Source organism: Actinoplanes sp. NPDC048988, from assembly GCF_043197815.1.
Lineage (GTDB): Bacteria > Actinomycetota > Actinomycetes > Mycobacteriales > Micromonosporaceae > Actinoplanes.
The window spans coordinates 458,519-515,702 of record NZ_JBICTW010000001.1 but is presented as its reverse complement, the minus strand read 5'-3'; the positions used below and the strand labels follow the sequence as shown (position 1 = coordinate 515,702).

51 protein-coding genes (2 of these 51 cut by a window edge) are annotated in these 57,184 nt (G+C 72.6%); 36 read left to right on the top strand and 15 right to left on the bottom strand.

Annotation, left to right across the window (positions count from 1 at the left end; all coding sequences use genetic code 11):
* Positions 1–830: the 3' portion of a D-alanine--D-alanine ligase family protein gene (locus ACGFJ7_RS02475; RefSeq protein WP_360242147.1), read on the top strand. The gene continues 253 nt to the left of window position 1, outside the view; only the last 830 of its 1,083 coding nucleotides appear in the window; its start codon lies off the left edge, out of view; its stop codon occupies positions 828–830.
* Here the strand turns inward: ACGFJ7_RS02475 and ACGFJ7_RS02470 are convergent.
* Positions 824–1,465 carry a DUF3515 family protein gene (locus ACGFJ7_RS02470; protein ID WP_360242144.1) on the bottom strand — a complete coding sequence of 214 codons (642 nt, stop codon included), beginning with the start codon at positions 1,463–1,465 and terminating at the stop codon, positions 824–826. The genes ACGFJ7_RS02475 and ACGFJ7_RS02470 overlap by 7 nt on opposite strands.
* Before the next feature lies 1 nt (position 1,466).
* Entirely contained in the window at positions 1,467–1,700 is a 234-nt protein-coding gene (locus tag ACGFJ7_RS02465) for an Lrp/AsnC ligand binding domain-containing protein (RefSeq protein ID WP_097318348.1), read from the bottom strand.
* Positions 1,701–1,776: 76 nt separating this feature from the next.
* Between ACGFJ7_RS02465 and ACGFJ7_RS02460 the strand changes: the two genes are divergently transcribed.
* Positions 1,777–2,715: a thiamine-phosphate kinase gene (locus ACGFJ7_RS02460; protein ID WP_360243577.1), complete on the top strand. Its 939-nt coding sequence runs from the start codon at positions 1,777–1,779 to the stop codon at positions 2,713–2,715.
* A 58-nt stretch (positions 2,716–2,773) separates the two neighbouring features.
* Positions 2,774–3,232: a GNAT family N-acetyltransferase gene (locus ACGFJ7_RS02455; RefSeq protein WP_392640385.1), complete on the top strand. Its 459-nt coding sequence runs from the start codon at positions 2,774–2,776 to the stop codon at positions 3,230–3,232.
* Between the two features lie 121 nt (positions 3,233–3,353).
* On the opposite strand, the gene rpmB is transcribed toward ACGFJ7_RS02455, so the two are convergent.
* Positions 3,354–3,545 carry a 50S ribosomal protein L28 gene (gene rpmB / locus ACGFJ7_RS02450; protein ID WP_097318353.1) on the bottom strand — a complete coding sequence of 64 codons (192 nt, stop codon included), beginning with the start codon at positions 3,543–3,545 and terminating at the stop codon, positions 3,354–3,356.
* Between the two features lie 157 nt (positions 3,546–3,702).
* Between rpmB and ACGFJ7_RS02445 the strand changes: the two genes are divergently transcribed.
* The 3 genes from ACGFJ7_RS02445 to ACGFJ7_RS02435 are packed head-to-tail and all read left to right on the top strand — an operon-like array spanning position 3,703 to position 8,344.
* Positions 3,703–5,829 carry a DAK2 domain-containing protein gene (locus ACGFJ7_RS02445; RefSeq protein WP_392640382.1) on the top strand — a complete coding sequence of 709 codons (2,127 nt, stop codon included), beginning with the start codon at positions 3,703–3,705 and terminating at the stop codon, positions 5,827–5,829.
* Entirely contained in the window at positions 5,826–8,006 is a 2,181-nt protein-coding gene (gene recG / locus ACGFJ7_RS02440) for an ATP-dependent DNA helicase RecG (RefSeq protein WP_392640380.1), read from the top strand. The genes ACGFJ7_RS02445 and recG overlap by 4 nt, the downstream gene beginning before the upstream one ends.
* Positions 8,003–8,344 carry a DUF952 domain-containing protein gene (locus ACGFJ7_RS02435; protein WP_392640377.1) on the top strand — a complete coding sequence of 114 codons (342 nt, stop codon included), beginning with the start codon at positions 8,003–8,005 and terminating at the stop codon, positions 8,342–8,344. The genes recG and ACGFJ7_RS02435 overlap by 4 nt, the downstream gene beginning before the upstream one ends.
* A 47-nt stretch (positions 8,345–8,391) precedes the next feature.
* Here ACGFJ7_RS02435 and ACGFJ7_RS02430 read toward each other — a convergent pair whose 3' ends face one another.
* On the bottom strand, positions 8,392–9,561 hold the full coding sequence (locus tag ACGFJ7_RS02430) for an LPXTG cell wall anchor domain-containing protein (RefSeq protein WP_360242130.1): 1,170 nt from the start codon (positions 9,559–9,561) through the stop codon (positions 8,392–8,394).
* A gap of 355 nt (positions 9,562–9,916) precedes the next feature.
* Between ACGFJ7_RS02430 and rsmD the strand changes: the two genes are divergently transcribed.
* From rsmD to mutM, 9 genes are all read left to right on the top strand, one after another.
* On the top strand, positions 9,917–10,480 hold the full coding sequence (rsmD, locus tag ACGFJ7_RS02425; RefSeq protein ID WP_360242127.1) for a 16S rRNA (guanine(966)-N(2))-methyltransferase RsmD: 564 nt from the start codon (positions 9,917–9,919) through the stop codon (positions 10,478–10,480).
* Positions 10,477–10,956: a pantetheine-phosphate adenylyltransferase gene (coaD, locus tag ACGFJ7_RS02420; RefSeq protein WP_097318367.1), complete on the top strand. Its 480-nt coding sequence runs from the start codon at positions 10,477–10,479 to the stop codon at positions 10,954–10,956. Before rsmD ends, coaD begins: the two co-directional genes overlap by 4 nt.
* Before the next feature lie 82 nt (positions 10,957–11,038).
* Positions 11,039–11,536, top strand: coding sequence for a hypothetical protein (locus ACGFJ7_RS02415; RefSeq protein WP_097318369.1), 498 nt, complete (start codon positions 11,039–11,041; stop codon positions 11,534–11,536).
* A gap of 88 nt (positions 11,537–11,624) precedes the next feature.
* Complete coding sequence (locus ACGFJ7_RS02410; RefSeq protein WP_360242123.1) at positions 11,625–12,188, top strand: DUF177 domain-containing protein; 564 nt, start codon at positions 11,625–11,627, stop codon at positions 12,186–12,188.
* 3 nt (positions 12,189–12,191) lie between these two features.
* A complete protein-coding gene (gene rpmF, locus ACGFJ7_RS02405; protein ID WP_097318372.1) occupies positions 12,192–12,365 on the top strand; it encodes a 50S ribosomal protein L32 in 174 nt (57 codons plus the stop codon).
* A 35-nt stretch (positions 12,366–12,400) separates the two neighbouring features.
* On the top strand, positions 12,401–13,390 hold the full coding sequence (locus ACGFJ7_RS02400) for a phosphate acyltransferase PlsX (RefSeq protein WP_392641273.1): 990 nt from the start codon (positions 12,401–12,403) through the stop codon (positions 13,388–13,390).
* Between the two features lie 2 nt (positions 13,391–13,392).
* The gene (rnc, locus tag ACGFJ7_RS02395) at positions 13,393–14,154 is read left to right on the top strand and encodes a ribonuclease III (protein ID WP_360242119.1); all 762 of its coding nucleotides are present in this window, start codon (positions 13,393–13,395) and stop codon (positions 14,152–14,154) included.
* On the top strand, positions 14,151–15,308 hold the full coding sequence (locus ACGFJ7_RS02390) for a hypothetical protein (protein WP_360242116.1): 1,158 nt from the start codon (positions 14,151–14,153) through the stop codon (positions 15,306–15,308). The genes rnc and ACGFJ7_RS02390 overlap by 4 nt, the downstream gene beginning before the upstream one ends.
* Positions 15,309–15,319: 11 nt before the next feature.
* The gene (gene mutM / locus ACGFJ7_RS02385; RefSeq protein ID WP_360242113.1) at positions 15,320–16,174 is read left to right on the top strand and encodes a bifunctional DNA-formamidopyrimidine glycosylase/DNA-(apurinic or apyrimidinic site) lyase; all 855 of its coding nucleotides are present in this window, start codon (positions 15,320–15,322) and stop codon (positions 16,172–16,174) included.
* On the opposite strand, the gene ACGFJ7_RS02380 is transcribed toward mutM, so the two are convergent.
* The 3 genes from ACGFJ7_RS02380 to ACGFJ7_RS02370 form a co-directional block, all read right to left on the bottom strand.
* A complete protein-coding gene (locus ACGFJ7_RS02380; RefSeq protein WP_360242110.1) occupies positions 16,128–16,697 on the bottom strand; it encodes a spherulation-specific family 4 protein in 570 nt (189 codons plus the stop codon). The genes mutM and ACGFJ7_RS02380 overlap by 47 nt on opposite strands.
* Before the next feature lie 105 nt (positions 16,698–16,802).
* Positions 16,803–17,984, bottom strand: a complete 1,182-nt coding sequence (locus tag ACGFJ7_RS02375; protein ID WP_360242107.1) for a hypothetical protein — start codon at positions 17,982–17,984, stop codon at positions 16,803–16,805.
* A 557-nt stretch (positions 17,985–18,541) separates the two neighbouring features.
* Complete coding sequence (locus tag ACGFJ7_RS02370; RefSeq protein ID WP_392640370.1) at positions 18,542–20,185, bottom strand: DUF3492 domain-containing protein; 1,644 nt, start codon at positions 20,183–20,185, stop codon at positions 18,542–18,544.
* Between the two features lie 473 nt (positions 20,186–20,658).
* On the opposite strand from ACGFJ7_RS02370, the gene ACGFJ7_RS02365 reads away from it, so the two are divergent.
* The 3 genes from ACGFJ7_RS02365 to ACGFJ7_RS02355 all read left to right on the top strand — a co-directional run bounded on the left by ACGFJ7_RS02365 (position 20,659) and on the right by ACGFJ7_RS02355 (position 25,241).
* On the top strand, positions 20,659–20,853 hold the full coding sequence (locus tag ACGFJ7_RS02365) for a hypothetical protein (protein WP_097318386.1): 195 nt from the start codon (positions 20,659–20,661) through the stop codon (positions 20,851–20,853).
* Between the two features lie 198 nt (positions 20,854–21,051).
* Entirely contained in the window at positions 21,052–24,633 is a 3,582-nt protein-coding gene (smc, locus tag ACGFJ7_RS02360; protein WP_360242101.1) for a chromosome segregation protein SMC, read from the top strand.
* A 2-nt stretch (positions 24,634–24,635) separates the two neighbouring features.
* Positions 24,636–25,241: an HAD-IA family hydrolase gene (locus ACGFJ7_RS02355; RefSeq protein ID WP_360242098.1), complete on the top strand. Its 606-nt coding sequence runs from the start codon at positions 24,636–24,638 to the stop codon at positions 25,239–25,241.
* A gap of 4 nt (positions 25,242–25,245) precedes the next feature.
* On the opposite strand, the gene ACGFJ7_RS02350 is transcribed toward ACGFJ7_RS02355, so the two are convergent.
* A complete protein-coding gene (locus ACGFJ7_RS02350) occupies positions 25,246–25,761 on the bottom strand; it encodes a DinB family protein (protein ID WP_392640365.1) in 516 nt (171 codons plus the stop codon).
* The gene (locus tag ACGFJ7_RS02345; protein ID WP_392640362.1) at positions 25,758–27,428 is read right to left on the bottom strand and encodes an alkaline phosphatase D family protein; all 1,671 of its coding nucleotides are present in this window, start codon (positions 27,426–27,428) and stop codon (positions 25,758–25,760) included. The genes ACGFJ7_RS02350 and ACGFJ7_RS02345 overlap by 4 nt, the downstream gene beginning before the upstream one ends.
* Positions 27,429–27,547: 119 nt before the next feature.
* Here ACGFJ7_RS02345 and ftsY point away from each other — a divergent pair, with 119 nt between their 5' ends.
* From ftsY to ACGFJ7_RS02310, 7 genes are all read left to right on the top strand, one after another.
* Positions 27,548–28,735, top strand: a complete 1,188-nt coding sequence (gene ftsY, locus ACGFJ7_RS02340) for a signal recognition particle-docking protein FtsY (RefSeq protein ID WP_360242089.1) — start codon at positions 27,548–27,550, stop codon at positions 28,733–28,735.
* Between the two features lie 37 nt (positions 28,736–28,772).
* The gene (locus tag ACGFJ7_RS02335; RefSeq protein WP_360242086.1) at positions 28,773–29,570 is read left to right on the top strand and encodes an aminoglycoside phosphotransferase family protein; all 798 of its coding nucleotides are present in this window, start codon (positions 28,773–28,775) and stop codon (positions 29,568–29,570) included.
* 190 nt (positions 29,571–29,760) lie between these two features.
* On the top strand, positions 29,761–31,131 hold the full coding sequence (locus tag ACGFJ7_RS02330; RefSeq protein ID WP_360242083.1) for an ammonium transporter: 1,371 nt from the start codon (positions 29,761–29,763) through the stop codon (positions 31,129–31,131).
* Between the two features lie 35 nt (positions 31,132–31,166).
* Positions 31,167–31,505: a P-II family nitrogen regulator gene (locus ACGFJ7_RS02325; RefSeq protein ID WP_097318397.1), complete on the top strand. Its 339-nt coding sequence runs from the start codon at positions 31,167–31,169 to the stop codon at positions 31,503–31,505.
* Between the two features lie 14 nt (positions 31,506–31,519).
* Positions 31,520–33,784, top strand: a complete 2,265-nt coding sequence (locus ACGFJ7_RS02320; RefSeq protein ID WP_360242080.1) for a [protein-PII] uridylyltransferase — start codon at positions 31,520–31,522, stop codon at positions 33,782–33,784.
* Between the two features lie 41 nt (positions 33,785–33,825).
* Positions 33,826–36,246 carry a glycosyltransferase family 2 protein gene (locus tag ACGFJ7_RS02315; RefSeq protein WP_392640358.1) on the top strand — a complete coding sequence of 807 codons (2,421 nt, stop codon included), beginning with the start codon at positions 33,826–33,828 and terminating at the stop codon, positions 36,244–36,246.
* A gap of 30 nt (positions 36,247–36,276) precedes the next feature.
* The gene (locus tag ACGFJ7_RS02310; RefSeq protein WP_360242073.1) at positions 36,277–37,299 is read left to right on the top strand and encodes a class I SAM-dependent methyltransferase; all 1,023 of its coding nucleotides are present in this window, start codon (positions 36,277–36,279) and stop codon (positions 37,297–37,299) included.
* Between the two features lie 171 nt (positions 37,300–37,470).
* On the opposite strand, the gene ACGFJ7_RS02305 is transcribed toward ACGFJ7_RS02310, so the two are convergent.
* Positions 37,471–39,573: a glycosyltransferase family 2 protein gene (locus ACGFJ7_RS02305; RefSeq protein WP_392640355.1), complete on the bottom strand. Its 2,103-nt coding sequence runs from the start codon at positions 39,571–39,573 to the stop codon at positions 37,471–37,473.
* Positions 39,574–39,640: 67 nt separating this feature from the next.
* On the opposite strand from ACGFJ7_RS02305, the gene ACGFJ7_RS02300 reads away from it, so the two are divergent.
* The 4 genes from ACGFJ7_RS02300 to ACGFJ7_RS02285 are packed head-to-tail and all read left to right on the top strand — an operon-like array spanning position 39,641 to position 44,205.
* Positions 39,641–41,581 carry a glycosyltransferase gene (locus tag ACGFJ7_RS02300; RefSeq protein WP_392640353.1) on the top strand — a complete coding sequence of 647 codons (1,941 nt, stop codon included), beginning with the start codon at positions 39,641–39,643 and terminating at the stop codon, positions 41,579–41,581.
* Positions 41,574–42,185 carry a hypothetical protein gene (locus ACGFJ7_RS02295; protein ID WP_360242064.1) on the top strand — a complete coding sequence of 204 codons (612 nt, stop codon included), beginning with the start codon at positions 41,574–41,576 and terminating at the stop codon, positions 42,183–42,185. The genes ACGFJ7_RS02300 and ACGFJ7_RS02295 overlap by 8 nt, the downstream gene beginning before the upstream one ends.
* Before the next feature lie 30 nt (positions 42,186–42,215).
* Complete coding sequence (locus ACGFJ7_RS02290) at positions 42,216–43,766, top strand: hypothetical protein (RefSeq protein WP_360242061.1); 1,551 nt, start codon at positions 42,216–42,218, stop codon at positions 43,764–43,766.
* 37 nt (positions 43,767–43,803) lie between these two features.
* Positions 43,804–44,205 (top strand): hypothetical protein, encoded by a 402-nt coding sequence (locus tag ACGFJ7_RS02285; RefSeq protein WP_360242058.1) that lies wholly within the window; start codon positions 43,804–43,806, stop codon positions 44,203–44,205.
* On the opposite strand, the gene ACGFJ7_RS02280 is transcribed toward ACGFJ7_RS02285, so the two are convergent.
* Entirely contained in the window at positions 44,199–44,684 is a 486-nt protein-coding gene (locus ACGFJ7_RS02280) for a CAP domain-containing protein (protein ID WP_360242055.1), read from the bottom strand. The two genes, ACGFJ7_RS02285 and ACGFJ7_RS02280, sit on opposite strands and share 7 nt — an antisense overlap.
* Positions 44,685–44,852: 168 nt before the next feature.
* Between ACGFJ7_RS02280 and ACGFJ7_RS02275 the strand changes: the two genes are divergently transcribed.
* From ACGFJ7_RS02275 to ACGFJ7_RS02265, 3 genes are read left to right on the top strand one after another with little or no spacing between them, the layout of a single operon-like run.
* Positions 44,853–46,754 (top strand): glycosyl transferase, encoded by a 1,902-nt coding sequence (locus ACGFJ7_RS02275; protein WP_392640348.1) that lies wholly within the window; start codon positions 44,853–44,855, stop codon positions 46,752–46,754.
* Between the two features lie 2 nt (positions 46,755–46,756).
* On the top strand, positions 46,757–47,344 hold the full coding sequence (locus tag ACGFJ7_RS02270) for a hypothetical protein (protein WP_392640345.1): 588 nt from the start codon (positions 46,757–46,759) through the stop codon (positions 47,342–47,344).
* 38 nt (positions 47,345–47,382) lie between these two features.
* Entirely contained in the window at positions 47,383–48,381 is a 999-nt protein-coding gene (locus ACGFJ7_RS02265) for a glycosyltransferase family 2 protein (protein ID WP_392640343.1), read from the top strand.
* Here ACGFJ7_RS02265 and ACGFJ7_RS02260 read toward each other — a convergent pair.
* Genes ACGFJ7_RS02260 through ACGFJ7_RS02250 form a run of 3 tightly spaced genes read right to left on the bottom strand, consistent with a single transcriptional unit; the run spans position 48,285 to position 52,112 of the window.
* Positions 48,285–49,046, bottom strand: coding sequence for a hypothetical protein (locus tag ACGFJ7_RS02260; protein WP_392640340.1), 762 nt, complete (start codon positions 49,044–49,046; stop codon positions 48,285–48,287). The two genes, ACGFJ7_RS02265 and ACGFJ7_RS02260, sit on opposite strands and share 97 nt — an antisense overlap.
* A 49-nt stretch (positions 49,047–49,095) precedes the next feature.
* On the bottom strand, positions 49,096–50,358 hold the full coding sequence (locus ACGFJ7_RS02255) for a nucleotide sugar dehydrogenase (protein ID WP_360242040.1): 1,263 nt from the start codon (positions 50,356–50,358) through the stop codon (positions 49,096–49,098).
* Positions 50,355–52,112: a stealth family protein gene (locus ACGFJ7_RS02250; protein ID WP_392640337.1), complete on the bottom strand. Its 1,758-nt coding sequence runs from the start codon at positions 52,110–52,112 to the stop codon at positions 50,355–50,357. Before ACGFJ7_RS02250 ends, ACGFJ7_RS02255 begins: the two co-directional genes overlap by 4 nt.
* A gap of 199 nt (positions 52,113–52,311) precedes the next feature.
* On the opposite strand from ACGFJ7_RS02250, the gene ACGFJ7_RS02245 reads away from it, so the two are divergent.
* The 4 genes from ACGFJ7_RS02245 to ACGFJ7_RS02230 all read left to right on the top strand — a co-directional run bounded on the left by ACGFJ7_RS02245 (position 52,312) and on the right by ACGFJ7_RS02230 (position 56,360).
* Positions 52,312–52,542, top strand: a complete 231-nt coding sequence (locus tag ACGFJ7_RS02245) for a hypothetical protein (RefSeq protein ID WP_360242035.1) — start codon at positions 52,312–52,314, stop codon at positions 52,540–52,542.
* A gap of 65 nt (positions 52,543–52,607) precedes the next feature.
* Complete coding sequence (gene ffh, locus ACGFJ7_RS02240; protein ID WP_360242032.1) at positions 52,608–54,167, top strand: signal recognition particle protein; 1,560 nt, start codon at positions 52,608–52,610, stop codon at positions 54,165–54,167.
* 55 nt (positions 54,168–54,222) lie between these two features.
* Entirely contained in the window at positions 54,223–54,819 is a 597-nt protein-coding gene (locus ACGFJ7_RS02235; RefSeq protein WP_360242029.1) for a Uma2 family endonuclease, read from the top strand.
* Between the two features lie 464 nt (positions 54,820–55,283).
* A complete protein-coding gene (locus ACGFJ7_RS02230) occupies positions 55,284–56,360 on the top strand; it encodes an amidohydrolase family protein (RefSeq protein WP_360242026.1) in 1,077 nt (358 codons plus the stop codon).
* Here the strand turns inward: ACGFJ7_RS02230 and ACGFJ7_RS02225 are convergent.
* A protein-coding gene (locus ACGFJ7_RS02225) for a PQQ-binding-like beta-propeller repeat protein (protein WP_360242023.1) crosses the window boundary here: on the bottom strand, positions 56,350–57,184 show its 3' portion. The gene runs 506 nt beyond the window's last position; the window shows 835 of its 1,341 coding nt (coding positions 507–1,341); its start codon lies off the right edge, out of view; the stop codon is at positions 56,350–56,352. The genes ACGFJ7_RS02230 and ACGFJ7_RS02225 overlap by 11 nt on opposite strands.

Here is a 57,184-nt window from a genome sequence, read left to right as displayed (position 1 = left end):
CCGAGCTGATCGTCCGCGACGCGGCCGACGGCGTCTCCTCGCTGGCCGGGGTCGACGTCGTCTTCCCGGTGCTGCACGGGGCCTACGGCGAGGACGGCACCATCCAGGGCCTGCTCGAGATGGCCGGCCTGCCGTACGTGGGCGCCAACGTCTTCGCCTCGGCCGCGGCCATGGACAAAGAGTTCACCAAGAAGCTGGCGGCCGTCGAGGGCATCCCCGTCGGGCCGTACGCGGTGCTGCGCGCGGGCGTCTCGTTGTCGGAGGCCGACAAGGAGCGCCTGGGCCTGCCCGTCTTCGTGAAGCCGTCCCGGGCCGGCTCGTCGCACGGCATCACCAAGGTCAGCGACTGGGCCGACCTGGACGACGCCGTCGCCACGGCCCGGCGGATCGACCCCAAGGTGCTCGTCGAGGCCGCGATCGTCGGCCGCGAGATCGAGTGCGGGGTGCTCGAGAGCGAGGCCGGCGGCGCGCCGGACGCCTCGCTGCTGGCCGAGATCCACGTCGGCGACAACGACTGGTACGACTTCGAGACGAAATACATCACCGGCGGCGGCTACGACCTGCCGGCCACCCTGCCGGACGAGGTCACCCGCCAGGTCCAGGACTACGCGCGGCGCACCTTCACCGCGCTCGACTGCGCCGGCCTGGCCCGCGTCGACTTCTTCGTCACCGCCGACCACCAGATCTACCTGAACGAGATCAACACGATGCCGGGCATGACGCCGACCTCGATGTTCCCGCTCATGTGGGCGGCCACCGGGCTCGAGTACCCCAAGGTGGTCGACCGCCTGGTCCGCACCGCGCTACGCCGCGGCACCGGCCTTCACTGATTGCAGCCCGTGGGGACGCCGGCGGTCTTCGACTTCACCGTCTGGACCACGGCGTCCGAGAACTCGTTGGCCCACTGCCCGGTCTGCTCGTAGCTGCCGGGCACCTGGACCCGCACCGGAACCTCACGGTCCATCGTGGTGAAGACGTCGGTCGCCGGCAGGTCCTGCGCGTACCAGCAGACGCCGTTCATCTTCAGCATGGTGGCGTCCAGCGGCACGCAGCCCGGGTGGCCGCCGTCGACCCGCTCGCACATGGTCGGCTGGGGCAGGCCACACGCGACGGTGATGGCCGGTTCCCCGTACGCCGCGTTCTGCTCCGGGCCGGCGCTCACCTTGCGCTGGGGCAGGCCGCGGACGTCGGCGGGCAGCTGCGAGGTCACCGCCAGGCAGACCTGGGCCGTACGGGCGTCCAGCTTCGGCGCGTCCATCCGCACCGGAGTCGACGGCACCGCGACCGGGGTGGACGCGCTGGCGGCCGGCTCGGCGGCCTTCGGGTCACCGTCCGGCGCGATCTTCCAGAAGACCAGGAGACCCACGATCAGAGCCACGGGTACGGCGATGAGCGTGGCCCACAGTGCCGCGCCCCGGGCCGCCGGATCCGGCTTCTTGACCGGGGGGTTCTCCACGTCAACCATGTCAGAGGTTTACCACGGAGCAGGTCAGCGTCCGCATGATGCCCGGAACGTACTGGACTTTGCTCACAATGAGGCTGCCGAGGTCGTCGACCGTGTGCGCCTCGGCCAGCACGACCACGTCGTACGGCCCGGTGACCGCGTCGACTCGGACCACGCCGGGTATTTTGCCGATCGCGGCGGCCACGTCATGGGCCTTACCGACCTCGGTTTGGATCAGGATGTATGCCTGGACCACGCTCTGACTCCATTCCCCACCGCCGTAACCCGAACGTGAAACTACCGTAGTGACCCAGCAACGAAAGGCCGTACACGTGAGCATTGCCGAGGCCGGCGAGTTCGGGCTCATCGCCCGAGTGGTCGCGCGGCTCGAGACCGGCCCGACGACGCTGCTCGGTCCGGGCGACGACAGCGCGATCGTGGCCGCTCCCGACGGTCGGATAGTGGCATCCACCGATGTCCTTGTCGAGGGCCGGCACTTCCGGCGGGACTGGTCGAGCGCCACCGACGTCGGCCACCGGGCCGCCGCGGCCAACCTGGCCGACATCGCCGCGATGGGCGCGACACCGACCGCGCTGCTGGTCGCACTCTGCGCTACGCCCGATATGGACATCGCCTGGGCCGAAGACCTGGCCACCGGCCTGTCGGCCGAAGCCTCCCTGGTCGGGGCCGGTGTCGTCGGCGGTGACATGTCGTCCAGCCCGACCCTGACCATCGCCGTCACGGCCCTGGGCAACCTGGCCGGCCAGGCGCCCGTGGTCAGAAGCGGCGCCCAGCCGGGTGACGTCATCGCGCTGGCCGGCCGGGTGGGCCACGCGGCGGCCGGCTACACGGTGCTCTCCCGCGGATTCCGTACGCCGAAGGCCCTGGTCGAGGCCTATCGCCGCCCCGCGGTGCCGTACGCGGCCGGCCCCGCCGCCGCCCGCGCCGGCGCCACCTCGATGATCGACATCTCGGACGGCCTCCTCCAGGACATCGGCCACATCGCCCAGGCCAGCATCGTCGGCCTGGACATCCACACCAGCGCCTTCGAGGTCCCCGACCAGATGCGCGACGCGGCACAGGCCCTGGGCGTCGACCCCATGCAGTGGCTGCTGGCCGGTGGCGACGATCACGCCCTGGCGGCGACCTTCCCGGCCGAGGTGCCGCTGCCGGACGGCTGGCGCCCGATCGGACGGGTCCACGAGGGCACCGGCGTCACGGTCGACCAGAAGCCGTGGACCGGTCCGCTCGGCTGGGACCACTTCCGCTGACGGTGGCCCACGACACGCTGGCGGCCACCATCGGGCGTCCCTGATTAGTGTTGTCGTCGTGCCAGAGATCAAGATCAGGCGGGCCGAGCTCGCCGAGCCCGTGGTCCGCCTGCTGCTCGTCGACGTGATGCGAGAGCTGGCGGACCGCTACGGCGGCAGCGGCGACGACACCCCCGTCGACGCGGCCGAGTTCCTCCCGCCGAACGGCGACTTCTTCGTGGCCGACGACGGCGAGAAGCTGGTGGGGTGCGCCGGCTGGCGCCGCCACGGCGAGGACGCCGAGCTCAAACGCATGTTCACGGCGAAGGCGGCCCGAGGCCGGGGCCTGGGCCGCCGCCTGCTGGCCAAGGTCGAGGAGTCGGCCCGCGAGGCCGGCTGCCCCCGCGTCATCCTGGAGACAGGCGACAAACAGCCCGAGGCGATCGGCCTGTACGAGTCGGCCGGTTACACCCGCATCGAAGACTTCGGCTACTACGCCGGCGAGGAGGGCGTCCTGTCCTTCGCGAAGCCTCTCTGAGCTCCACCCGCCCGGCGCCCCGGCGCCGGGCGGCCTTCCCCACCCTTCCGCGCGCGGCGGTCCGGGCAAAGACAACCAGCCCTCCGGCCGGTTGGCCGAAGGGCTGGTGGACGAACTCAGGTCAGGCGCGAGTGACCTTGCCGGCCTTGATGCACGACGTGCAGGCCTTGACCTTGCGGGTCGTGCCACCACCGGCGGGGGTGCGCACAGACTGGATGTTCGGGTTCCAGCGGCGGTTGGTCCGCCGGTGCGAGTGGGACACGTTGTGGCCGAAGCCCGGTCCCTTGCCACAGACGTCGCACACGCTAGCCACGGGTAACTCCTGGGTCGAAACGAAAACTGAAGGCGCCCAGCGAGCATGGCCGCAGGCAACCCGGCAAGGTTACATGATGCCCGGGCGAGTCGGCGAATCGGTCCTGGCCACTCGCGGCGACCCGGCAATTGTCAGAGGTGGTTAGTACGATTTTCGCGTGCTCGAGACCCTGGACGCCGCCGCCGTTCGCCGCTGGTGCGGCGTCGGCCTCCGAGCGCTGAGAGCACACCAGCGCGAGATAGACGAGCTGAACGTCTACCCGGTGCCCGACGGCGACACCGGCACCAACCTGGTGCTCACCCTCACCTCGGCCCACGAGGCCCTGGAGGCGAGCGAGGTCCCCGAGGCCACTGAGACGGCGAGTTCCGCGGCCACCCCGAGCGGCGCACCGGCTCCCCGGACGGAGACGGCTCCCGGCCTGACTGAGACGGCTCCCACCCTGACTGAGGCGCCTCCCGCCCTAGCTGAGACGCCTTCCGCCCTGACCGAGTCGCCTTCCGGCCTGGCCGAGACGCCTACCGGCCTGGCCGGGGCGATGGGGGGCACGCCGGCTGCCGTGACCGGGGTGGTGGAGGGCACGCCGGCCGGCTTGGGCGGGACGGCGGACAGCACGCCGCTGGCGCGGGCCATGCGGCTGATGGCCAGGGGTGCGCTGCTGGGGGCGCGAGGCAACTCCGGGGTGATCGTCTCGCAGATCCTGCGGGGCATGGCCGACAGCCTGGCCGCGTCGGCCGCCGTGCGCGGTGCCGAGCTGGCGCGGGCTCTGCGGTCCGCTTCCGAGGCGGCCTACGCGGCCGTGGCCCGTCCGGTCGAGGGCACCGTCCTCTCCGTGGTGGCCGCCGCGGCCGAGGCCGCCGCCCGGATCAAGTCCGACGACCTGCTGGCGGTGGCCCGGGCCGCCGCCCGCGCCGCCTCCGAGGCCCTGGCCCGTACTCCACAGCAGCTCCCCGCCCTGGCCCGGGCCGGCGTCGTCGACGCCGGCGGCCGCGGCCTCTGCCTCTTGCTCGACGCCCTGGTCGAGGTTCTGACCCCAGCCACGGCCCCACACGACGACGAACTCGCCGAACCGAACACCAAGCCCGCCCTCACCGACAGCCCGTCCCCAAGCACCGGCCCTTCCTCCAGCGGCGCCCCTTCGCCCGGCGGCGGCCCCTCCGTCGGCGGTGGCTCTTCGCCCGGCGGCGGCCCTTCCTCCAGCGGTGGCTCTTTGCCTGGTCCCCGGTCAGTGGGCATGCCGGAAGCCGGGCCGGGCGGGTCGGCGTTCGAGTCCGATGGCGCCCTCGCATCCGACCTGACGCGGCAGACGGGGCGGGCGTTCTCGGCGAGCAGCGCCGACTCCGGCCGCGGGGCTGGAGCGGAGGGCGGCTTCGGGTTCGAGGTGCAATATCTGCTCGAGGCCGAACCGGTGGCGGTCGACCGGCTGCGGCGGGTGCTGGACGCCCTCGGTGACTCGCTTGTCGTCGTCGGCAGTGGCGGCGATGGTTCGCAGACCTGGAACGTGCACGTCCATGTCGGCGCGGCCGGGATCGGGCCCGCTGTCGAAGCCGGTGTCGAGGCCGGGCGGCCACATCGGATCAGTGTCACGCCGCTGGACGACAGTGGGCACGGGCCCGGTGAGGCCGAGCGGCCCGCCAGCGGGCGTGGGGCCGTCGTCGTCGCCGCCGGGGACGGGCTCACTTCGCTCTTCGAGGCCGAAGGGGCCACCGTCGTCGGGCGTAATCCGTCGACCCGGGAGATGCTCGAGGCCATCGCCGCCTCCGGGGCCCGGTGTGTCGTTCTGCTGCCCAACGACGCCAACACCCACGCTGTCGCCGTCTCCGCCGCCCGGGAGGCCGAGAGCAACGGATTCCGGGTCAGTGTCGTGCCCACCCGGTCGCCGGTGCAGGCGCTGGCCGCTCTCGCCGTACGGGATCCGGGCCGGTCCTTCACCGACGATGTCATCGCCATGGCCGAGGCGGCCGGCGCCTGCCGGTACGGCGAGGTCTGCACCGCCCAGCGTGACTCGCTCACCGTGGCCGGGCCGTGCCGGGCCGGTGACCTGCTGGGGCTGGTCGACGGGGAGGTGCACGTGATCGGTGACGATGTCGCCGCCGTCGGTCTTCAGCTGCTCGACCGCATGCTCGGCGGTGGCGGCGAGATGGCCACCCTCGTGCTCGGCGCGGACGCCCCGGACGGCCTCGAGGGCAAGCTACGGGCGTACGTCACCCGGGCCTGGCCTTTTGTCGAGGTGCAGAGCTACGCCGGCGGGCAACCCCGCTATCACCTGCTGGTTGGAGTGGAATGACCACCATCGACACCCCGCTGGAGAAGGTCCTCGGCGCCAAGACGGCCAAGGCCCTCGCCGACCACCTCGAGTTGCACACCGCCGGGGATCTCGTCTACCACTTCCCGCGCCGCTACGACGAGCGCGGCGAGCACACCGACATGCGCGGCCTGCAGATCGGGGAGCAGGTCACCCTGCTGGCCCAGGTGCAGGGCATCGCCGTCAAGCCGATGCGGCAGCGCCGCGGCAACATGCTCGAGGTCACCATCGGCGACGGCTCCGGCGCCACCCTGACCTGCACCTTCTTCAACCAGGCGTGGCGCGAGCGGGAGCTGCGCAAGGGGCGCTGGGGGCTGTTCGCGGGCAAGGTGACCGACTTTCGGGGCAAGCGGCAGCTCAACGGCCCGGCGTACCAGCTGCTCAGTGCCGACGCCACGCAGGACGAGGCGGCCGAGGAGATCGAGGAGTTCGCGGGGGCGCTGATCCCGGTCTATCCGGCCGCGCAGGCCGTGCCGACCTGGGTGATCGCCAAGTGTGTGCGGACGTTGCTGGACACGTTCGAGGCGCCGCCCGATCCGCTGCCGGCTCCGGTGCGGGCCAACCGCAACCTGATCGGCATCGGCAAGGCGCTGCACGAGATCCACCGCCCCACGTCGCAGGAGGCGCTGCAGGTCGCGAGGTATCGCCTCAAGTGGGACGAGGCCTTCGCCGTTCAGGTGACCCTGGCGCAGCGCCGGAAGAAGGCCGCGGAGTCGCCGGGACGGGCCCGGCCCCGCAAGGACGGCGGCATTCTGGCCAAGTTCGACGCCGGCCTGCCGTACGAGCTGACCGACGGCCAGCGCAGCGTCGGCGAGGAGATCGCCGCCGACCTGGGCCGGGCGCACCCGATGCACCGGCTCCTGCAGGGCGAGGTCGGTTCGGGCAAGACCCTCGTCTCCGTACGGGCGATGCTCCAGGTCGTCGACGCCGGCGGCCAGGCCGCTCTGCTGGCGCCGACCGAGGTCCTGGCCACCCAGCATTTCCGCGGGATCAGCGCGCAGCTGGGCGCGCTCGGCCGGGCCGGTGAGATCGACGGCGATCCGGCCGGCACCCAGCTCACCCTGGTCACCGGCTCGCTCGGCGCCGTCGCCAAGAGGAACGCGCTGGCCAAGGTGGCCGACGGCACGGCCGGCATCGTCGTGGGCACACACGCTTTGCTGTACGAGGGTGTCGAGTTCCGCGATCTCGGACTGGTGGTCGTCGACGAGCAGCACCGGTTCGGGGTCGAGCAGCGTGACGCGCTGCGGGCCAAGGCCGCCACCCCGCCGCACGTGCTGGTGATGACCGCGACGCCGATCCCGCGCACGGTCGCCATGACCGTCTACGGCGATCTCGAGACGTCGGTGTTGTCGCAGTTGCCGCGGGGCCGTTCGCCGATCGCCTCGCATGTGGTGCCGCCCGAGAAGCCGGCCTTCCTCGACCGGGCCTGGCGCCGGCTGCGCGAGGAGGTCCAGGCCGGACACCAGGCGTACGTGGTGTGCCCGCGCATCGGCACCGACGGCACCGAGGAGGAGGAGCCGCCGGGCGACAACGAGCCGGCGCGCCGCCCGCCCCTGGCCGTGATGGAGGTGGCGCCGATCCTCGAGGAGGGCCCGCTGCGCGGCCTGCGGATCGGGGTGCTGCACGGCAAGCTGCCGGCCGACGAGAAGGACGCGGTGATGCGCCGTTTCGCCGCCGGTGACCTGGACGTGCTGGTGGCGACCACGGTGATCGAGGTCGGCGTGGACGTGCCGAACGCGACAGTCATGGTGATCATGGACGCCGACCGGTTCGGCGTCTCCCAGCTCCACCAGCTGCGCGGGCGGGTCGGCCGGGGTTCCGCCGCCGGCATCTGCCTGCTGGTCACCGAGTCGGTGGAGGGCACGGCGGCCCGCGAGCGGCTGGACGCGGTGGCATCCACCACTGACGGCTTCAAGCTTTCCGAGATCGACCTGGAGCAGCGCCGCGAGGGCGACGTGCTGGGCGCCTCGCAGTCCGGCAAGCATTCGCATCTGCGGCTGCTGTCGCTGCTGCGCGACACCAAGCTGATCACCGACGCCCGGGCCGAGGCGGCCGAGCTGGTCGGCGACGATCCCAGCCTGTCCAAATACCCCGCTCTGGCCGCCTCGGTGGCCGCGTTCGTCGACGAGGAGCGGGCCGAGTACCTGGAGAAGGGATGATTCTGCACATCTGCTCCCGCGCCGCCTGGGACGAGGCGGTCCGGGCGGGGACGTACGAGGGTGACACGCTGGCCCGGCAGGGCTACATCCACTGCTCGACGGCCGCGCAGGTCAGCGGCCCGGCCAACTTCCTGTTCCACGGCCGGCGCGACCTCGTCCTGCTGGAGATCGACGAGGACCGCCTGCCCGTGCCGGTGACCTGGGAACAGGGTGATCCGCCCAAGCCGGACGGAGAGCTCTTCCCCCATCTGTACGCGGCGTTGCCGGTCGCCGCCGTTGTGGCCGTCCACCCGTACCACCCGGAACCGGACGGGTCGTTCCTGCCGCCCCGGATATGACAAAAGCGCCCCGGCCGAAGCCGGGGCGCTTTTTCGTCAAGCTGCTATCAGGCGGTGAACTTCACCTTGCGACGACGCGCCAGGATGAAGAGCACGGCGCCCGCGGCGAGCAGAGCAGCCGCACCGGCCGCGATGCCACCGGCGGCGGCACCGGTCAGCGGCAGGGTCTCCTCGTCATCGCCGCCACCCTGGCCGGGGGCCGGGGCGGGGGAGGTGGTGGCGCTGGCGGACGGGCTCGGCGAGGCGCTGTTGCACTCGGCCGGCTTCTCCTCGGAGTCCCACTTGATCGCCTCGAACTCCTCACCCTTGAACTTCGGGGTGACCTCGAGACCCTTCTCGCCCTTGAAGGTGACCTTCTTGGTCTCGCCCGGCTTGGCGGTGATGGTCTGAGCCGCGCCCTTGTTCGGGGTGAAGGTGACCTCGATGGTGGTCTTACCCTTCGAGTTGTCGACCTGGAAGATCAGCGAGTCACAGGTGACCTGGTAGGCGCCCTCGAAGTCGTCCTCGGGCTGCTGGCAGTCCTTGGGCTGCTCCCACTTGCCGACGAGAACCGGCTTGTCGCTGCTCTTCTCGGTGACGACGACCTTGCCGGCGTTCTTGGCCGGGATCGAAACGGTGACCGGCTCCTCGCCGGCCTTGACCGTGACGTCCTTCTTGAAGTCGGTGCCGACGACGGTGAACTCGGCGTCCTTCTTGGCGTCCTTGCCGTTGGACAGCGTCACGGTCACGCCGTCACAGCTGGAGGCGAGCTGCGCGTCCGGCTTCGGGGCGTCCTTGGTGCAGGTGTCGTCGAAGGTCACGGTGCCGGTGGACGGCGTCTGCTCGGCCCACCACTCGCCGTTCTTCTCTTTCCACATGGCCTTGACGGCCAGGGTGACGGACTTGGTGCCGGCGGCGACCTTCTGCGTACCCAGGATCGGCTCGCCGCTCTTGAACGGGAAGTCGAGGCCCCCGGTCTCCTTGATGCCGTCGATGGTGCCTTCCGGCGTCACCTTGACCTCAGCCAGCTTGAACGGCTGCTCCTTGTAGACGCCGACGGCGTCGACGGACCAGTTGACGGTCCAGTCGCCGGTGGCGGTGTCACACGTGGGGGTGCCCTTGACCACGCTGTGGTGCGCGCTGGCGGGCGAGGCGAAGAACGCGACACCGGCGAGGCCGATGAGCGTTCCAGCGACCACGGCGGTGGAACGCCGCAGCTTGGACTTCAGCAGGTTCACGCCTACTCCTGTAACTGGGGAAAAACGTTCAGGGGTGTGCGCAAGGAAGCGGCGAGCCGTCACCGAGATGGAGAATGGGCGATGGCCTGCGACAACGCCTCCCCACGTCGTCGGCCGGCGTCCGGTGGAGGACGCCTGCAACAGCGCCTGACCATAGTCACTAATGCCTATCTAGGAAATCCCTCAGAGGATCCTAAGGGTGTTGTTGCAGATTCGTGATCTTCCCTTAACTGAGGGAATTTGCCTCGGCGCTGAGCGTGGTGATGCTCTGCGCATTTGTTCACTCGCAGGACACAATGAGTAAGTAGTCAAGTAGTTTCCGATGCGTGTTCATCGCAGAATCGCGTGAGGCGTCATGACCCGGATCATCGCCGGCGCGCACGGCGGCCGGCGTCTGTCCGCGCCCGCCGGCGCGGGAACCCGGCCCACATCGGACCGTGTGCGCGAGGCGTATTTCAGCGCGCTCGATTCGATGATCGATCTTTCCGGCGTTCGATTTCTTGATCTATATGCCGGCTCGGGCGCGGTCGGCCTGGAGGCGATCTCGCGCGGCGCCGCGCACGCGCTTCTGGTCGAGGCGGACGGCCGCGCGGCCCGGACGATCCGGGACAACATCGTCGCGCTGCGCCTGGGTGGCGCCGCCCGGCTCGTCACCGGCAAGGTCGCGCAGGTCCTGGGTTCGCCGCCGGACGGAGGACCGTACGACGTGGTCTTCGCCGACCCGCCCTACGCGGTGACCGACAAGGAGGTGACCGAGGTGCAGACGGCACTGGCCGAGCTGGGCTGGCTGGCCCCGGACGCGGTGGTGACCATCGAGCGTTCCACCCGGGGCGCGTCGATGAGCTGGGTCGACGGCATCACCGCCGATCGCAGCAGGCGTTACGGGGAGACCACTCTTTGGTACGGTCGCCGATCATGAGACGAGCGGTGTGTCCCGGCTCCTTCGATCCGGTCACCAACGGCCACCTCGACATCGTCGGGCGGGCCAGCCGGCTGTTCGATGAAGTGATCATCGGCGTGTTGATCAATCAGTCGAAAACCGGCCTGTTCACCATCGAAGAGCGCATCGAGATGTTGCGCGAGGCGACGTCTTCGTACGCCAACGTTCGGGTGGCCTCGTTTCACGGGCTTCTCGTCGATTTCTGCCGTGCCCAGGGCGCGGCGGTGGTTGTCAAGGGTCTGCGCGCGGTCAGCGATTTCGATTACGAGTTGCAGATGGCGCAGATGAACATCGGGCTCTCCGGCGTCGAGACACTGTTCATGCCGACGAACCCGCTGTACTCATTCCTGTCGTCGAGTCTCGTCAAGGACGTCGTGAAGTGGGGTGGCGACGCCTCGGCGTACGTACCGGACTTCGTCGGCGAGCGTCTGGTGACGCGCCTCAAGCAGAACTAAGGGACGCATCGGCGCGCCGGTGCGTCCCTCCGCGGTGACCCACGCAGTACCGTGAGCGAACCACGTGGAAAGGCAGGAACCGGTGGATCCGCTCGACCGTATCGACGAGATCATCGAGCTCGTACAGGAATCACGCTCCGTGCCCATGTCGCGGACGAATTTCATGTTCGACCGCAACGAGATGGTCGAGCGTCTCGACGAGCTGCGCTCCGAGCTGCCCAGCGAGCTGCGCAAGGCGGCCGCCGTGCTGGAGGAGCGGGACCGGATCATCGAGGCCGGCCGGCGCGAGGCCGACCGGATCATCAGCGAGGGTGAGACGGAACACGCCCGCCTCGTCTCGGTGAACGAGATCACGGTGTCGGCCGAGCACGAGGGCGCCCGGATCATCGCCGAGGCCCGTACGGAGGCCCAGCGCCTGCGTGAGGAGGTCGACGACTACGTCGACACCGCCCTGGCCAACTTCGAGCAGTTCCTGACCCGGGCGCTGGCCTCGATCGAGCGCGGACGTGACAAAATGCACGCCCTCCGCGAGATCGGCAACTTCCAGGGGGAAGATAGTGAACGGCCGCTGCCGTTCTAACTCCTGCGCGGGGGTAACCCCGGATTCGACGGTACGGCGGCAGCTCAGGTAACCTTTTCTGTCGGCCTACCCAGGCTGAGGAACAACGATGCCCAAGTCACCACAGAGTCACCTCGATCCCAGGCAGCCGCTCGTCGCTGACACGACGAAACTTCCGCGCCAGCCTGGTGCGACGCGTGCCCTCAAGCGGGTGATCCCGGCCCCGGCGGACCTCGGACTGGAGTTGCTCTCGGTTCCCGAGGGGTCGGACGTCGAGCTCGATCTCGTGCTCACGTCGGTCTCCGAGGGGGTGTACGTCAGCGGCAACGCCCGCGGCTCGCTGGTCGGCGAGTGCGGTCGGTGCCTCAACGAGATCAGCGAGTCCTTCGATGTCAAGATCGCGGAGCTGTTCGCCTACGAGGACAGCACCACGGAGGAGACGACCGACGAGGACGAGGTGGGCCGGATGCAGGGCGACCTGATCGACCTGGAGCCGGCTCTGCGGGACGCGGTGGTGCTGACCCTGCCGACAAACCCGCTCTGCCGACAGGACTGCCCAGGCCTGTGCCCCGACTGCGGGGTGCACTTCGACGACCTTCCGGCTGGTCACAGCCACGAGGAAGTCGATCCCCGCTGGGCCGCTTTGCGTAACCTATCGAATACCGAGGAGTAAGCCGTGGCCGTCCCCAAGCGCAAGATGTCGCGCAGCAACACCCGGTCCCGCCGGGCGAACTGGAAGGCGACCGCGGTGCAGACCGTGGCCTGCCCCCAGTGCAAGTCGCCGCACCTGCCGCACACCGCGTGCGGGGTCTGCGGCACGTACAACGGTCGTCAGGTCCTCGAGGTCTGAGACAGCGCTAGGTGACGCGCCCGATCATCGGGCGGATCGCACCTGCGCAACGGCGTCCCGGTGTTTCGGTCTCCCCGCAGCTAGCTGCCGGGGAGCCGGGCACCGCGCGGATCGCCGTCGACCTCCTCGGCGGGGACAGTGCTCCCGCCGTCGTGGTTGACGGCGCTCTGCGTGCCTGCCAGGCCGATCCCGCCCTTCACCTGTTGCTCGTCGGACCGGCCGAGGCCGCCGACGAGTTTCTTGACGCCCTCGACCCGGCCGAGCACGGCCGGGTCACTCGCATGCCCATAGCTCCCGGCGAGCGCGTGGAGAGCTGGGTCGAGTCGGGTGTCCGCTCCGCCGTGCTGGCCGTCGCCCAGGGCGAGGCCGACGCGGTGGTGTCCGCCGGCAACACCGGCGCCACCGTGACCTCGGCCGCGCTCGGTCTGGGGCGGTGGCCCGGCGTACGGCGCCCGCCGCTCGCCGCCGTGCTCCCCACCCGCGCCGGTCGTCTCGTCCTGCTCGACGTGGGTTCGTCCGTCGACCCGGACGAGGAGACCATGGCCACGCACGCCAGGCTCGGCGCCGCCTACGCCTACGTCGTGCACGACGTCGCCGCACCCGCCGTGGGCCTGCTGACCATCGGCACCGAACGGGGCAAGGGCGACCGGTTGCGCCGTGCCCTGCCGCCCGCGCTGGCCGCCCTCGCCCTGCCGGGCGGCGCCCGGTACGCCGGGCTGGTCGAGGGCAACGACGTCGTCACCGGCACCGTCGCCGACGTCGTCGTGACCGACGGGTTCACCGGGAACATCCTGCTCAAGGGGCTCGAGGCGGCGTACGCCGAACTCGGCCCACCGTCCACCGCCACCGGCGCACCGCCCCCGCGCGCCGCCCTCCTGCTCGGCGTCGCCGGCACCGTGGTGGTCTGCCACGGCGCCGCGTCCGGGCCGGACGTCGCCGCGGGCATCGCGTTCGCCGCCGACCTGCACCGCCGGGCCGCCGTCGCGGCCATGGCCGACATGATCGACGCACAACGAGGTGTCTGAAGATGAGTGATAAGCGCCGCCGGCCACCGACCCTGCCTCTGGAGGAGGCATTCGGCGTCCCGATCGAGCCCGCCCTGCTCGAACGCGCGCTCACCCACCGTTCCTACGCGTACGAGAACGGTGGCCTGCCGACGAACGAGCGCCTGGAGTTCCTCGGCGACTCGGTGCTCGGCGTCGTGATCACCTCGGCGCTGTTCCACAACCACCCCGACCTGCCCGAGGGGCAGCTGGCCAAGCTGCGGGCGAGCGTGGTCAACATGCACGCGCTGGCCGACGTGGCCCGCGGCCTCGGCCCGGAGGGGCTCGGCAAGCACCTGCTGCTGGGCAAGGGCGAGGAGACGACCGGCGGCCGGGACAAGGCGAGCATCCTGGCCGACACGCTCGAGGCGCTTCTCGGCGCGATCTACCTCGACCACGGCTTGGACGTCGCGGGCGAGGTGATCCACCGGCTCTTCGACCCGCTGATGGTCGAGTCGGCCAGCCGCGGCGCCGCCCTCGACTGGAAGACGAGCCTGCAGGAGCTGACCGCCGCGCTTGGCCTGGGCGTGCCCGACTATCTGATCGAGGACTCCGGTCCCGACCACGCCAAGACCTTCACGGCCTGGGTCGTGGTGGCCGGCGAGCGGTACGGCGGTTCCGAGGGCCGCAGCAAGAAGCAGGCCGAGCAGCGGGCCGCCGCGGCCGCCTGGCGCATCCTCACCGAGCGCACCGCCGAGCCGGACGGCGCCCTCCTCGACAAAGCGGACGAAAAAGACACGGAGTGAGCGTCGCGGTCGAACAGCGCCCGCGGCTCTGGGATGCCGCGGGCGCGTGGCGGGGCGTCGGGACCGCGATCGGCGTCTTCGCCCTGACGCGGGTCGCTCAGCTGCTCGTCCTGGGCTGGCTCGACGCCGCGTCGGACGACCCCGTCGGCGTACGGAATCGCCTGCTCGTCTGGGACGCCGGCTGGTTCCTGAAGGTGGCCGTCAACGGCTACCCGCACGGCTACACGTACGACGCGGCCGGCCACCTGCAGGGCAACGAGCTGGCCTTCTTCCCGGTCTACCCGCTGTTGATCAGGGCCGTCGCCGCGGTCGGCATCCCGGCCTCGACCGCCGCCCTGATCGTCACCTGGGTGGCCTCGGTCGGCATGGCGGTCGCGCTGCACCTGCTCGGCACGTCGCTCTACGACAAGCGGGCCGGCTGGGCTCTGGTCGCGATCTGCTGCACGGCCCCCGTGTCGATCGTCTTCTCCATGGCGTACTCCGAAGCGGTCTTCTTGGCCCTGGTCGCCGGCATGCTGGTCGCCGCCCATCGCCGGGTGTGGTGGGCGGCCGGGCTGTTGGGAGTGTTGACGGCGTTGAGCCGGCCGACCGGCGCGGCGGCCGCCGTCGCCCTCGCGGTCGCCGCCCTCCTCGCCGTACGGGAAGATCGCAAGCAGGCTTGGAAACCCCTGCTGGCAGCCGCGCTCGCGCTGGCCGGGGTGCCGCTCTTCCTGGCCTGGGTCGGCTGGCGCGTCGGCGATCCGGCGGCCTGGTTCCGGATCCAGGCGGCCGGGTGGGGCACGGCGTTCGACTACGGCGCCAGCACGGTCAGATTCCTGGCCACGACCTTGAGTACGGGCGACGGCTGGGTCCCGGTCAGCGTGGCCTTCATCCTGCTGGCCGCGGTCGCCGCGGCCTGGGTCGCGCTGGCCGGGAAGCCCTGGCCGCCGCTGGCCGTTTACGGATTGATCGCCATGGTGCTCGTCTACGGGCAGGCCGGCTTCTACCACTCGAAGCCGCGGCTGCTCGTCCCCGTACTGTTGACGCTGCTTCCCGCGGCGATCGCCGCCTCCCGGGCCCGCCCTCGGGTGGCGATCCTGTCGATCACGGCGTGGGCGGCGTTCGGCCTCTGGTACGGCGCCTACCTGGTCGCCGTGTGGCCGTACACGTTGTAAGGAGACGTCGAGTGCCTGAGCTGCCCGAGGTCGAGACCGTCCGGCAAGGCCTGGCCAAATGGGTGACCGGCCGGACGATCAGAACCGTCGAGGTGCACCACCCGCGTGCGATCCGCCGGCACCTGCCCGGCGACGCGCACTTCATCGCGCTGCTGACCGGCCGGACCATCGTGGACGTCTCCCGGCGCGGCAAGTACCTGTGGTTCCCGCTCGACTCCGGTGACGCGCTGATCGGCCACCTCGGCATGAGCGGCCAGCTGCTGATGCAGCCGGCCGACGCCGAGGACGAGAAACACCTGCGCATCCGGTTCACCTTCACCGACGACGGCCCCGAGCTGCGCTTCGTCGACCAGCGGACCTTCGGCGGGCTGTCGCTGTCCGAGGGCGGCGCCGAACTGCCCGACGAGATCGCGCACATCGCCCGCGACCCGATGGACCCGCTCTTCGACGACGAGGCGTTCGTCGCCCGCCTGCGCGGCAAGCACACCGAGATCAAGCGGGCGCTGCTCGACCAGACCCTGATCTCCGGCGTGGGCAACATCTACGCCGACGAGGCGCTGTGGCGGGCCCAGCTGCACGGCGCACGGCCGACAGATCAACTGACCAGGCCGGCCGTACGCCGTCTGCTCGCGCACGTCAGAGATGTCCTCGGCGAGGCGATCGTGGCCGGCGGGACCAGCTTCGACGAGCTCTACGTCAACGTGAACGGGGAGAGCGGCTACTTCGACCGGGCGCTCAACGCGTACGGCCGGGAGGGCGAACCGTGTCACCGCTGCGGCACCCCGATCCGCCGCGAGCAGTTCATGAACCGCTCGTCGTTCAGCTGCCCCCGCTGCCAGCCCCGCCCGCGAACGATCCGGCACTGATGTACGGGCTGGCGTCGGTGGCCAGCCCGAACCCGGCACCCCGGCGCCCCATCAGGCGCCGGGCGGCGGTGAGCAGCGCGGTCGGCACGCCGTGCACGATGTGCCCGTCGCCCGGCCGGACGCCGTCGCCGTCCCAGCTCTGATAGGCCTCCCAGGGGCCCTCGAAGGTGCAGATCCGCACGCCGAGATCCCGGTAGAGCGGGTGCGTGGGCACACCCGGGTTGAGTACGACGCGGTGCAGCCCGCGGCGGGCGGCCAGCCGGATGGTCAGGGCGACCGGGCCCACCCCGCCGGAACCGGCCGGGGCCCGGTCGAGGAAAAGGCCCTCGGCGCCGTCCGCACGCCAGGCGTCCACGTCGGCCAGCACATCGGCGAGCGAGCGGCTGCCCCAGTCGAGGTCGATCCGGCCCAGCGACTGGTGCAGGGTGCGGCGCTCACCCGGCAGATCCCGGACGATCCAGGTGTCACCGTCCAGCGGCAGCTCGGGCGACGGGTGCGCGTACGGGGGGAACAGGGTCTTCACAGCGTTCTCCGTTCGTGGGGCACGGCTTGGTGCGCGGTGTTCGTGCGCGACGGTCACAGCGCTTGTTGTTCGCGGGCGGTCGCGGCGTCCTTGGCGCGGACGGCGTTACTGCGTTCGCCGATCGTCGGCGGCGGTCATGGCGACCACGAGCAGGCCGGCCAGGTGGGTTGCGGCGAGCACGGCGACGGCGTCGGGCAGGGCGCCGGCCGCGGGCAGCGGAAGGATCGGAAGGGCGGCGAGGACCACCGGGGGCGCTGCGGCCAGGGTGGTGGCGAGACCGGTACGGCCGCGCGCGGCCAGCAGGAACGTGACGGCGAAGACGCCGCCGAGCAGGGTGCCCCCGGCCAGGCCGAGCACCTCCTCCCCGGACTCGGCGGGAAGCTGGTAGGCCCCGACGGCCAGGGCCACCCCCACGGCCAGCGGCGGCAGCAGCCCGGCCAGCGTGATCAGGGTGACGCCGCGGACATGCTTGCGGTACGCGGCCTGGTCGGGCGCGGTGTCCAGACCGGCGTCCACCTGGTCGGTGTGCCAGCCGATCAGGGCCTCGAGGATGGGCACGGCGAGCAGCAGCGGCAGCCAGAACGGCACTGTCGAGCTGGGCGCGGCCTGCCAGAGCAAACCTACGCAAATCGCCTGAGACCCGCCGATCGCCCCGAACATGCCGCCCCGCCGCAGCTCGGTCGGGGTAGGCCGGGGCATCCGGCCCCGCAGCCCGGGAATGACGACCGGGCGGAACGCGCGCACGGTGGCCACCACGATCGCGGCCGGCAGCAGCGTACCGATCGGCAGCTCGCCCGCGACCGGGGCGCCGGCCAGCCCGGCCAGGGTCGCCCCGGCCAGCAGCCAACAGGGCAGGCTCCACCCGACGAGCGCGGCCTCCGACCGGGTGACCAGGGCGGCGGTCACCGTGGCCAGGCTGGCCAGACCGCCGAGGCCGATCACCAGGGCCAGGCCGCGTTCCGGTCCGACCAGAACGTCGGGGGCGACCCAGACCAGCGCGCACCACAGACCGGCGACCGCGGCGAAGCCATAGCCCACCTGCCGAGCCGCCGCCGACGGCCCGGCATGCCGGGCGACCGCGGCACCGGTGCTGGTCAGCGCCTGCGCGGCCGCCCAGCCGAGCAGCAGCACGGCAACCGGCACCGGCCAGGCGACCCGTCCGAGCGGTTCGGCCGCGGCCACCGCGACACTGAGCGGCCCCAGATAGAGAGCACAACGCAGCAGAGCCGACCGCAGATAGGTACGCCGCCCCGGCGCCCGCCGCGCCCCTGGCTCAGCCGCCCCCACGCTCCGCGATCTCGGCTCAGCCGCCGCCGCACGCCGCGACCTCGGCTCGGCCACCGCCGCACGCCGCGACCTCCGCTCAGCCGTCGCCGCCGCGCGCCGCGACCTCGGTTCGGCCGTCGCCGTGCGCCATGAACGCGGCTCGGCTGCCGCCGGACGCCGCGATCCGGGCTCGCCGGCTGCGGCGCGCCGCAATTTGAGCTGGGCGGCGGTCGAATCGTGCCCCGGTCTCGGCTCGGCGGCCGGCTCGCGGTGCGGTGCGGGCACGGTGCCCAGCTCGCGGTGCGATGGCGGGTCGGCTGCTCGGTCGTGGTGCGACAGCGGGTCGGCTGTTTGCTCGCGGTGGGATGGCGGCTCGGCTGCTTGCTCGCGGTGTGATCGGGGAGCGGTGGTCGGCTCGGGACCTGGGCGCGGGTCGGTGGTGGGTGTGGGCTCGGCCGCGTCGGGCAGCAGGCTGATCGCGTGGCGTGGGGGTGCGGGGACGCGGTGCCGCTTCTTGCGGGGGGTCTGGAGGCGGGAGCGCGCGGGGGTGACGTCCTCCCGGACGCGCGGGGTGGTAGTCATCTGTCCTCCCGGACTAGCCAGCGGAGTGTGACCGGCGGTTCCGACCGGGGGGCCGGGACGGCCAGCGCCAGTTCGAAGGCGGCGGCCGGTGGGGGCGCCGCCAGGTCGGTGTAGAGGGCGCCGTACACCCGGACCACCCGGTCGTTGGTGAAGTGGGTGAGGGCGCGCCGGCGGGCCGCGTCGCCGAGCTGGCGGCGGCGCGACGGTGACCGGAGCAGGTCGGTGACGGCGATCGCCAGTTCGGCCGGGTCGTCCGGCTGGACCAGCACGCCCGCGTCGCCCAGCGTCTCGGCGGCCGGGCCCACGTCGACGCCGACCACGGCGCGGCCCGACATCATCGCCTCGATCAGGCGGTACGGCGGGTCGGCGGGGCCGGGTACGTGGGCCACCACGTGCCCGGCGGTGTAACGATCACGCGGGTCGGCGGGGAGCGGGTGCAGCCGTACGGACCGGCCCAGCCGCATCCGTTCGATCTGCTCGGCGCAGTGGTCCTCGTGGGCGGCGGTCACGCCGACCAGGTGCAGAACGGTGCCCGGGACCGCCGCCACGACCTGCTCGAACGCGGCCAGCAGCGGGGACAGCCCGCTGTCCGGGCCGCCGCTGCCGGCCCACACCACGGCGGGCTCGGTGTCGAGTTCGGCCGCGCCCGGATATTCGGACGGGTCGACCCCGGCCGGCACCTGGACGAGTTTGGCCGCCTCGGCGCCGTGCCGCAGCGCCCAGCCGTGGTGGTAGGCGCTGAGCGGGGCGATCAGCCCGGCCTCGGCGTATCCGGTCCGGGCCACGGCGCTGCGGAAGCGCCGGAGCACCGTGCGGACGGGCAGGGAGAGTCGTTCCTCGTGCGGTTTGTGCCGGGCGACCGGCGTGCGGGCCTCGGTGAGCAGCAGCGGCGTGCCGGTGCGCCAGCGCCCGGCGAGCGCGGTGAGCAGCGGTGTCGTGCCGCCCACGCAGTGCACCAGGTCGGCTTCGGGCATTCCCACGGTGAGCGCGCCGAGCGCGTGCCGCAGCAGCGTGGCCGCCGTGCGGGCGTCGCGCATGCTCAGCCGTCCCTCGGACCGCCACGCCTCGGCCAGCGCGTCGGCCAGTGGGAGCGCGCCCAGGATGGCCGGCCGCTCCGCCGCCAGCTCGGCGATCTGCCGAAGCCCTTCGGAGAAGACGAGGTCAGCGGGCACCCCCTCGCGCTCCCGATCATCCCGGCGGTCCCCGGCCTGGTGAGCGGAGAAGCCCGCGTCACGAGGGGAGAAGCCGGCGTCATGGGCGGAGAAGCCGATCTCGCGGGCACCGGAACCGGCCTCGCGGGGAGATGAGCCGGCGTCGAGGGGAGATATGCCGGCGCCGAGCAGGCCCCGGCTGAGCAGGGACGCGGCGGCGCGGACGCGGTCGTCGGAGTCGCCTCGGCGGCGTTCCGGGCGGGCCGAGTCGCGGCCGACGGCGACGGCGCGGGCCGAGCGGACGTTGAAGGGCAGCGGGTACGCGGGTGCGGACGGCGGCTCGCGGTCCGTGACGGTGAGCAGTTCGAAGCGGAACCGGCGCAGCCCCTCGACGAGGGTGCGGCACCAACCGCTGAGCGCGTCCCGCCGGTACGGGTACCCGCCGCCGGTGAGCAGGCAGACTCGCTCTCGCGACGGGGTCGGATTCACGATGGGGGCAACGACGGACCGCCGCCGGGCGCGGGAGCGTGTCGGGTAGGCGACACAATTGGACGGTTTTCATCCGATTTGCCTACCATTATGACAGCTATTGTCCGGATTCGCGTTTGCCGGACCGTTTTGGATCTTTGCGAGCGTCCACATAACGGTCGTGGGGCGGCATAAGCCCAGGTGAAGCCGTCAAGGTGGCATGATTCACTCTCGCTCGGCGCTAGTGGCAGGTCGCTCGGCTTGACGGAAGTTGGGTATCGGCGGACTATGGAGAAGTCGCCAGTCGCGCCCACTCATGCCCGGTTCCAGCTTGGTATGAGAGATCTGCACCTTAAGAACCACATCTGACGGTGCATAGCTCTGTGCTCATGCGTGCCCTTGAGCATAGATGCGCGGTGCACTGGGCGCGCGTAGCGCCGGCCTCTCCGGCAACGCTTTCCACAAGAAGAAGCAGAGCTTCTCAAGGAGTCACCATGGCGAAGGCCCTCTTCGGCCACGTAGGTGCGGCGCCCGATCGGCGCCTGCTCGACGAGGTCACCCGACTGCGTTCCCGGGTTCAGTCCCTGGAGTTCGAGGTCACCCGCCTGCGGGCGGAAAATGATCGTCTCGCGGCGGCAGCCGCGGAGGCAGACGATTTCGCACGGCTGACCGAGCCCGCGCTGACCTGAGCCCCACCGGCCGTCGTGACCCGGCGGCCGCCGCTGTCCCCCTCGACGCACCCCCTCACAAACGGCGCGCCTCCACTCTGTGGCGGCGCGCATCTTTTTGCCCGATTTCCGCGGCGCGGGGTGTTGCGGGTACGGCCACCGGCGCACGCTGCGGGTAGCCTGCACCAAACGTAAGTACCGCTGACCCCCGGGAAATCCGTGCACCTCAAGAGCCTCACGGTCAAGGGCTTCAAGTCCTTCGCCTCCGCTACGACGCTGCGGCTGGAGCCGGGCATCACCTGTGTGGTGGGCCCCAACGGCTCCGGCAAGTCGAACGTCGTCGACGCCATCGCCTGGGTGCTCGGCGAGCAGGGCGCCAAGGCGCTGCGCGGCGGCAAGATGGAGGACGTCATCTTCGCCGGCACCTCCGGCCGGGCGCCGCTGGGCCGGGCCGAGGTGACGCTGACGATCGACAACAACGACGGCGCGCTGCCGATCGAGTACACCGAGGTCTCGATCACCCGCCGGATGTTTCGGGACGGCGCCAGCGAGTACGAGATCAACGGCAACGCCTGCCGGCTGCTCGACATCCAGGAGCTGCTCAGCGACTCCGGTATCGGCCGTGAGATGCACATCATCGTCGGCCAGGGCCGGCTCGACGCGATGCTGCACGCCAAGCCCGAGGACCGCCGCTCCTTCATCGAGGAGGCGGCGGGTGTCCTCAAGCACCGCAAGCGCAAAGAGAAGGCGATCCGCAAGCTCGACGCGATGCAGGTCAACCTCAACCGGCTGACCGACCTCACGGCCGAGCTGCGCCGCCAGCTCAAGCCGCTGGGCAAGCAGGCCGAGGTGGCCCGGCGGGCCGCCGGCATCCAGGCCGACCTGCGCGACGCCCGGCTCCGGCTGCTCGCCGACGACCTGCACACCCTGCGGACCACCCTCGACAAGGAGATCGCCGACGAGTCGGCCATGCGCGACCGCCGCCAGCAGGTCGAGGCCGAGAACCGCGAGATCCAGCGCCTGCTGGCCGACCTCGAGCTGGCGCACGCCGAGGACGCGCCGCTGCTGCAGGCCGCCCAGGACACCTGGTACAAGCTGTCCGCCCTCCAGGAGCGTTTCCGCTCGACCGAGCAGCTGGCCACCGAGCGGCTGCGTCACCTCGCCGCCACGCCCGACGAGGAGCGGCCCGGCCGCGACCCCGACCAGCTCGTCGCCGAGTCGGAGCGGGTGCGCGAGCAGGAGGAGGAGCTGCGCGAGGCGCTCACCGACGACCAGATGCGCCTGGCCGAGGCGATCGAGCAGCGGCAGGATCTCGAACGCCAGCTGGCCGCGGCCGAGGGCGCCCTGCGCTCCGCGGCCAAGGCGATCGCCGACCGCCGCGAGGGCCTGGCCAAGCTGGTCGGCAACGTGAACGCGGCCCGTGCCCGCACCGAGGGCGCGAGCGACGAGATCGAGCGGCTCGCGGCGGCGCACACCGACGCCATGATGCGGGCCGAGGCCGCCCAGGCCGAGGTCGACCTGGTCGCCGCCGAGTCGTCCGAGGCCGACCGTGACAACGTGGAGCTGGACGCGCGGCACGCCGAGGCGGTGGCCGAGCAGGACCGCGCGGCCGCGGTGGTCAGGGAGCTGTCCGACGCCGAGCGGGCCGCCGAGAAGGACGCCGCCAGCTGGAAGGCCCGCGAGGAAGCGCTCGCCCTCGGCCTGCAGCGCAAGGACGGGGCCGGCGCGCTGCTGGCCAAGGGGACCGAGGTGCCGGGCCTGCTCGGCAGCCTGGCCTCGATGCTCACGGTCCGGCCCGGACACGAGGCGGCGCTCGCCGCCGCGCTGGGCTCGCTCGCCGACTCGGTGGCGCTCTCCGGAGTGGACGAGGCCGTCGAGGCGATGCGTACCCTCAAGATCGCCGACGCCGGGCGGGCCGCCCTCGTGGTCGCCTCGCCGGCCGGTCCGGGCATGCGGGGGACGCTGGACGCGCTGCGGCCGGCGCTGCCGGACGGCGCGATCTGGGCGCCCGACGTCGTCGACTGCCCCGAGACGGTGCGCCCGGCGCTGAATCGGGCGCTGCGTGACGTCGTACTCGTCAATGATCTTCCGGCCGCGGCCGCGCTGATCGCCGGGAACGCGGAGCTGCGGGCGGTCACGCCGGACGGGGACGTGCTCGGCGCGTACGCCGCCGCCGGAGGCTCCGGTAAAGCCTCCAGTTACATCGAGGTCCAGGCCGCCGTCGACGAGGCGAAGGCCCGCCGGGCCGAGGCCGAGGCGTCGATCGGCGCCCTCAAGTCGCAGCTCGCCGAGGCCCGGGCCGAGGTGGCCCGGCACAAGGAAGCGGTGAACGTCGCCGCGCAGGCCAAGCGCGCGGCCGAGGGTGAGCGCAACGCGGCCGCCCGCCGGCTGGCCGAGCTCGGCGCCGCCGCCCGGTCGGCCAAGGCCGAGTCGGAGCGCCTCGGCGCCTCCCGGCAGAAAGCCGAGTCGGCCCGCGAGGCCGACCTGATCCGGGTCGCCGAGCTCGAGGAGCGCCTGCGGCTGGCCGAGGCCACCCCGATCGACGAGGAACCCTCCACCGACGAGCGGGACCGGCTGGCCGCGCTGGTGCCGCAGTCACGGCAGAACGAGATGGAGGTACGCCTGGCCGTCCGCACCGCCGAGGAGCGGGTCGCCTCCATCGCCGGCCGGGCCGACTCCCTGCTGCGCCAGGCCAACGCGGAACGGCAGGCCCGCGAGCGAGCGGCCGCCCGCCGCGCGGCCCGGGCCCGGGGCGCGGAGATCGCCCGGGCGGTCGCCCTGGGCGCGGCGGCCGCGCTGGCCCGCGTCTCGGTCTCGCTGGCGGCGGCGATCGAGGTGCGCGACGAGCTGGCCCAGGCCCGCACGGCCCGGGAGGCCGAGCTTCAGGAGGTACGGGCGAGCGCCAAGCGCCTGGTGGCCGAGCTGGAGCGGCTGACCAACGAGGTCCACCGCGACGAGGTGGCCCGGGCCGAGCAGCGCATGCGCATCGAGCAGCTCGAGGCCAAGGCGGCCGAGGACTTCTCGCTCGACGTCGACACGCTGATCACCGAATACGGCCCGGAGCAGCTGGTGCCGCCCACCCAGGCCGAGGTGGCCCAGGCCGAGAAGGACGGCAAACCCGTACCGGAACCCGTGCCTTTCCACCGGCCGACCCAGGAGAAGAGGTCGAACAAGGCCGAGCGCGACCTGGCCCTTCTCGGCAAGGTCAACCCGCTCGCGCTGGAGGAGTTCGCGGCGCTCGAGGAGCGTTTCAAGTTCCTCTCCGACCAGCTCGAAGACCTCAAGGCCACCCGCAAGGACCTGCTCACCGTGGTCAAGGACGTCGACGACCGGATCCTCGAGGTCTTCACGTCGGCCTTCGAGGACACGGCCCGCGAGTTCCAGACCGTGTTCCAGGTTCTCTTCCCCGGTGGTGAGGGCCGGCTGGTCCTCACCGACCCGGAGGACATGCTGACCACCGGCGTCGAGGTCGAGGCCCGCCCGCCCGGCAAGAAGATCAAGCGGTTGTCCCTGCTCTCCGGTGGTGAGCGCTCGCTCACCGCGGTGGCCATGCTCTGCGCGATCTTCCGGGCCCGCCCCTCGCCCTTCTACATCATGGACGAGGTCGAGGCGGCCCTGGACGACGTCAACCTGGGCCGGTTGATTACCCTCTTCCAACAGTTGCGGGAGAAGAGCCAGCTGCTCATCATCACGCACCAGAAACGCACGATGGAGGTCGCGGACGCCCTCTACGGCGTCACGATGCGCTCCGGCGTCACCCAGGTGATCAGCCAGCGCCTCAACCGCGAACCGGAGGACTGACCATGGCGCGCGACCACGCACGGGCACTGCTGATCGACTTCGACGGCGTGCTGCGCCGCTGGGACCCGGCCCCGATGATCGCGGTCGAGGTCAAGTACGGCCTCAAACCGGCCGCCCTGCTCGAGACCTCGATGGCGTGGGACATCTACCGCCCGGCGATGGCCGGTGAGATCACCGACGCCGAGTGGATGAAGCTGGTCGCCGAGCGCCTGCCCATCGACAACGCGGCCGAGGCGGTCGCCGAGTGGCAGACGTACCGGGGCGAGCCCGACCCCGACGCCCTGGCCTTCATCCGGTCGGTCCGCGCCGCCGGCCGCAAGGTCGGCCTGGCCACCAACGCCACCGACCGCCTGCGGGCCGACCTGGAGGCGCTGGCCCTGGCCGACGAGGTCGACGTGGTCGTCAGTTCCTGGGAGCTCAAGGTCCACAAGCCGGCCCCCGAGTACTTCGAGCGCGCCTGCCAGCTGATCGGCGAACAGCCCAAACACGTCCTGTTCGTCGACGACGACGACCGCGTGGTCCGGGGCGCCCGGGCGGCCGGCCTCTCCGCCTACCGCTGGACCGGCCCCCAGCACGTCGACTACCTGCGCAAGGCCCTCGACCTCTGACCGGTCACCCGGTGGCGCCGTCGATGCGCTCGCGGATCAGGTCGGCGTGGCCGTTGTGGCGGGCGTACTCCTCGATCATGTGGAGGTAGACCCAGCGCAGGGAGCGGCGGCCCTTGGCCATCGGGAACTCCTGGTCGAGGTCGAAGGCGGCCACCGCCCGGTCGGCGGTGGCGCACTCCTCGGCGAAGATCGCGAAGGCTTGCTCGGCGTCGGCGGTGGCGATGTCCTCGAAATCGGCGTCGGGGTGGGCGTCGGAGACGTACAGCGGAACTGCTGTCGGGTCCTTGGCCACGCGGTCGCGGAACCAGACGCGTTCGACGTAGCTCATGTGGCGGACCAGGCCCAGCAGGGTCAGGTTGGAGGGGGCGGCCGACGCCAGCCGGAGCTGGTCGGCGGTCAAGCCTGAGCACTTGGCGAGCAGGGTGCCTCGGTGCCAGTCGAGCCAGCCCTGGAGCATGGCGCGTTCGGGGCCGGTGTGCGGCTCGCCGGTGCGGTCGACGGATGGGGCGGTCCAGGTCATTTCGGGTACGTCACCTCAGCTACCTCGAACAGAGTGCCGTCTTTTTCGGTGCCCTCGACGCGCACGGTCGCTTTCGGGCCGTCCAGGCGCAGGGTGCTGATGGCGTTGCCGAAGTAGGGGCCGGCGAGCCGCTTCCAGCGCCAGGCCGGCTTGTCGACGCCGGCCGAGCGGGCCAGGCCGCGGACGCCCTTGGCGGCGGCCCGGGACCAGGCGAAGCGCATCAGCGGGCGCATCACGGCCGGCACCTGGTTGTGCACCGGCGAGCAGGTCAACTGCATGACCGGGGTGGTCGTGGCGGAGCCGAAGTCGGCCTCGGCCACGTACGAGTGGTGGACGTCGCCGGACAGGACGCTGATCGAGGCGGGAGCCGCGTACGCGCCGCCGGCCCCCACCCGGTGACCGGGCGCGCCGGTGCCGCCCTCGCCGAGGCGGCGGAACAGCTCGCCCAGCGCGGTGAAGGAGCGGCTGAAGGCGGCCCAGTGCTCCAGGTCGACGGCGCGGCGCAGCTTCTCGGCGGCGGCGCTCACCCGGGGCGAGGACGAGTCGGCCGTACGCTCGTTCCACGCCTCCAGATGGTGGATCGCCGGTGGCATCAGCCAGGGCAGGGACGAGCCGACGACCAGGTGGTCGTACGAGCCGTGGGCCTGGTCGATGAACCAGTTCCACTCCCGGGGCGGCAGCATCTCGCGGCGGCCGGGGGTGAGCACGCGGCTGCAGCGGTTGTCGAGCATGACCAGGCGGGTGCGGCCGATGTCGAGGGCGTAGCTCCACTGGTACGGCTGCTCGCCCGTGTCGAGGGAGCGGCCGAACTCGTGCAGCAGGTCGGTGGCGTCGTCGACCGTGGTGATCTTCTGGAAGAGCTGGTCGGCGGCGAGCTCGTCGGGGCTCATGTTGCCCAGGTGCTGATAGACCCAGTACGAGGCCAGGCCGCCGGTGATGCGCTCGGTCCACCACGACTGTTGCGCCATGTCGGCGCGCCACGAGGCCGAGGTGTTCCAGTCGTCGATCAGCTCGTGGTCGTCGAAGATCATGACGGTCGGCACGGTGGCCAGCAGCCAGCGGATCTCGGGGTCGCGCCACGACTCCAGGTAGAGCTTCGTGTACTCGTCGAAGGTGACGACCTGGTCGGACGGGCCGTCGTGACCGGCCGCGCGGCGGCGCCGGAGGAAGCGCTTGACCTTGGCCGACGTCTTGTCGGCGTACACCTGGTCGCCGAGCAGGACGACCAGGTCGGGCCGGAGTTCCGGGTTCTGCGGGTCTTTCATGAGCCGCCGGGCGTACGCGTCGAGGGCGTCCGGCGGCAGACGGCGGCCGGTCGCGTGCGGGGTGGCCTCGCGGCAGGATCCGAAGATCATCCGGACCGGCGCGGCGCCGTCGTCCTCGGGGCGGGTCCGGATGACCGGCGGCGGATAGGTCGACTCGGCCGAGGGCCAGACCACACGATTGTCCAGGAGCACGGTGTACGCGCTGGCGGCACCCCGCCGCAGGCCCTCGACGACCACGAGCGCGTAGTGATGCCCGTACGCCGTGAAGGTCGGCGCCGAGCCGGCGCCGCCGCCGTCGGCCTCGACGCGCACGTAGGCCGGTTCGGTCGTCTCGACCCAGACGGTGGCGCGGTCTCCGACGACCCGGCGCAGCAGCGGGCCGATGAGCAGGTGAGCAGTCACCGGGTGGGGGTCCTTTAGCGGTCAGGGGTGGGGGCGTCCCATCTTCCTGCACGAGGGCCACGGGCCGCCACTGCCCGGGCGACGCCACGGACGGACGGCGCATCTGTCAGGATTTCCGCATGGAATACGTGGTCGCCGCAGTAATCCTGCTCGTCGTCCTGATCGCCGGAGCGGTCGGCCTGGTGGTGCCGCGCATGCGCCGCCGGGAGCTGCCCCCGCAGGGCGGGACCACGACGCTGGAGAAGCCCACCGTCGACGAGCAGGCGCCGCCGGTGGTGGTGCCCCCGGTCCGCGACGAGGAGCTGCCTCCGCTGATCGTGGCGGAGCCGCCGGTCGCCGAGGAGCCGGTCGAGGTCACGCCGGAGATCGAGAAGCCGGAGCCGACGGCCGGCCGCCTGGTGCGGCTGCGGGCCCGCCTCTCCCGCTCGCAGAACATGTTCGGCCGGGGCCTGCTCAGCGTGCTCTCCCGCGATCACCTCGACGAGGACGCCTGGGAGGAGATCGAGGACACCCTGATCACCGCCGACGTCGGCGTCGAGGCCACCCAGGTCATCGTCGAGCGGCTGCGCGAGCGGGTCCGGGTGCTCGGCACCCGCACGGCGGCCGAGGTGCGCCAGCAGCTGGCCGAGGAGCTGACCGCCGCGCTCGAGCCCGACATGGACCGCACCCTCAAGACGGCGCCGCACGACGGCCGTCCCGGCATCATGATGGTGGTCGGCGTGAACGGCGCCGGCAAGACCACCACCTGCGGAAAGATCGGCCGGGTGCTGATCGCGGACGGGCGCAGCGTGCTGTTCGGCGCGGCCGACACCTTCCGCGCGGCCGCCGCCGAGCAGCTGTCCACCTGGGGCGAGCGGGTGGGCGCCGAGACCGTGCGCGGGCCCGAGGGCGCCGACCCGGCGAGCGTGGCGTTCGACGCGGTCAAGCGGGGCATCGAGGTCGGCGTCGACACCGTGGTGATCGACACCGCCGGCCGCCTGCAGAACAAGGTCGGCCTCATGGACGAGCTGGGCAAGGTCAAGCGGGTCGTCGAGAAGCACGGCGCGGTCGACGAGACGCTGCTGATCCTGGACGCGACAACCGGACAGAACGGACTCGAGCAGGCGCGGGTTTTCACTGAAGTGGTGGACGTTACCGGTGTGGTGTTGACCAAGCTGGACGGCACCGCGAAGGGCGGAATCGTCATCGCCGTGCAGCGCAAGCTGGGCATTCCGGTCAAGTTGGTGGGTCTGGGCGAGGGTCCGGACGACCTGGCGCCCTTCGAGCCGGCCGCTTTCGTCGAAGCGCTGCTTGGTGGCGCCGCGTAGTCTCAGGGGAGATGTACGCGGGGCGGGGAGGGTGTTGGTGACGCAGGAGCCGGTGCGGGAGATTCCGCTCCACGGCGGCAACGTCAGCACGGTCTCGCGCGTCGGCGACACCGTGCGGCGCAACGCCGGCCCGTGGACCCCGGCCGTGCACGGGCTCCTCAACCACCTCGAGCGAGTCGGCTTCACCGGCTCGCCGCAGGCCCTGGGCATGGACGAGAAGGGCCGCGAGGTCCTGGAATACCTCGACGGCGAGTGCGGCGAGTACCCGCTGGCGCCGCACTGGGTGACCGAGGAGGCCCTGGTCACCGTCGCGACCATGCTGCGCATGTTCCACGACGCGCAGTACGGCTTCGTGCCGCCGCCCAACGCGGTCTGGCGCTCGTTCGGTCCGCCGCCGCCGGACACCGAGGTGATCTGCCACCACGACGCCGCGCCGCACAACGTGGTCTGGCGGCCCGACGGCACCCTCGCCCTGATCGACTTCGACCTGGCCTCGCCGGGCGCGCGCATCTACGACGTGGCCTACGCGGCCTGGACCTGGGTGCCCCTGTTCAGCGACCGGGACTCGTACACCCTGGGCTGGAAGAGGCCGAACCGGCCGCGCCGCCTGCGCCTGTTCGCCGACGCCTACGGCCTCATCCCGCGCGACCGGCACCGGCTCGTCCGTACGATCCGCAAGAGGATCGTCGACCATGTCGAGGGCATCCGGCGGATGGCGGCCGCCGGTGATCCGGCCTTCGTCCGCATCGTGCACAAGGGCCACCTGCGGCGACCCATGCGTGATCTTCGATTGCTTGACTACGAGCGCCACACGCTCGAATACGCTCTTCGCTGATTCGGGCAATCCTCCCTTACGGGCTGTGAGAGTTTCTTCACACGTACGAAACAACCCGTGACGCGCCGGAAATCGCGTGTAGACCGTGCGTGAAACAGCGGAACGGAAGGCTCCCGTCATCAACCGGCCGATGGGCGACGCTGCTCTGAGGGTCGTGTACGAGGACACCTTCATTCCGAGAGGAGGCAGCGTGGAGATCGATACCGGCAACACCGCCTGGTTGCTCCTGTCGTCTGCGCTCGTTTTGCTCATGACCCCCGGCCTGGCGCTGTTCTACGGTGGCCTCAACCGGTCCAAGGGCGCCCTGAACATGATGATGATGAGCTTCTCGAGCATCGGGATCGTCTCCGTGCTCTGGGTGCTCTACGGCTTCACCCTCGCGTTCGGCGCCAACGACGGTGAGGGCCTGAACAAGTTCATCGGCAGCTTCACCCAGTACTTCGGCACCGGCACCAGCTGGGCCGGCGACATCTGGCTGGAGACCGGCATCCCGGTCTACGTCTTCATGGCGTTCCAGATGATGTTCGCCATCATCACCGTCGCCCTGATCAGCGGCGCGCTCTCCGACCGCTTCAAGTTCGGCGGCTGGGTCCTGTTCGCCATCGGCTGGTTCACCATCGTCTACGTCCCGGTCGCCCACTGGGTGTGGGGCGGCGGCTGGATCGGCGCCAACCTCAAGGCGCTCGACTTCGCCGGTGGTACGGCGGTGCACATCAACGCCGGTGCGGCGGCCCTGGCGGTCGCGATCGTGCTCGGCAAGCGCATCGGCTGGCCCCGCGAGAACATGCGCCCGCACAACGTCCCGTTCGTCGCCCTCGGCGCCGGCCTGCTGTGGTTCGGCTGGTTCGGCTTCAACGCCGGCTCCGAGCTGACCGTCGACAGCACCACCGGTGTCGCCTTCGTCAACACGCAGGTCGCCACGGCCGCCGCGCTGCTCGGCTGGATCATCGTGGAGTGGCTGCGCGACGGTAAGCCGACGCTGGTCGGCGCCTCGTCCGGCGCGGTCGCCGGCCTGGTCGCCATCACCCCGGCCTGTGGTTTCGTGGCCCCGCTGCCGGCCGCCCTGATCGGCATCATCGCCGGTGCGGTCTGCGCCCTGGCCGTCGGCCTGAAGTACAAGCTGGGCTACGACGACTCGCTCGACGTGGTCGGCGTCCACTTCGTCGGCGGCTGGATCGGCTCGCTGGCCATCGGCTTCTTCGCCACCACCCAGGTCAACGGCGCCATCACCGAGGGTCTCGGCGCCAGCGAGGGCCTGTTCTACGGCGGCGGCTTCACCCAGCTCGGCCGGCAGTTCGTCGGTAGCGCGGCCGTCACGGTCTACTCGTTCGTGATCGCCCTGGTGCTCGCGCTGATCCTCAAGGCCGTCAAGCTCGGCCGGGTCAGCGAGGAGGCCGAGGTCGGCGGCATCGACATCGCGGACCACGGCGAGACCGGGTACGACCTCACGCCCGCCGCGGGCTCCGGCGGTGGCGGCGCGTTCGCCATGGCCGGCCTCAAGCCGGGTTCGGGTGTCGACGCTGACGGCAAGGCCGACGTCAGCCAGAAGGTCGCCGGTTAGATAAGACCATGACTGCTCCGAGAGAGGGACTGAGCATGAAGCTGGTGACCGCGGTCATCAAGCCGTACCAGCTCGACGCGGTGAAGGAGGCCCTGCACGCTCTGGGGGTGACCGGCCTGACCGTGAGCGAGGTACAGGGCTACGGACGGCAGAAGGGCCACACCGAGGTGTACCGGGGCGCCGAGTACACGGTGGAGTTCCTGCCGAAGATCAAGGTCGAGGTGGTGACCGACGAGATCGACGTGGACAAGATCGTCGACGCCATCGTGACCGCCGCCAAGACCGGCAAGATCGGTGACGGGAAGGTCTGGGTGACCTCGGTCGACGAGGTGATCCGGGTCCGCACCGGCGAGCGCGGCCTCGACGCGCTCTGAGAATCACGAATCAGATGACACGCATGACCAGCGAGCCGCCGGCGCCACCCTCGGTGCCCGCCGGCGGCTCGCAGGCCAAGCTGCGCGAGCACATCGGCGCCGCCGCCCGTGACGAACGGGCCGCGGCGCTCGGCGCTTGGCTGACCGGCATGTTCCCCGCCCACCTGCCCGGCGTGAGCCTCGTCGCCGTGGGCGGGCTGGGCCGGCGCGACTGCGCGCCCTACAGCGACCTCGACCTCGTGCTGCTGCACAACGGCGCGGCCGGCATCGACCGGATCGCCGCCTCCCTCTGGTACCCGATCTGGGACGCCCGGCTCGGCCTCGACCACTCCGTGCGCACGCTGCCGGAGGCGCTGTCGGTCGCGCACGACGACGTCAAGGTCTCCCTCGGCCTGCTCGACGCCCGGCACATCGCCGGCGACGCGGCCCTGAGCGCCGAGCTGGTCGCGGCCGCCTCGGACCAGTGGCGGCGCACCGCGGTGCGGCTGCTGCCCCAGCTCAAGGAGCTGACCACCGCCCGCTGGGCGAGCCACGGCGAGCTCGCCTTCCTGCTCGAGGGCGACCTCAAGGAGGCAGCCGGCGGGCTGCGCGACGTGACCATCCTGCGCGCCATCGGCCGGGCCGGCGTGGCCGACACCATGCGCCCGGCCGTGCGCGCGGCCAACCTGCGGGTGCTGGACACCCGCGACGCCCTGCACCTGGCCGTGGGCCGCCGGGTCGACCGGCTGGTCGCCCAGGAGCGGGCCGCCGTGGCCGAACTGCTCGACCTCGACGACGGCGACGCGCTGCTGCGCCGGGTCGCGGGCGACGCCCGGACCATCGCGCACGCCCTCGACGACGCCTGGCGCGCGGCCGACCGGATGCGCGGCCGCCGGCGGGGCCTGCCCGGCGGGGTGCCGGCCCGCCGCCCGGTCGCCCGCGACGTCGTCGAGCAGGACGGCGAACTGGTGCTCGCCCGCACCGCCATCGGGCCGGTGCCCGACCCCAGCCTCTCCCTGCGGGTGGCCGCCGCGGCCGCCACCGTGGGGCTGCCGATCGCCCGCGCCACCAGCGAATGGCTGGCCGCGTTCTGCCCGCCGCTGCCGAACCCGTGGCCGCCGCAGGCCCGGGCCGCCCTGGTCTCGCTGCTCGGCTCCGGGCCCGGCCTGCTGCCCACCTGGGAGACCTGCGACCGGTACGGGCTGACCGACGCCTGGCTGCCCGAGTGGGCCCGCCTGCGCAGCCTGCCCCAGCACCACCCGATCCACCGGTACACGCTCGACCGGCACCTGGTGCAGGCGGCGTACGAGGCGACCGCCTACGCCCGCGAGGTCGAGCGGCCCGACCTGCTGCTGATCGGCGCCTTCCTGCACGACGTGGGCAAGGGCCTGCCCGGCGATCACAGCGTCGTCGGCGCGCCGATCGCGGCCGAGATCGCGGCCCGGATCGGCCTGCCCCCGGCCGACGTGGCCACCATCTCCAAGCTGGTCCGGCTGCACCTGCTGCTGCCCGACGTGGCCACCCGGCGCGACCTGAGCGACCCCAAGACCATCTCGTCGGTGGCCGAGACGGTCGGCGACGCGGGCACCCTGGACCTGCTGCACGCGCTGGCCCGGGCCGACTCGCGGGCCACCGGCCCGGCCGCCTGGTCGGACTGGAAGGGCCGGCTGATGGCCGAGCTGGTGAGCCGGGTGCGTACCCGGCTCGACACCGGCGAGCTGCCCGAGCCGCCGGCGCCCGACCCCGAGCTGCTGGAGGGCGCCCTGCCGGCGGTGCACCTGGACGGCGACCGGGTGGCGGTGGCCGCGGCCGACCGCCGGGGCCTGCTCGGCCAGGTGGCGGCGTGCCTGGCCATGCACCGGCTGGACGTGGTGGGCGCGAACAGTGTGACAGTGGACCACCGGGCGATCGTGGAGTTCTTCACCCAGCCGCGCTACGGCAGCCCGTACGATCCGGTGGCGCTCGCGGCCGACCTGCGCCGGGTGGCGGCCGGGGACGTCTCGGTGACCCAGCGGGTGCGGGCCCGGGCGATGAGCGCGCGCGGCGGCACGGCCTCGCCGCGGGTGGTGTGGCAGCGCGGCGCGGCCACCGACGCGGCGATCCTCGAGCTGCGGGCGGCCGACTCGGCCGGCCTGCTCTTCCGGGTGGCGACCGCGCTCGACGAGGCGGGCGCGGACGTACGCGCGGCCCGCATCTCCACCCTGGGCGGCGATGTGGTGGACGCGTTCTACCTGGTCGGGTCGTGGGCCGACGAGGCCGAGCGGGAGCGGGTCGGCGCGGCGGTGCTCGCGGCCGTCTGAGGGGCCGTCACCGGCGTCGGCCCGAGGCCGTTGGTCCCCGCATGCAGCACCACCCATCAGACCTGCTCGATGATCATGTGCGGGCGATCGGTCCCCGACTGCGCCTGGCGCTGACCGCCACGGCCGTCCGCAACCGTTCCCTGGACGCGCGGGTGCTGCTCACCCGGGCCGCGCTCGGCCCGCACGGCACCCTGGACGAGCTCGTCGAGGCCGCGCGGCGGGGCGACCGGCGCTGGCTGCGCCGGCGGCGCCGCAAAATCGATTCCCCGCTGGTCTCCGCGATCGCGCAGAGCCTGGTCCTCGACTCCGGGGCGGAGGACGCCCTGGCCGTCTTCGAGCTGGCCCGGCGGGCGCTCGGGGCGCGGGCGCTGTCACCGGCCCACCAGCTGCTGCACGTTCAGCTCGCGCTCGCCCACGAGGGGCCGGAGCGGGCGCGGAAGCTGCTGCGGCGCTACCGGAAGATCGGCGAGCCGGCCCGTAAGAGCCTGGTGGCCGATTTGCTCAACCCGTTCGTGGCCGACCGGGCGGCCGAGCCGTGGCACACCGCGTTCGGTTCGCTGCTGCCCCTGCCGGCGTTCACCCTCGGGGACGGGACCACGCCGTTCGACAGGCTCGTCCCGGCCGACGCCGGCAAGGTCGAGGGGCCCCATCGGATCTCGGTGGTGGTCACCGCGTACCGCCCGGACCAGGGCCTGATCACCGCGGTCCGCTCGATCCTGGCCCAGAGCTGGGCCAACACCGAGGTGATCCTGGTCGACGACGCGTCGCCGCCGGAGTTCGACGCCGTGCTGGCCGAGGCGGTGGCGCTCGGCGACCGGGTGCGGCTGCTCAAGATGCCGGTCAACGCCGGCACGTACGCGGCGCGCAACGCCGGGCTGGACGCCGCCGGCGGCGAGTTCGCCACCTTCCAGGACTCCGACGACTGGTCACACCCGCGCCGCCTCGAACTCCAGGCGCGGCCGCTGATCGACGACCGGCGGCTGGTCGCCACCACCTCGGACGGGCTGTCGGTCACCGACCAGCTGCTGTGCACCCGGCCCGGCGTGCGCAGCGGCCGGTTCAACCCCTCCTCGCTGCTCATCCGGCGCGGCACTGTGCTGCGGACGGTCGGCTACTTCGACCGCCTCCGCAAGGCGGCCGACTCCGAGTACATCGGCCGCATCCGGGCCGCGTTCGGGGCCGGGCGGGTCCGGCACGTCGACGCCAAGCCGCTGGCCCTGATCCGGTTGTCGGCCGGCTCGCTGTCGCGCTCCGAGATCCGTGCACAGTGGATGCACCCGGCCCGGACCGCCTACATGTCCGCCTATCAGCGCCACCACCAGCTCATCGCGACCCGCCGGGCCAGCGCCTTCCGCCCGGCCGACGGCGCCGACCGCCCGTTCCCGGCGCCGGACCACCTTGTCGGCACGGTCCGCGACCGCCGCTACGACGTGGTGATGATGGCCGACTGGCGTTTCCTGGAGAGCACGCAGCGCACCGCCCTGGACGAGATCCGGGCCCTCACCGCCGCCGGGGTGCGGGTCGGCCTCCTCCAGTTCGACTCGATGCGCGCGGTCTACCAGCGCCGGATGCCGGCCTGCGCCGGAGTCCAGGACCTGGTCAACGACGGCGTGGTCGACTGGCTGGCGTGGGAGGAGAGCGCCGAGACGGCCCTGGTGATCGTGCGGCAGGCCGCCGTCCTCCAGTTCACCGGCGGGCTCTCCAGCGGGATCAGCGCCGCGCGGGCGGTGGTGGTGGCCGATCGGGCACCGGCTCGATCCGACGGGACGGATCGGCGGTACGACCCGGCGATGTGCACGGCCGCGGTCCGGCGCCTGTTCGGGCCGGATCCGGTCTGGGTCCCGCAGGACGACGGGGTGCGGGCCTTACTGCGTACGGAAACCGCGCCGGTGAATCTGCCTGTCGCTCTCGCCGCGGCGGGCTGGGTGGCCGACCGGACCACGGCCGCGCCCGGACCGGCGATCGTGGGCACCGACCTGTGCGACGCCGCCTGCCGGCCCGAGGCCGCCGCCGAGAGCCTGGCCGTCTTCGGCCAGCTGCCCACCGCCGACGTGCGGGTCCGGCTGCCCGACCGGCCCGCGGGGGAGTCCGCGGTCGAACTCGCGCCGACCTGGCTCGGTTACCAACCGGCCGATCTGGGACCGCGCCCGTTCCTGCATCAGCTCGACTTCTACCTGCATTTCCCGCCCCGGGAGGCGGCCGAGTGGTACTCGCGGCCCGCGCTCGAGGCGGCGCAGACCGGCTGCGTCGTGGTCATGCCCGAGCGCTACGCGCCGTTCTACGGCGACGCGGCCGTGTACTGCGCCCGGTCCGAGGCCGAGCCGCTGATCGCGCGCTACCGGGCCGATCCGGCCCTGTTCGCCGAGCAGAGCCGGCGGGCCCGCGCGGCCGCCGCCCGGATCGGCGATCCGGTGGCGTTCGTCGACTGGGTCCGGCAGTCGCTGCCCCTGCCGGTCGCGTAACGGCGCGGCCGATGCCCGCGTTAGCCCGGTGTGTGGGCGACTAAGGAGATCATCAGGCGCCGGCTCCGGCGCCGGGCCCGGCGGTACGCGAACCGGCTGACCAGCCTTTCCCGGCGTCAGTGGGCCGGCCTCGCCGTCGTGCTGGCCGGTTCGGCCGGTGTGGCGGTGGCCGCGGTGATCGGCCAGGCCGCCGTGGCGACGGGCCTGCTGGCGCTGCTCCTGGCGGCCGTGCTGACCGGCGTCATCCACCTGTCCCGGCGGATCGGCCGGGTCAACCGGTCGACCCAGGCCGCCGTACGGGACCTCCGCACCGTCGTCGACCAGTTGCAGCGCCGGGTGATCGCCGCGGTCGAGAAGGAACGGCTGGCCGCCGGCGACCGGCACCAGGAGCTCACCGAGTCGCTGGCCCGGGCCGAACGCCTGACCGGCCGCGGGGCCGAGCTGCTGCTGCGCGAGCAGAGCCGGGAGATCGAGGCGCTGGTCCAGCTCTTCCAATGGATCACCCCGCGCGCGCCCATGCCGGCCGGCGTGACGCTCAACCCGTCCGACCTGCTGGGCCTGGTGCACATCGCCCGGGACCGGGCGCCGGCCACGACGGTGGCGCTGGGCAGCGGGCCCTCGACCATCTGGCTCGGCTACACGGTCGAGGCCCGCGGCGGCCGCCTGATCGTCGTCGACCACGAGAGGGGCCGGGCCGACCGTACCCGGGCACTGCTGGCCGAGCACGCGCTGACCTCGGTCGAGGTGCGGCACGCGGCGGTGGCCGAGCTGTCGGTCGACACGCAGGTGGTCGACTGGTACGACGTCGACGCGCTCGACGGTCTGCACGACATCGACCTGCTGGTGGTGGACGGCTCGATCGCGCCCGCCCCTTCGCAGGCGCTGACCCCGGCCCTGCACGTGCTGGGCCGCCGGCTCGCGGCCGGCGCCGCGGTCGTGGTGGACGAGTCGCCGGTGCCGCGCCAGGGCGGGTTCGGCCTGACCGCCCAGCGCCCGCTGCCGGGCCGCTGGGTGGCCCTGGCCGATCCACAGTCGACGGTCAGAGCCGGGTAAGGGCAGACAGCGCGACCCCCGCCGCGGGGGACGGCGGGGGTCGCGGTCGCGGTTGACGTCGGGGGAACGCCGCCGCGCGGTGCGGCGGGGGCCGCGCCGAGCTCATGCTCTCGTGCCCCTATGAATCGGCGGCGGGAGCGGCGGCTTGACGGTTCGGCGGGTGCCAAACCGTCACGGCTGCGTTGCCAGCACGGCGACCCGGTCGGCGTAGAGCTCGTGGGCGTGGTGGCGGCGGACGAACGCCGTGCCCCGCTCGGCCTGCTCGCGCAGGGCGCGGCGGTTGCCGTGCAGCATGCGCACGGTGTCGAGCAATTCGGCGGGCGCGCAGTAGACGGCGGCCTCGCCGAAGGCCTCGGCGTACCGGTGGGGCAGGACGGCGACGCAGCCGGCGGCCAGCGCGGCCAGCACGTCCGGGTCCGGGTCGGCCGGCTCGTCGTCCGCCGGCAGGTGCAGGTAGAAGTCGATCTGGTAGAGGAACGAGCGCGGGCTGACGTCGGCCGGGGAGTAGACGAGCCAGCTTCGCGGCGTCCCGAACCGGCCGAACGAGCGCCCGGCGGTGCCGGCCGAGTCGAGCAGCCGCACGTCCATCCGGCCGCTGTCCGGCAGCTCCTCGCGCAGGCGGCGCCACTCGGCCCGGCCGCCCCGGCAGCAGCGGCCGACCACCGGGCGGTCGGCCCGCGGGCCCCGGCGGTCCAGGCGCCACTGACGCGCGTCCAGGGTGCCGGGCAGGTCGAGGGAGGCCGCCTCGGCGGCCAGCCGCCGCCGCCCGTCCGGCCCGGCCGGTGCCCACAGCGGCCGCCGCCCGAACAGGCGCAGGGCCGCCGCCGCGGCCGGTTCGACGACCTCGGCGTCCTCGATCACCACCCGCTGGGCCCGGACGCCGCTGGGCAGGTCGGGCGCGTGTTCCAGCACCCGGGCCGTGCGGGCGACCACCAGCCGCGCCCGGACGTCGTCGGTGAGCTCGACCTGGGTCAGCTCCCGGGCGTTGATCAGGCGTTGCACCGCCGGGTCGAGGTTGCGCGGCCCCTCGCGCAGGTGGGCCAGCACGTCGAGCTGGAGCAGGGCGGCCCGCAGGCCCCGGGCCGCGAGCGCCCGCAGTTGCCCGATCCCGGCCACGCCGGCGCCGCCGGCGGTCGTCCAGTCGCCGGCCAGCACCACGTCGTACGCCTGGGCCCCGCTCTCGCCGCGCAGCCGGCGCGGCGCCACCCAGCCGGTGGTTCGCTCGGCGTGCGCCGTCTCGTAGGCGGACCGGTACGACCGGCGGGCCGGGTCGACGAAACCCACGGGGTCGTCATCGCCGGAGCGCCGGATCAGGGTCAGCGCCTCGTCGAGGTGACGGACCGGCCGGTGCCGCGCGAGGTACTCCTCGTCGGCGCCGATCCGGATCGGGTCGAAGTAGCCGGCGCCGCGGCGGACCATCGGCGACGACAGGTCGGGCGACCGGAAGCCGGTCACGCCGGGCCGGGTGAGGACCAGCTCCGGCGTCACCCGGACGCCGGACGGGACGACCGAGGTGACCGCCTCGTCGGCGAGCAGCGGCGCGACCTGCTTCTCCAGCCGCAGCGGGTGCGACCAGCCGGTCTCGTCGTGGAATGTCACGAAGTCGCCGGTGGCGGCGTCCAGGCCGGCGTTGCGGGCCGTGTAGGCGCCGCCGGTGGCCACCATCCGGATCACCCGGACCCGCGGGTCGAGGGCGGCCACCCGGCGCAGGACCGCGTCGTACGAGGCCGGCGAGCCGTCGTCGACCACCAGGATCTCGTGGTTGGTCCAGGTCTGGGCGGCCAGCGAGCGGACGGCCGTGAGCAGCCGCTGGTCGGGCCGGTGGGTGGTGACGACGGAGGTGATCCGTCGGGGGTGCCCGGTGCGCTGGGCCGGTCGGGCGGCGAGCCGGTCGAACGGCGAGCCGGCGCCGTCGGCCACCGACACCGTGGGAACGACCTGCCCGAGGTCCCAGGGACCGTTGCCGCCGGCGTACGGATTGTTCAGATCGAGGCCCAGACTCAGCCGGATCTGCGGATCGATGTCCGAATAGGACGCCAGCAGTGCGGCGGCCGAGGCGTGGGCGCCGGTGGCGTACGCGACCTGGCAGTGCAGTCCGTGGAACTCCGGGTCGTTCAGCCCTTCGAGCAGGGTCAGCGCGGTGGCGAGGTCGTCCGGCCGCAGGTTCTGCAACGCGATCACCCGGGCCAGCTCCCCGGTGAGGCCGGCCCGGGCGAGCGGTTCCCGGGCGGCGACGGAACGGGCCTGAAGGGCGGCGACGGCGAGGGGGTGCATGGCGGGCGTCCTCCTCAGGGGGCGAATTGTCCGTATCGCACCTTAGTCGCTTCTCGTTGACCCAGCCGTGTACGACGTCGCCATCCTGTCCGACCTGCGGTGTCCGGGCGGCAACTCGGCGAGCATCGTGGCCGAGGTGCGGGCCCAGGCCGCGGCCGGCCTGCGGACCGTCCTGATCCACGTGCCGTCACCGGATCTGCGGCACGGCCGGCCGTTCCAGTCGCGGATCGTCGCCTGCCTGCGCGACGGCCTGGCCGACCTGGCCCACGACGACGGCACCGAGATCGAGGCCAGGGTGTTGCTGATCCGGCAGCCCGGGATCTTCACGCGGGACCTGGCGGCGCCGCCGCGGATCCGGGCCGGGCACACGATCGTCGTCCTCGACCGGGCGCCGGAGGACGAGGCCGGTGAACGGGTCGAGCGCTACTTCGGCAAGGACGTGGTGTGGGCGCCGATCAGCGCCCGGGTCCGCGACAGCGTGGGACCGCGGACCGCGCTGACCGGCACCGACTGGCACGAGATCATCGACGTCGCCGACTGGCAGGCCGAGCGCCGCCGGAACGCCGTGCCGGTGATCGGGCGGCCCGGCCCTGAGTGGCCGCACGACCCGGAAGAGTTGCTGCGGGCCTACCCGGACACGCCGGACGTGCGGGTGCGCTTCCTCGGTGGCGGCGAGATCGCCGTGGGCCGGCTCGGCCGCCGCCCGGACAACTGGGAGCTGCTGGAGGTCGACGCCGAGTCCCCGCGCGACTTCCTGGCCACCCTCGACTTCTTCGTCTACTTCCACGATCCCGATCTGGTCGAGACGTTCGACCGCACCATCCTCGAGGCCATGGCCAGTGGCGTCCCGGTCATCGTGGGGCCGCGTTCGCGGGCCGTGTTCGGTGAGGCGGCGCTGTACACCGACCCGTCCGGCGTACGGGATCTGGTCCGCCGCCTGCACGCCGACCGCCCCGCCTACGACGCCGTGGTCCGGCGGGCGCGTGCCTTCGTCACCGAGCAGTTCGGCCGCGCGTCGCACCTGGCCCGGCTCGCCTCCCTCGGAGTGATGCCCCGCCCGCGCCCGGCCGGCCCGCCTCCGGTGAGCCCGGCCCGGCCGGCCCGGCGGGTGCTGTTCGTGGCCGACGACATCGCGAAGGTCCGGGCCATCGCCCGCCGCCTGCCCTCGGGCCTGGAGGCCGTCGTGGTGGCCGGCTCGGCCGGCCTGCCCGAGGCGCACGCGGCCGGGCTGCTCACCGAATACCTGCCCGCAGCGGCCGAGCTCGGCGTCTGCGAGCAGCGCTGGACCGGCTTCGTGCGGGACCGCCTGCGGCACCTGATCGAGCTGTACGGCCCGCGGGCCGTCCTCGTCGGCGGGGTGCCGCACGACGGCATCGCCGCCGCCGTGGCCGAGAACACCGGTCCACGCTGGCTGTGGCTGCGCCCGGCCATGTGGAAGCGCGGCACCGGCGGCGAATGGGCCGCCCGCGGCGCCCTGTTCGCCGGCATCCTCGAGCCAGGCGAGTTCGCCGCCGCCGGTGACGAGGGCTGGACCACCACGGCACGGTCCGGAGTGAGCACAGTGGACCCGATCACCGACCTGCCGCCGCGCCCACGGCGCCGCCCCCGCGACCGGACGCTGCTCTGCCGCGGCGTCGAGGCCAGCCTGCCCGGGTTCCGGGTGGTCACCGCCGGCCCGGCCGAACTCGGCGAGGTGGCGCTGGCCGTCTCCCGCGCCGACTACACGAACTTTCACGAGCTGCTCGGCGCGGCGGTGCCCACGGTCTTCGTCCCCGACCCCCAGGCCGGCGACGACCAGCTGGCGCGGGCCCGCTTCGCCGCCGCGGCCGGCGTGGCGGTCTGCGCGACCACCGACGACGAGGCGGCCGAGGCGCTGGAACGGCTGGCCGGCCGCGACGCGCGCGAGGCGCTGAGCCGGCGCTGTGCCGAGATCTCCCTCGGCCACGGCGCGGCCGACGCGGCCGCCTGGGTGGCCCGGCACACGGCGGTGGGGGCCCAGGTTGGATGAGCTCCTGGCCCGTTGGGAGGTGGCCACGCTGACCGGGCGGCTGCGCTGGGTCGAGGACGAGCGCGACGCCGCCCTGCGCGAGCGTGACCGCCACCGCGACCTCGTCCTCGCCCTGCGCCGCAGCCGCTCCTACCGGCTCGGCCGCACCCTGGTCGACCTGGCCCGCGACCCGGTGCGCTTCGGGCCGGTGATCGCCCGCCGGGCCGCCCGGCGGCTGCGGCACGGACCGGCGCCGCGGCCGGTGCCCCCGAAACCGGTGGCGCCGCCCGTGCCGGCCCGGGTCTACGTCGCGATCGGGCTGTCCCGGGCCGACTCGCAGGCGCTGGTCCGGGCCCTGCGGCAGCGGATCCTGGTCGACGCCGACCACCTGCCGGTGGTGGTGACCGACCAGCCGGCACTGAACGGCCTGCGGGTGCCGGGCGTGGTGCTGGAATATCTGCCCGATCCGCGAACCTGGTCGCGGCACGACACCGGCGAGGGCTGGGAGGCGCTGCTGGCGGGCCGGATCGCGCAGCTGTGCCGCGATCACCGGGCGGCCGGTGCGGTGGTGATCGATCCCCGGGATCCACCGACGTTGGCGCGCCTGCTGGCGGCGGCCGCGTAATCTCCGGCGCGGCCGCTCGTTGGCGATGGCATGAGCGCCCCCACGGTCGATGCCCCGCCCGCCCCTCGCGTCGCCATGCGCTTCGTGGTCGAGGGGCCACCGGTCGGTGCGCTCTGGCGGCGGGCCCTGCTGCGGGCGGTGCTGGTGCCGTTGCCGGTGCTGGCTCCGCTGACGGCGCTGGCGCCGAGCCGCGACCACCGGTTCAACATCTACTGGCACGGCGGGTTGTTCCGCGAGAACCCGCTGCGCATCGTGCCGCACACCGTCGACTCGCTGCCCGGCTATCTGCGGCTGGGCAACTTCCGGCTCTTCGGCCGCATGCTGGAGAAGGCGCTCGACCTGGCCGCGTACACCCTCGGCGACGTGGCCGGCCTGCCGGCGAACGTGGCCTTCCGGCTCGTCTCCTTCCTGTCGGCGCTGCTGTTGTGCGTGGTGGCGCTGATGCTGGTGGAGAGCGTCGTGGCGCGGGGCCGGTTGTTCGGGCAGCCGCCGTCGGTGGCCGCGCCGGTGGTGCCGTTCGCCGTGGCCGCGGGTTTCGTGGCGGCCGGCGGATCGAGTCCGATCGTGCTCTTCGGCGGCCTCTACCTGGCCTCGGCGGCGCTGATGCTCGGCGTGGCGGCGGCGCTGTGCCGCCTGGTGACCTTCCGGCTCTGGTGGGCCCCGTTGCTCGTGCTCGGCGGGGCCGGGCTGGCCGCGTTCAACGAGATCGCCTACCTGGCGCCGCCGCTGGCCACCGTCGCCGTCCTCGCCCGCGGTCACCTGGTGCTGGGTCAGGGCCCGCGCCGGATGCTCACCTCGGCCCCGGCCAAGGCCACCGGCTTGCTCTGGGTGGGTTTCCTTCCGGTCTTCCTGGCGGTACGGGTCGTCATCCACCGGTACTGCGCCACCGGCCCCTGCTATCGCGGCTCCGACGTCCAGTTCGGCCCGGAGACCTTCGAAACCCTTCCGGTACGGGCGATCGCCTGGCTGCCGCCGCTGATGTGGCAGGCTGCCACACGCGGCCCGTGGCTGATCGGTCTCGTCCTGGTCGCCGCCGTCGTCGTGCTGATCCCGTTGGCCGGGCAGGCGATCCGCGACCTGCCACGCCTGTCCGCGGTGGACCGCCGGCCCGCGGCCGCGCTCGCGCTGGTCGCGGTCACCGCCGTGCTGCTCGCGGCCGGCATGGGTGCGCTCAACGCCGACGTGCAGAAGATGACCGTCTGGGGTCTCGGCTGGCGCGACTCGGCCGTCACCACCACGGGCGGCGGCCTGATCGTGGTGGCCGCGGTCCTGCTGGCGGCCCGGCGGCGGCGCTGGGTGCTGGTGGCGGCGGTCGTGCTGCTGGCGGGGGCCACGGCCGTGTCGGCGGCGGCCAACAAACGGCAGCGGGACACCTTCATGGCGAGCGTCCCGGCCCGGCTCTACAACCGGATCGCGGTCGAGATGGCCGACTTCGACCGCACGCCGGCCGGAGCCCAGCGGCGGTGCGCGCTGCGGCAGGAGTTCGCCGGCCTCTATCCCGAATCGTTGCGCCGGTTCGACGTGGCCCTGAACGTGGCCACCGAGCAGCGGGCCGGTGTGCCGTTCTGCGTAACCCGGTGAACGGGGGCCGCGTTGACGAAGGGACGGAGGGAGGCCGATGCGACGGCTGCGCAATTTGACACGGCGCCAGGCCGGGCTGCTGGCCGGGGCGGGCGTGCTCTGCGCCGCGGTCGGCGCGACCGCGCTGACCGGGTACGTCGGCGTCGCCCTCGCGGTCCTCGGCCTGTTCTTCGCCGTGCTGATCGGCGGCCTGCTGCTGCTCATCCGGCGCCTGGCCACGCTCCAGCGGGCCCAGCGCAAGGCGCAGGCCGAGATGCGGGCCGTGCTCGACCAGACGCAGCGGCGGGTGCTGGGCGCGATCGAGGAGCTGCTGCTGCACTCGGGTGACCGGCACCGGGAGTTGTCCGACGCCCTGGCCGCCCAGCAGCGCCGGATCGAGGCGCTCACGCCGAAGGGCCCCACCGGTGACGGTGAGGCCCTTGAGGCGGTCGGTCAGTAACCGAAGTCCTGGGTGTAGTACGGGTTGCCGTTGGCGGCGTAGGCGGCGGCGACGCCGACCGTGGCGGCCTTGCAGTTGAGGATGTTGGCGCGGTGGGCCGGGCTGGCCATCCAGCCCTTCACGACGTCGGCGCCGGTGCGGTAGCCGTAGGCGATGTTCTCGCTCAGCGGGCGCGGGTAGGCGGCCGCCTTGACGCGGGTGACGAAGCTCGAGCGGCCGGCGCCGGTGTGGCTGAAGGCGCCACCGCGGGCCATGTAGGCGCTGTGCCCGGCGGCCGCCTTGGTCAGGCGGGCGTCGACCGTGAGGGCCTTGCAGCCGTGCGCGGCGCGCTGCTGGTTGGTCAGCGTGACGATGTCGGCGGCCAGCTGGGTGGTGCTGGCGGCGGCGGCGTTGGCGGGCGACGCGAGCAGAACGATCGCAAACAGGGTGGCGGGGATCATGGCGATCAGGGCCAGACGCTTGGTGATCGAGGAGCGCATCGACTGCCTTTCGTGGGGTCCGCGCCGGCTTCTACCGCCGCGTTCACCGACCTAGTTCGGCCCGGATCCAGTGACGATTACCGTTGGCCGGGTGCGGTACCGGCGCTCTTCGGTTGCCGGACGGTTCGCCCCGCGTCACGGCCCGATTCCAAGATCGTTAGACAGCCCGTGACCGTGCACGACGTGGCCGTCCTGGCCGACTTCCGGCAACCCGGCGGTGCGTCGGCGGCCGTCGCGGCCGAGGTGCACGCCCAGGCCGAGGCGGGGCTGAGCACCGTGCTGATCCATGTGCCGGACGCCCGCGCCCACGACGGGTTCGGCTTCCGGCCCCGGATCAGTGACCTGATCCGTGACGGTGCGGCCACGCTGGCCCGCGACGACCGGCCGGTCGCGGCCCGGCTGCTGGTCGTCCGGCGCCCCTGGACCCGCCCGGCCGATCTGTCCGTCCGCGCCGAGCGGACGGTGCTCGTGGTCGGCCGTCCCCCGGTCGAACCCGCCGTCTACGAGCAGGCCCGCCGCTGGTTCGGGGCCGAGGCGGCCTGGGCGCCGACCAGCCCACAGGCGCGGGAGCAGCTGCTGCGGGTCGCGCCCGGGGTCCGGGTCACCACCACCGACTGGCACGAGATCATCGACGTGGCGCACTGGTGGCGCGACCGCGACGGCTTCGTGGCCGACGAGCCCGTGGTGGGCCTGCGCGGGCCGTTCCCGGTCGACCTGGGCGACCTGCGAGTGCGGTGGTTCGGCGACAGCTCGCCCTTTCCGCACTGGGAGATGGTCCCGTTCGGCGCCGAGCTGCCCGGCGAGTTCCTGCGCACCCTCGACTTCCTGGTCGACTTCCAGCAGACCTTCTCGCGCTCGGCCCTCGAGTCGATGGCGGCCGGCGTGCCGGTGATCGTGGGAGAGCACCTGCGCCCGTTTCTCGGCGGGGCCGCGCTCTACTCGTCGCCCGGCCGGGTGGCCGGCCTGGTCCGCGAGGTCTACGCCGATCCGGACCGCTACCGCGGCGTGGTCGGCCGGGCCCGCGAGTTCGCCGAGCGGCACCACGGCCACCGCTCCCACCTGGCGCGGCTCGCCCGCTACGGCATCCGGCCCCGGCTCAACCTGCCCGGCCCCCGGCGGTCGGCGCGCCCTCTCATCGCCCCGCCCCGGCGGCTGCTCATGGTCGGTGACGACGACGCGAAGGTGAGCACGGCGATCGCCCGGCGCCTGCCGAGCGACCTGGCCGCCGTCATCGCCGCCGGCGCGCCCGGGGCCGCGCTGGCCCACGCGGAGGGCTTCCTCACCGAGCGCCTGCCGTCCCGGGCGGCGCTGGGCGTCACCGAGGCACGCTGGAACCGGCTGGCGTACGACCGCCTCAACCACCTCGTCGAGGTGCACGCGCCGGAGGTCGTGGCGGTCGACGGCGTCCCGTTCGAAGGGCTCGCCCGGCTCGCCCGCGAGCGGGCCGACCTGGTCTGGGTGTGGGTACGCCGGGCCCTGCCGCCGCGCCACCCGGGCGCCGAGTGGGACGACGTCCACGTGCTGGAGCCGGGTGAGTTCGCCGCCCTCGCCATGGCCGACGAGGCGCGCGCGCACCGGGTCGACCCGATCACCCTGTTCGACCCGGGTGAGCTGTCGGCGCCCGAGGCGGCCCGCGCGGAGCTCGGGCTCGGCGACGGGCCGCTGGCCCTGGTGTCACCCGGCGTCCCGCCGGGCATCGCCGAACGCCTGGAACGACACGGCTTCCGGGTGGTCCGCGACGAGCCGCCCAGCCGCTGCCTGCGGGCGTTCGACCTGACTGTGAGCGGGGCCGGTTACGACGCCTTCCACGAGCGGCTGGCCTACGGGATCCCCACGGTCTTCGTGCCCGGCCGGGACGGCCAGCAACGGGCCCGGTTCGCGGACGCGGCCGGGGTGGCCCTGACCGTCGAGGATCCGGAGCCGGACGAGCTCGAGGAGGTGCTGGAGGCCGCGGTCCGGCCGGAGGTGCGGGCCGCGCTGACCCGGCGCTGCGCCGAGCTGACCTTCGGCAACGGCGCGCTGGCCGCCGCCACCTGGCTGAGCGGGCTGCGCGCCCGCGTGAGGAGCTGAGCGTGACGCTCGACACGATGGACCGGGCGCGCTGGGAGCTGGCCGCGATGGCCGGGCGGCTGCGCTCGCTCGAGGCGCGGCTGGTCGAGGAGCGGCGGCTGGCCGAGGCGTACCGCAAGGAACGCGACCGCGAGCGCAAGCGGGCCGACCGGCTGGAGCTCGGTCCGCTGTCATGGCGGGCGGCGCTGCGCTGGTGGCACGGGCGGAACCGGGCCGGCGCCCGACCGCCGGCCGGCCCGGGCTACGCGCCCGTCGCCGCCGTGCGCCCGCCGGTCCACCTCTACGTGGTGCTCGGCCTGGACGCCGCCGGGGTGCACGACTTCGTGCTGACCCTGCGCCAGCGGTTGCTCGTCAGCCCGGACCACCGCCCGGTGGTGATGACCGACTGCGTGTCCTACCCGGCCGGCGACCACGGCGTGCTGCTCGAATATCTGCCGGACCGGGCGACCTGGGAGCGGCACCGGCCCGACCGATCGTGGGAGGACGTGCTCTCCGAGCGGCTGACCCGCCTCAGCCGCGACCACGACACCGTCCGTACCACGATCGTCGACCGCGCCCGGCCACCGACACTGGCCGAGCTTCTGCGGTAAATCGCAACCTTCTCCTCCGGCGCGTCGTTTGCCCGGTCATGAGCGCGCTCATCTCCGTGGTCGCGCCGGTCTACAACGAGGGGCCGGGCGTCGAACGATTCGTGCGCCGGCTCACCGAGGTACTCACCGGCGCCGGGCTGCGCTACGAACTCGTACTGGTCGACGACGGCTCCGGCGACGACTCCTGGGACCGGATCGTGCGGCAGTCGCTGCTCGACCGGCGGGTGCGCGGCGTCCAGCTCTCCCGCAACTTCGGCAAGGAGCCGGCCGTGCTGGCCGGGCTCGAACACGCGGCCGGCGACGCCGTGGTCGTCATCGACTCCGACCTGCAGCATCCGCCGTCGGCGATCCCGGCCATGGTGCGGCGCTGGCGCGAGGGCGCCCACGTCGTCGAGGCGGTCAAGCGCAACCGCACCGGGCAGGGCCTGATCGGGCGGGTCGGCGGCCGCCTGTTCAACCGGGCCTTCACCGGACTGACCAAAGTGGACCTGGTCGACGCCACCGACTTTCGGTTGCTCAGCCGGGCCGCCCTGGACGCGTTGCTGCGCCTGCCCGAGCACGCGTCGTTCTTCCGCGGCACCAGCAGCTGGATCGGTTTCCGGCGCAGCACCATCGAGATCGACATCGACCACCGCGAGGGCGGCCGCTCCCGCTGGACGTTCCGGTCGCTGTTCCGCCTGGCCGTCAACGGGATCACCTCGTTCAGCTCGGCCCCGCTGCACCTGGTCACTCTGGTGGGCATGGCCTTCGCCGCGTTCGCGCTGCTGCTCGGCGCGCAGACGCTGATCCGCTGGATCGGCGGCGGCTCGGTCGAGGGCTTCCCCACGGTCATCCTGCTGCTGCTGGTGATGGGGACCTTCGTGCTGCTCGGCCTCGGCGTGATCGGCGAATACCTGGCCCGCATCCACGAGGAGGTGCGCGGCCGGCCGCGCTATCTCGTTCAGGAGCGGGCGGACGGGCTCCTGGTTCCCGACGAGTGGACCAGGGCGAGCGCGGCCAGCGCCAGCCCGACCACCACGAACGGCCGGGCCCCGTAGAAGAACGCGAAGGCCCAGGGCAACGGGAACGGCCCGGTGCCCCGGACGGCGATCGCGTCCTCCAGCAGGCTCCCGGTGACGCTGAGGGTGTTCAGGGCGAGGACGACGAGCGCGACCAGGCCGAGCGGATTGTCGAAGCGCCCGGCTGCCCGCCATCCGGCCACCAGCCCGGCGATCCAGGCCAGGGCGGTCAGCGCCAGCGCGGCGACCGGCGCGGTCCGTTGCACCTTCAGCACGGCGTCCGAGCCCTCGCCGTCGGTCGGCTGGAAAGTCAGCCGCCAGTCGTCGTTGGCGGCGGTGAGCCCGTCGCCGTCGGTACCGGCGCGCCAGCCGTCGGCCGCCAGGCGCTGCCGGGCCTCCGCCAGGTCGGTCTTCGCGGCGCCGAACGACGTCTCGGCGAAGCCCGGCCCGTATTCGTCCACGCCGAGCAGCCAGTTCGAGCCGTCCGCCACGTCATCGCCGTAGGCCGAGCCGGCGACGTGCTCGACCCGGCTGATGTCGGTGCCCTTCTCCGAGCCCTCCACGACCATCCCGGCCAGCGCGTGCATCCGTTCGTCGGTGGGCAGATCGCCGGCGAACACGTGCCAGGCGGGCCAGGCGGCGGCCGCGGCGAACAGGGCGGCGATCGTCAGGGCGACGGAGACACGCAGGGCGAGGCGGCGCATGGCGCGCATGATCCACCAACGGCGCCGAGCGCCGCCACCGGCGGTTCGGTCAGAGGCGGTGCGCCTGCCGGTCGGTGGTCACCCCACGGGTGTCGAAGAAGCGCTTCGCCAGACGGGCCAGATGGTCGGCGTCGTACTCGCGGTGGTTCTGCACCAGGATCACCAGGTCGGCCGAGGCGCTGGCGCCCTCCAGGTCGTCGGTGCGGGAGACCTCCACGTCGCCGACCGTCCACTGCGGAACGTGCGGGTCGTGGTAGAGCACCGTCGCGCCGAGCGCGGCCAGCTGACGGGCCAGCGGGGTCGCCGGCGACTCGCGCTGGTCGGCGATGTTCGGCTTGTACGTGACCCCGAGCAGGAGCACGGTCGCGCCGTGCACGGCCTGGCCGTCCGCGTTCAGCAGGTTCTGGGCCCGCCGGGCCACGTAGTCCGGCATCGTCGCGTTGATCTCCTGGGCCAGCTCGACGAAGCGGAACGGATAGCCGAGCCGGCTGCGGACGTTGTGGCTCAGGTAGTTCGGGTCGATCGGGATGCAGTGCCCGCCCACGCCGGGGCCCGGATAGAACGCCTGGAAGCCGAACGGCTTGGTGGCGGCGGCCCGGATCACGTCCCACAGGTCGATCTCGAGCTCGTGGCAGAACCGGGCCATCTCGTTGACCAGCGCGATGTTCACGTGCCGGTACGTGTTCTCGAGAAGCTTCGCGGTCTCCGCCTCGCGGGTGCCCCGGGTCCGGACGACGGTGTCGACGAAGCGGCCGTAGAAGCCGGCCGCCCGCTCGGTGCAGGCGGGCGTGTAACCGCCGACCACCTTGGGAGTGTTGCGCGCGCCGAACCGCTCGTTGCCGGGATCGATCCGCTCGGGCGAGAACGCCAGATGGAAGTCGAGGCCCGCGGTCAGCCCGGAAAGCCGTTCCAGCCGGGGCCGGACGACCTCGTCGGTGGTGCCCGGATAGGTGGTCGACTCGAGCACGACCAGCATGCCGGGGCGCAGGTTGCGGCCGATCGCCTCGGTGGCGCCGACGACCGCGCGCAGATCCGGGCCGTCGCCCTCGGCCAGCGGAGTCGGTACGCAGATGACGGCCGTGTCCGCGGCGGCGATGGCCCGCTCGTCGGTGGTCGGGTGGAAGCCGGCGGCGAGCATCTCGGCGATGTCGGCGTCGCTGAGGTCGTCGACGTGCGAGCGGCCGGCCGCGAGCGACGCCACCACCGACGGCTGCACGTCGAAGCCGGTCACCCGCAGCCCGCGGCGGGCCGCCTGCTGCGCGAGGGGCAGCCCCACGTAGCCGAGGCCCAGGATGACGACGTTCATGCTCATGAGAGAGGCCTTTCGGCGAAACGGTGGCGGGTCGCCTGCCGTGCGATCACGGGCCGGCGGGTCGAGGACGGCGACATGGTGCCCGCGCGGGGCGTGTTGAGCTCCCAGCGCGACGGGAACGGCAGATAGGCCGGGAGGAACTCGGCCAGCAGGGCGGCCTGCTCGGGTACGAGCGCGGCCGGCGAGTCGGTGTCGTTGAGGCAGAACGCGTCGAGGTTGCGGTTGTGCAGCAGCCGGGCCAGCCGGAACGGAGTCGACGGGTCGGCCAGGTCGGTGTACATGTACTCGATCTCGCCGGGCGCGGCCCGCCCGGTCAGATAGGCGTAGTACTGCTGCAACGAGGAGAGCAGCGCGATGTCCTCGGGGTGCCGGAACTGATGCGCGGAGGTGGCCTCGACCTCCTCGGCGAAGCGCAGCTCGATCTCGGCCAGCACGCTGCGCCGCGACGGGTGCGGCGTGTGCTTCATCTTGCGGGTCAGCACCCGGCCGAACGTGTCCCGGATCAGATCCCGGTTGTTCTTGCCGGCCGAGTTGGCCGGGGTGTCACCGGGCCGCCGCGGCGCCGCGTCGACCCGGGCCCCGGACGGGAAGAACCGGGTCAGCCCGCCCGGCGTGAAGAACATCTCGGGCGGCACCGGGCGGCCCAGGAAGACGTCGTCGTTCAGATAGAGGAAATGCTCGGCCAGGCCGGGCACGCGGTGCAGCCGCGACTCGATCGCCTGCGAGTTGAAGGTGGGCAGCCGCCCGGTGTCGCCGAAGATCTCCCGGTGGCTGACCACCGTCAGGTCGGCCCGGTCCAGATCGAGCCAGGCCGGCACCTGGTCGTCGGTGACCAGGAAGACGTGCCGGATCCAGGGCGCGAACGCGTGCAGCGAGCGCAGCGAGTAGCGCAACTCGTCGCGCGAGACGAACCGTGACGGGTTCGCCGTCTGCTCGTTCGCGCCGGTCACCCAGCCGTTGTCGCGCAGGGCCCGGGTCTTGCGCGCGAGCCAGGCCGGATCCTCGCCGTCGACCCAGGTGTAGACGGCGTCGATCGGGAAGGCCACCCGGTCCGGGTCGGCCATGGTGAAGACCTCCCGGGTCCGGTACCGCGGCAGCGGGCCGGGCACGCCGAACGGGCCGAAGACCGGCTCGGGCGCGACGGTGACCGGCTCGCCGGCCGCGATCGAGTCGGCCACCGGGTTGGGGCGGGGCCCGGCCAGGCGGCCGTCGGCGGCCCGCCACAGCTCGACCTCGCACGCGTACTCGGTGCCGTAGACGATGTGGCCGCCGGGATCGGTGACCGGCCAGCTGACCCGCAGCAGCCGGGTGGTGGCGCGCCGGCCCACGACCTCCAGGCGGCCCACCTCGGCCCAGGTGAGCGCGTCGAGCGCGGCCAGCACCCGGTCGCGCTCGGCCTCGGGGACCGCCACGGCCGTACGGGTCAGGGAGTCGGTGGGGACGCGGAACCAGTCGATGCCCGCGGTGGACAGCGACGCGACGACGCGGTCGAGATTTTCACGCCGTACGGAAGCCGGGTCCGACCAGGAGGAACGACGGGCCACAAGGCGCGCCGCGGCCGTGCGGACCCGCAGCGCCGGCGCCTCCGCGGGCGAGGGCAGGAGCTTGCGCCGGGGTCCCAGCGGAACCACCCGCCGCGCCGCCCGGAGCCGGCGTTCGGCCGGAACGCGGGGCAGCAGCCGGAGCTCCACCTGGCGCAGCACGCGCCGCCGGACAGGCCAGGGCGCCAGCCCGAGGATCCGCCGCAAGGGCACGCCGTCGTCCTTCCGCCGGGGTCAGTCGCTCGTGACCCTCAACTGGCGCCCGCGCCGTAAGTGACGCCCTATATCACCGGTATACGCGATTTGCCGGTGTGACGTGGCCGATCTTCGGGGGCCGACCCCTAGGGGATACGGCTGATGCGGCGGGTTGCCTCGCTGAGTCATGGTGGATTCACAACCTGGGGAGGTCGAGATGGGCAAGGCCATCGCATTTCTCGTGGCACTGATCGCCGGCGTGGTCGTGGTCGGCTGGGTCGCCGCCAACCTGATCGGGCCGGTGCTGTTCTACCTGATCGTGGGCGCTCTGGTGATCGGCGGCGGCGCGCTTCTCTACGCCAAGGCCAAGAAGTCGATCTCGCAGGACGGCCGTACCCAGCGGCGGATCGAGGCCGCCGCGAAGACGTACCGCATGCGCAACAAGTGAGCTCGCGCGCGGGCGGCTAGGCTTGCGGTCGGCACACCCTCCTCTGACCTACGGGAAGCTGAACCGTGTTTGACACTTTGAGTGACCGCCTTTCCGGGATCTTCACCAAGCTCCGTGGCAAGGGCAAGCTCACCGATGCCGACATCGACGCCACCGCGCGCGAGATCCGTCTCGCCCTGCTGGAGGCCGATGTCGCGCTGCCCGTGGTCAAGGCCTTCATCTTCAACGTGAAGGAGCGCGCTCGCGGGGCCGAGGTCTCGCAGGCGCTCAACCCGGCCCAGCAGATCATCAAGATCGTCCACGAGGAGCTCATCAACATCCTCGGCGGCGAGGGGCGGCGGCTCCAGTTCGCCAAGCAGCCGCCCACGGTGATCATGCTGGCCGGTCTGCAGGGTTCCGGTAAGACGACGCTGGCCGGCAAGCTCTCCCGCTGGCTGAAGAACCAGGGCCATCAGCCGCTGCTGGTCGCGGCCGACCTCCAGCGCCCCAACGCGGTCAACCAGCTCCAGGTGCTCGGCGGCCGGGCCGGCGTCGAGGTGTACGCCCCGCAGCCCGGCAACGGCGTCGGCGACCCGGTCCAGGTCGCGAAGGACTCCATCGAGCACGCCAAGCGCTCGGCCAAGGACATCGTCATCGTCGACACCGCCGGCCGCCTCGGCATCGACGCCGAGATGATGCGGCAGGCGGCCGACATCCGGGCCGCGGTCGACCCCGACGAGGTCATCTTCGTCATCGACGCCATGGTCGGCCAGGACGCGGTGCAGACCGCCGAGGCGTTTCGCGACGGCGTCGGCATCACCGGCGTGGTCCTCTCCAAGCTCGACGGCGACGCCCGCGGTGGCGCGGCCCTCTCCGTCCGGCACGTCACGGGCGAGCCCATCCTGTTCGCGTCGACCGGTGAGAAGCTCGAGGACTTCGACCTCTTCCACCCCGACCGGATGGCCAGCCGCATCCTCGGCATGGGCGACGTGCTGACCCTCATCGAGCAGGCCGAGCAGGCCTTCGACGAGGACCAGAAGGAGAAGATGACCGGCAAGCTGCTTGCCGGCGAGACCTTCACCCTCGAGGACTTCCTCGACCAGCTCATCGCGGTGCGCCGGATGGGCCCGATCGCCAACATCCTGGGCATGATGCCCGGCATGGGCCAGATGAAGGCCCAGCTCGACGAGCTCGACGACAGCCACTTCGACAAGGTCACGGCGATCATCCGCTCGATGACCCCCGGCGAGCGCCAGAACCCCAAGATCCTGAACGGCTCCCGCCGCGCCCGCATCGCGAACGGCTCGGGCGTCACGGTGATGGACGTCAACCAGCTGCTCAACCGCTTCACCGACGCCCAGAAGATGATGAAGCAGATGAGCGGCATGATGGGCCTGCCCGGCGGCCGCCGCAAGGCCACGAAGAGCCCCAAGAACAAGCGCAAGGGCACCAAGGGCGGCAACCGCCCCCGCACCGGCGCCGGCGCGGCCGGCGGCCTCCCGGCGGGCTTCCCGGGCGGCATGCCCCAGCTCCCGCCGGGCCTCGACCCGAACGCCCTGGGCGGCGGCGGAGCGGGCGGCTTCAAGCTCCCCAACCTCGACTTCAACAAGCTGATGAAGCAGCAGCGGGACGACGACAAGAACTAACTGGTGATCTAGACATGGGTACAGTAGTCTCGTGACACCCCCTGAGGAGGTCCCGATGACTGCGGCCCTTCATGTGCCGAGCCTGCTGGATGAGAAGCAGGACTGGACCGTCGACGACCTGGCGAGCCTTCCACAGGATCTTCGCTATGAGTTGATCGACGGAAGGTTGATCTTGCCGTCACCCACCGGCTTTCACCAGGACGTGTGCTGGGAGCTGAACAGCATGCTCCGGCCCCACTGCCCGCCCGACTACAAGCCGATCATCGACCTGTCGCTCGAGGTCGATCGGCGGAACGAGCCGCGGCCCGATGTCGTCGTGGCGCGTAAGGCTTACGGCTTCCGCACGCCCGTCCCGGTGGACGGGGCGCTGCTGGTGGCCGAGGTCATCTCCCCGACATCCCATTTCCGCGACATGCAGGCCAAGTGGAAGTTGTACGCCGCCTACGGCGTCGGCACCTACCTGGTCGTCGATCCGACCTTCAAGGGCGGTGTCGTGCTGACCGAGTACCGTCTCGGCGGCAATGGCCAGTACGACACCGTCACCAGCACCAACAGGGTCTTCACGACCGACGTGCCCTATCCGGTCACCATCGACGTTCCGGCCCTGACCGCCCTGCGCGAGGACTACCGCAGGGCCCAGGACGAAGCGTGACCATCTGGTCGCGGTCGAGGGTCACGTCCGTCCGATCCGATGTGCTCGACCGGGGTCGAAGAAGTGGCCCCGCGCCGGCATTCCGTCCTACTGGGCCGAACGGGGTCACCATCACGCAGTTCGTGCTCGGGTGCGGTGGGCGATACCGCCGGCGTCTCCACTCGGCCGAGCGCGTGACGATCGAGCATCCGTGGCGGACGGGCATCGACCGTCCGGCGATGACCCGCGAGCGCGAACTGCTACGAGCGAGGTGCGTTGCCGCGGCGTCACACACACCGTCGCCCGCAGGTCCACCGGGCAGGCTTCAGCCGGTTGAAACAGTGGCGGCGCCGGCACCCGCCACGCCGAACGCGCAGCCCTCGGCCGCGGCCTAGTCGTGCGCCAATGGCGATGACGGATCGTCGATCGGGTCAGGAGCCACAACCGTCCCCGCGGATGAACGCTCGATCGGGTAGGACTGTCGTATGGCTTTTCATGTACGTGGGGCCGTCCTGCCCGAGGGGGACGTGAAAGATCTCTGGCTGGTGGGGGATCGGGTCACGTTCGAGCCGGTCAAGGGCGCGGAGACGGTCAGCGACGGTGGGTTCGTGATGCCGGGGCTGGTCGATGCGCACTGCCATCTGGGGATCGCTCTGGGTGCCAAGCCGATCGAGAGCCTTGATCAGGCCCGGGAGCTGGCGGTGCGGGACCGGGACGCGGGAGTGCTCGCGCTGCGGGACGCCGGGTCGCCCTTTCCGTATCCGGAGCTGGATGACGAGGCGGGGATTCCGCGGCTGGCCCGGGCCGGGCGGCATGTGGCGCCGCCGAAACGCTATCTGCGCGGGGTGGGGATCGAGGTCGAGGCGCCCGGTGTCGCCGAGGCGGTGACGGAGCAGGCCAAGGCCGGGAACGGCTGGGTCAAGATCGTCGGGGACTGGATCGACCGGGGGGCCGGCGACCTGGCGCCGTCGTGGGACGAGGCGACCATGACCGCGGCCGTCGAGGCGGCGCACGCCGCCGGCGTGCGGGCCGCTGTGCACACCTTCTCCGAAGAGGGGGTGGCCATGATGGTGCGGGCGGGGGTCGACTCCGTCGAGCACGGGACGGGGCTGTCGCTCGACCTCATCGACGAGATGGCCCGGCGGGGGACCGCGCTCGTGCCCACGATGATCAACATCAGGACGTTCGGGAAGATCGCCGAGCAGGCCCGGGGGAAGTTCGACGGGTACGCCGATCACATGATCGAGCTGCGCGACCGGTTTCCGTCGGTGGTGCGGGCGGCGTACGAGGCGGGCGTTCCGATCTATGTCGGCACCGACGCCGGTGGCGGCATCCGGCACGGGCTGGTCGCCGAGGAGATGCTGATCCTCGAGGAGGCCGGCCTGCCCGCCGAGGAGATCCTGGCCAGTGCCTCGTGGCGGGCCCGGGAATGGCTCGGCTTTCCGGGGCTGGTCGAGGGTGGCCTCGCCGACCTGGTGGTCTACGAGGCCGACCCCCGGCGCGATCTGCGGGTCGTGCGCGCGCCCAGCCGCATCGTGCTGCGCGGTCAGGTCATCCGGTAAGGCTCCACAGGCGCAGGCTGTCGTCGGTCGGGCAGGCCAGCCGGTCGGCGGTGTTCACGCACGGGCCGATCCGCCGCGGGATGTCGCCGAGCCGGGTCAGCTGCCGGTCGGGGATGCGGAACGTCATCACCGAGCCGGCCGCCGTGGCCGGCATCATCAGGAGGGCATCCGTGCCCAGCCAGCCCACACTGGTGTCGGGCGTGCGGAACGCCGACGATCCGTCCGCGGCCAGCAGCAGCACCGTCTCCGCGCCCGGGCCTCCGACGAGCACGTTCTCGCCGCTGGCCGAGATCGCCGACGCGTTGTCCGGTGCCGCCTTCCGCCAGAGCTGCCTATGGCTCACGACGTCGACCGCGGTCACCCGCCCGGCGCCGGCCGGCCCGGCGTCCAGGACGCAGATCCGATTCGTCCCGCAGGCGTCCATGCCGGCGAACTTCGCCGGCCCGCCGCTCAGGATCACCTCCGACTTCCCGGTGGTCAGGTCGGACGAGACGACCCGGTAGGCCGCGGTGTCGCAACACGGGATCGTCTCGGTGAACAGGCGGCCGCCGGCGACCACGTACTGGGTGCCCGGTGGCCCGGCCGGCGTGATCGTCCGCAGCAGCGTGCCCTTGGCCGCGTCGCGAACCAGGATCTTGCCGGCCTCCGTCACCTGGATCAGCCGGTCACCGTCCGCCAGGAGCCGGGCCGCCGGGTTCGCGGTGTCCGACCAGACCGGTTGCCCCGTCCGGACGTCACTCGCCACGACCTCGCCGTTCGAGGCCCAACGGCGGACCATGACCTTCCCGTACGAGATGAGCTCGTCGGCGTCGCCGACCCGGAAC

Excerpts from the sequence above, each read along its gene's own strand:
- ACGFJ7_RS02470 (WP_360242144.1), bottom strand. The coding sequence starts at position 1,465 with ATGGTTGACGTGGAGAACCCCCCGGTCAAGAAGCCGGATCCGGCGGCC.
- recG (WP_392640380.1), top strand. The coding sequence starts at position 5,826 with ATGACCACCATCGACACCCCGCTGGAGAAGGTCCTCGGCGCCAAGACG.
- ACGFJ7_RS02435 (WP_392640377.1), top strand. The coding sequence starts at position 8,003 with ATGATTCTGCACATCTGCTCCCGCGCCGCCTGGGACGAGGCGGTCCGG.
- rsmD (WP_360242127.1), top strand. The coding sequence starts at position 9,917 with ATGACCCGGATCATCGCCGGCGCGCACGGCGGCCGGCGTCTGTCCGCG.
- coaD (WP_097318367.1), top strand. The coding sequence starts at position 10,477 with ATGAGACGAGCGGTGTGTCCCGGCTCCTTCGATCCGGTCACCAACGGC.
- ACGFJ7_RS02410 (WP_360242123.1), top strand. The coding sequence starts at position 11,625 with ATGCCCAAGTCACCACAGAGTCACCTCGATCCCAGGCAGCCGCTCGTC.
- rnc (WP_360242119.1), top strand. The coding sequence starts at position 13,393 with ATGAGTGATAAGCGCCGCCGGCCACCGACCCTGCCTCTGGAGGAGGCA.
- ACGFJ7_RS02365 (WP_097318386.1), top strand. The coding sequence starts at position 20,659 with ATGGCGAAGGCCCTCTTCGGCCACGTAGGTGCGGCGCCCGATCGGCGC.
- ACGFJ7_RS02355 (WP_360242098.1), top strand. The coding sequence starts at position 24,636 with ATGGCGCGCGACCACGCACGGGCACTGCTGATCGACTTCGACGGCGTG.
- ACGFJ7_RS02350 (WP_392640365.1), bottom strand. The coding sequence starts at position 25,761 with ATGACCTGGACCGCCCCATCCGTCGACCGCACCGGCGAGCCGCACACC.
- ftsY (WP_360242089.1), top strand. The coding sequence starts at position 27,548 with ATGGAATACGTGGTCGCCGCAGTAATCCTGCTCGTCGTCCTGATCGCC.
- ACGFJ7_RS02325 (WP_097318397.1), top strand. The coding sequence starts at position 31,167 with ATGAAGCTGGTGACCGCGGTCATCAAGCCGTACCAGCTCGACGCGGTG.
- ACGFJ7_RS02320 (WP_360242080.1), top strand. The coding sequence starts at position 31,520 with ATGACACGCATGACCAGCGAGCCGCCGGCGCCACCCTCGGTGCCCGCC.
- ACGFJ7_RS02315 (WP_392640358.1), top strand. The coding sequence starts at position 33,826 with ATGCAGCACCACCCATCAGACCTGCTCGATGATCATGTGCGGGCGATC.
- ACGFJ7_RS02305 (WP_392640355.1), bottom strand. The coding sequence starts at position 39,573 with ATGCACCCCCTCGCCGTCGCCGCCCTTCAGGCCCGTTCCGTCGCCGCC.
- ACGFJ7_RS02290 (WP_360242061.1), top strand. The coding sequence starts at position 42,216 with ATGAGCGCCCCCACGGTCGATGCCCCGCCCGCCCCTCGCGTCGCCATG.
- ACGFJ7_RS02285 (WP_360242058.1), top strand. The coding sequence starts at position 43,804 with ATGCGACGGCTGCGCAATTTGACACGGCGCCAGGCCGGGCTGCTGGCC.
- ACGFJ7_RS02280 (WP_360242055.1), bottom strand. The coding sequence starts at position 44,684 with ATGCGCTCCTCGATCACCAAGCGTCTGGCCCTGATCGCCATGATCCCC.
- ACGFJ7_RS02265 (WP_392640343.1), top strand. The coding sequence starts at position 47,383 with ATGAGCGCGCTCATCTCCGTGGTCGCGCCGGTCTACAACGAGGGGCCG.
- ACGFJ7_RS02260 (WP_392640340.1), bottom strand. The coding sequence starts at position 49,046 with ATGCGCCGCCTCGCCCTGCGTGTCTCCGTCGCCCTGACGATCGCCGCC.
- ACGFJ7_RS02255 (WP_360242040.1), bottom strand. The coding sequence starts at position 50,358 with ATGAGCATGAACGTCGTCATCCTGGGCCTCGGCTACGTGGGGCTGCCC.
- ACGFJ7_RS02245 (WP_360242035.1), top strand. The coding sequence starts at position 52,312 with ATGGGCAAGGCCATCGCATTTCTCGTGGCACTGATCGCCGGCGTGGTC.
- ACGFJ7_RS02235 (WP_360242029.1), top strand. The coding sequence starts at position 54,223 with ATGACTGCGGCCCTTCATGTGCCGAGCCTGCTGGATGAGAAGCAGGAC.
- ACGFJ7_RS02230 (WP_360242026.1), top strand. The coding sequence starts at position 55,284 with ATGGCTTTTCATGTACGTGGGGCCGTCCTGCCCGAGGGGGACGTGAAA.